The sequence below is a fragment of the Algoriphagus pacificus genome (assembly GCF_017254845.1).
Classification (GTDB): Bacteria; Bacteroidota; Bacteroidia; order Cytophagales; family Cyclobacteriaceae; genus Algoriphagus; species Algoriphagus pacificus.
The window spans coordinates 172,875-227,020 of sequence record NZ_JAFKCU010000007.1 but is presented as its reverse complement, the minus strand read 5'-3'; the positions used below and the strand labels follow the sequence as shown (position 1 = coordinate 227,020).

Annotated in this window: 60 protein-coding genes and 2 rRNA genes (1 of these 62 only partly in view); 30 read left to right on the top strand and 32 right to left on the bottom strand. The window is 38.6% G+C overall.

Annotation, left to right across the window (positions count from 1 at the left end; genetic code table 11):
* The 7 genes from J0A69_RS20895 to J0A69_RS20865 all read left to right on the top strand — a co-directional run.
* Window positions 1-98 (top strand): 23S ribosomal RNA (locus J0A69_RS20895); the annotation flags it as partial.
* 64 nt (window positions 99-162) lie between these two features.
* Window positions 163-274, top strand: a 5S ribosomal RNA gene (gene rrf, locus J0A69_RS20890).
* A 172-nt stretch (window positions 275-446) separates the two neighbouring features.
* Window positions 447-1,688: a dihydroorotase gene (locus tag J0A69_RS20885; protein WP_206588568.1), complete on the top strand. Its 1,242-nt coding sequence runs from the start codon at window positions 447-449 to the stop codon at window positions 1,686-1,688.
* Window positions 1,681-2,193, top strand: a complete 513-nt coding sequence (locus J0A69_RS20880; RefSeq protein ID WP_206588567.1) for a DUF4199 domain-containing protein — start codon at window positions 1,681-1,683, stop codon at window positions 2,191-2,193. Before J0A69_RS20885 ends, J0A69_RS20880 begins: the two co-directional genes overlap by 8 nt.
* Before the next feature lie 7 nt (window positions 2,194-2,200).
* Window positions 2,201-2,749 (top strand): DUF4199 domain-containing protein, encoded by a 549-nt coding sequence (locus J0A69_RS20875; RefSeq protein ID WP_206588566.1) that lies wholly within the window; start codon window positions 2,201-2,203, stop codon window positions 2,747-2,749.
* Complete coding sequence (locus J0A69_RS20870; protein WP_236033054.1) at window positions 2,749-3,714, top strand: glycosyltransferase family 2 protein; 966 nt, start codon at window positions 2,749-2,751, stop codon at window positions 3,712-3,714. Before J0A69_RS20875 ends, J0A69_RS20870 begins: the two co-directional genes overlap by 1 nt.
* On the top strand, window positions 3,714-4,676 hold the full coding sequence (locus J0A69_RS20865) for a glycosyltransferase (RefSeq protein ID WP_206588565.1): 963 nt from the start codon (window positions 3,714-3,716) through the stop codon (window positions 4,674-4,676). The genes J0A69_RS20870 and J0A69_RS20865 overlap by 1 nt, the downstream gene beginning before the upstream one ends.
* On the opposite strand, the gene J0A69_RS20860 is transcribed toward J0A69_RS20865, so the two are convergent.
* The gene (locus tag J0A69_RS20860) at window positions 4,673-5,437 is read right to left on the bottom strand and encodes a class I SAM-dependent methyltransferase (RefSeq protein WP_206588564.1); all 765 of its coding nucleotides are present in this window, start codon (window positions 5,435-5,437) and stop codon (window positions 4,673-4,675) included. The genes J0A69_RS20865 and J0A69_RS20860 overlap by 4 nt on opposite strands.
* 173 nt (window positions 5,438-5,610) lie before the next feature.
* On the opposite strand from J0A69_RS20860, the gene J0A69_RS20855 reads away from it, so the two are divergent.
* Window positions 5,611-7,107 carry a TolC family protein gene (locus tag J0A69_RS20855; RefSeq protein ID WP_206588563.1) on the top strand — a complete coding sequence of 499 codons (1,497 nt, stop codon included), beginning with the start codon at window positions 5,611-5,613 and terminating at the stop codon, window positions 7,105-7,107.
* 29 nt (window positions 7,108-7,136) lie between these two features.
* On the opposite strand, the gene J0A69_RS20850 is transcribed toward J0A69_RS20855, so the two are convergent.
* From J0A69_RS20850 to J0A69_RS20815, 8 genes are all read right to left on the bottom strand, one after another.
* Window positions 7,137-7,319, bottom strand: coding sequence for an Arc family DNA-binding protein (locus tag J0A69_RS20850; RefSeq protein WP_206588562.1), 183 nt, complete (start codon window positions 7,317-7,319; stop codon window positions 7,137-7,139).
* 3 nt (window positions 7,320-7,322) lie between these two features.
* Window positions 7,323-7,811, bottom strand: a complete 489-nt coding sequence (locus J0A69_RS20845) for a hypothetical protein (RefSeq protein ID WP_206588561.1) — start codon at window positions 7,809-7,811, stop codon at window positions 7,323-7,325.
* A 2-nt stretch (window positions 7,812-7,813) separates the two neighbouring features.
* On the bottom strand, window positions 7,814-8,662 hold the full coding sequence (locus J0A69_RS20840; protein WP_206588560.1) for an SPFH domain-containing protein: 849 nt from the start codon (window positions 8,660-8,662) through the stop codon (window positions 7,814-7,816).
* A 119-nt stretch (window positions 8,663-8,781) separates the two neighbouring features.
* The gene (ftsY, locus tag J0A69_RS20835; RefSeq protein ID WP_206588559.1) at window positions 8,782-9,738 is read right to left on the bottom strand and encodes a signal recognition particle-docking protein FtsY; all 957 of its coding nucleotides are present in this window, start codon (window positions 9,736-9,738) and stop codon (window positions 8,782-8,784) included.
* A gap of 90 nt (window positions 9,739-9,828) precedes the next feature.
* Window positions 9,829-9,981, bottom strand: coding sequence for a DUF4295 domain-containing protein (locus tag J0A69_RS20830; RefSeq protein ID WP_206588558.1), 153 nt, complete (start codon window positions 9,979-9,981; stop codon window positions 9,829-9,831).
* A 36-nt stretch (window positions 9,982-10,017) separates the two neighbouring features.
* Window positions 10,018-10,200 carry a 50S ribosomal protein L33 gene (rpmG, locus tag J0A69_RS20825; protein WP_014020702.1) on the bottom strand — a complete coding sequence of 61 codons (183 nt, stop codon included), beginning with the start codon at window positions 10,198-10,200 and terminating at the stop codon, window positions 10,018-10,020.
* 30 nt (window positions 10,201-10,230) lie between these two features.
* Window positions 10,231-10,473 (bottom strand): 50S ribosomal protein L28, encoded by a 243-nt coding sequence (rpmB, locus tag J0A69_RS20820; protein WP_074226189.1) that lies wholly within the window; start codon window positions 10,471-10,473, stop codon window positions 10,231-10,233.
* Between the two features lie 102 nt (window positions 10,474-10,575).
* Entirely contained in the window at window positions 10,576-10,734 is a 159-nt protein-coding gene (locus J0A69_RS20815; protein ID WP_206588557.1) for a DUF5522 domain-containing protein, read from the bottom strand.
* 73 nt (window positions 10,735-10,807) lie between these two features.
* On the opposite strand from J0A69_RS20815, the gene rocD reads away from it, so the two are divergent.
* The 6 genes from rocD to J0A69_RS20785 all read left to right on the top strand — a co-directional run bounded on the left by rocD (window position 10,808) and on the right by J0A69_RS20785 (window position 17,494).
* Window positions 10,808-12,079 carry an ornithine--oxo-acid transaminase gene (gene rocD / locus J0A69_RS20810; RefSeq protein ID WP_206588556.1) on the top strand — a complete coding sequence of 424 codons (1,272 nt, stop codon included), beginning with the start codon at window positions 10,808-10,810 and terminating at the stop codon, window positions 12,077-12,079.
* Window positions 12,079-12,735, top strand: coding sequence for an HAD family hydrolase (locus tag J0A69_RS20805; protein ID WP_206588555.1), 657 nt, complete (start codon window positions 12,079-12,081; stop codon window positions 12,733-12,735). The genes rocD and J0A69_RS20805 overlap by 1 nt, the downstream gene beginning before the upstream one ends.
* A gap of 4 nt (window positions 12,736-12,739) precedes the next feature.
* The gene (hemB, locus tag J0A69_RS20800; RefSeq protein ID WP_206588554.1) at window positions 12,740-13,708 is read left to right on the top strand and encodes a porphobilinogen synthase; all 969 of its coding nucleotides are present in this window, start codon (window positions 12,740-12,742) and stop codon (window positions 13,706-13,708) included.
* A gap of 523 nt (window positions 13,709-14,231) precedes the next feature.
* Window positions 14,232-15,527: an ammonium transporter gene (locus tag J0A69_RS20795; protein ID WP_206588577.1), complete on the top strand. Its 1,296-nt coding sequence runs from the start codon at window positions 14,232-14,234 to the stop codon at window positions 15,525-15,527.
* A gap of 116 nt (window positions 15,528-15,643) precedes the next feature.
* A complete protein-coding gene (locus tag J0A69_RS20790; RefSeq protein ID WP_206588553.1) occupies window positions 15,644-16,834 on the top strand; it encodes a porin in 1,191 nt (396 codons plus the stop codon).
* 300 nt (window positions 16,835-17,134) lie between these two features.
* Window positions 17,135-17,494 carry a hypothetical protein gene (locus J0A69_RS20785; protein ID WP_206588552.1) on the top strand — a complete coding sequence of 120 codons (360 nt, stop codon included), beginning with the start codon at window positions 17,135-17,137 and terminating at the stop codon, window positions 17,492-17,494.
* A 27-nt stretch (window positions 17,495-17,521) separates the two neighbouring features.
* On the opposite strand, the gene J0A69_RS20780 is transcribed toward J0A69_RS20785, so the two are convergent.
* Together J0A69_RS20780 and dnaK are read right to left on the bottom strand one after the other, a co-directional pair.
* Window positions 17,522-17,896, bottom strand: coding sequence for a co-chaperone GroES (locus J0A69_RS20780; protein WP_206588551.1), 375 nt, complete (start codon window positions 17,894-17,896; stop codon window positions 17,522-17,524).
* Window positions 17,897-17,975: 79 nt separating this feature from the next.
* Window positions 17,976-19,889 carry a molecular chaperone DnaK gene (gene dnaK, locus J0A69_RS20775; protein ID WP_206588550.1) on the bottom strand — a complete coding sequence of 638 codons (1,914 nt, stop codon included), beginning with the start codon at window positions 19,887-19,889 and terminating at the stop codon, window positions 17,976-17,978.
* Between the two features lie 431 nt (window positions 19,890-20,320).
* On the opposite strand from dnaK, the gene J0A69_RS20770 reads away from it, so the two are divergent.
* Window positions 20,321-21,130, top strand: coding sequence for an MOSC domain-containing protein (locus J0A69_RS20770; RefSeq protein ID WP_236033052.1), 810 nt, complete (start codon window positions 20,321-20,323; stop codon window positions 21,128-21,130).
* A gap of 46 nt (window positions 21,131-21,176) precedes the next feature.
* On the opposite strand, the gene hemE is transcribed toward J0A69_RS20770, so the two are convergent.
* The 6 genes from hemE to truA form a co-directional block, all read right to left on the bottom strand.
* Window positions 21,177-22,202 (bottom strand): uroporphyrinogen decarboxylase, encoded by a 1,026-nt coding sequence (gene hemE / locus J0A69_RS20765; RefSeq protein ID WP_206588549.1) that lies wholly within the window; start codon window positions 22,200-22,202, stop codon window positions 21,177-21,179.
* Between the two features lie 121 nt (window positions 22,203-22,323).
* Window positions 22,324-22,851 (bottom strand): hypothetical protein, encoded by a 528-nt coding sequence (locus J0A69_RS20760; protein ID WP_206588548.1) that lies wholly within the window; start codon window positions 22,849-22,851, stop codon window positions 22,324-22,326.
* Between the two features lie 95 nt (window positions 22,852-22,946).
* Window positions 22,947-23,471 (bottom strand): hypothetical protein, encoded by a 525-nt coding sequence (locus J0A69_RS20755; RefSeq protein ID WP_206588547.1) that lies wholly within the window; start codon window positions 23,469-23,471, stop codon window positions 22,947-22,949.
* Entirely contained in the window at window positions 23,472-24,053 is a 582-nt protein-coding gene (locus tag J0A69_RS20750; protein WP_206588546.1) for a hypothetical protein, read from the bottom strand. It abuts the gene before it with no gap.
* Window positions 24,054-24,092: 39 nt separating this feature from the next.
* Window positions 24,093-25,865 (bottom strand): ABC transporter ATP-binding protein, encoded by a 1,773-nt coding sequence (locus J0A69_RS20745; RefSeq protein ID WP_206588545.1) that lies wholly within the window; start codon window positions 25,863-25,865, stop codon window positions 24,093-24,095.
* A 6-nt stretch (window positions 25,866-25,871) separates the two neighbouring features.
* Window positions 25,872-26,630, bottom strand: a complete 759-nt coding sequence (truA, locus tag J0A69_RS20740; RefSeq protein WP_206588544.1) for a tRNA pseudouridine(38-40) synthase TruA — start codon at window positions 26,628-26,630, stop codon at window positions 25,872-25,874.
* A 101-nt stretch (window positions 26,631-26,731) separates the two neighbouring features.
* Here truA and J0A69_RS20735 point away from each other — a divergent pair, with 101 nt between their 5' ends.
* Window positions 26,732-27,208 (top strand): DUF4293 domain-containing protein, encoded by a 477-nt coding sequence (locus J0A69_RS20735; protein ID WP_206588543.1) that lies wholly within the window; start codon window positions 26,732-26,734, stop codon window positions 27,206-27,208.
* Window positions 27,209-27,275: 67 nt separating this feature from the next.
* On the opposite strand, the gene J0A69_RS20730 is transcribed toward J0A69_RS20735, so the two are convergent.
* The 3 genes from J0A69_RS20730 to J0A69_RS20720 are packed head-to-tail and all read right to left on the bottom strand — an operon-like array spanning window position 27,276 to window position 29,274.
* Window positions 27,276-28,034, bottom strand: coding sequence for a hypothetical protein (locus J0A69_RS20730; RefSeq protein ID WP_206588542.1), 759 nt, complete (start codon window positions 28,032-28,034; stop codon window positions 27,276-27,278).
* A gap of 26 nt (window positions 28,035-28,060) precedes the next feature.
* Window positions 28,061-28,747, bottom strand: coding sequence for a hypothetical protein (locus tag J0A69_RS20725; RefSeq protein WP_206588541.1), 687 nt, complete (start codon window positions 28,745-28,747; stop codon window positions 28,061-28,063).
* On the bottom strand, window positions 28,744-29,274 hold the full coding sequence (locus J0A69_RS20720) for an RNA polymerase sigma factor (protein ID WP_206588540.1): 531 nt from the start codon (window positions 29,272-29,274) through the stop codon (window positions 28,744-28,746). Before J0A69_RS20720 ends, J0A69_RS20725 begins: the two co-directional genes overlap by 4 nt.
* A gap of 164 nt (window positions 29,275-29,438) precedes the next feature.
* Here J0A69_RS20720 and J0A69_RS20715 point away from each other — a divergent pair, with 164 nt between their 5' ends.
* The gene (locus J0A69_RS20715; protein ID WP_206588539.1) at window positions 29,439-30,539 is read left to right on the top strand and encodes a trans-sulfuration enzyme family protein; all 1,101 of its coding nucleotides are present in this window, start codon (window positions 29,439-29,441) and stop codon (window positions 30,537-30,539) included.
* A gap of 237 nt (window positions 30,540-30,776) precedes the next feature.
* Here J0A69_RS20715 and J0A69_RS20710 read toward each other — a convergent pair whose 3' ends face one another.
* From J0A69_RS20710 to J0A69_RS20700, 3 genes are all read right to left on the bottom strand, one after another.
* A complete protein-coding gene (locus tag J0A69_RS20710) occupies window positions 30,777-31,217 on the bottom strand; it encodes a DUF2214 family protein (protein ID WP_206588538.1) in 441 nt (146 codons plus the stop codon).
* Window positions 31,218-31,232: 15 nt separating this feature from the next.
* Window positions 31,233-31,598, bottom strand: coding sequence for a cupin domain-containing protein (locus J0A69_RS20705; RefSeq protein WP_206588537.1), 366 nt, complete (start codon window positions 31,596-31,598; stop codon window positions 31,233-31,235).
* 89 nt (window positions 31,599-31,687) lie between these two features.
* Complete coding sequence (locus tag J0A69_RS20700) at window positions 31,688-32,428, bottom strand: MBL fold metallo-hydrolase (RefSeq protein WP_206588536.1); 741 nt, start codon at window positions 32,426-32,428, stop codon at window positions 31,688-31,690.
* A 241-nt stretch (window positions 32,429-32,669) separates the two neighbouring features.
* On the opposite strand from J0A69_RS20700, the gene J0A69_RS20695 reads away from it, so the two are divergent.
* Window positions 32,670-33,059 carry a PAS domain-containing protein gene (locus J0A69_RS20695; RefSeq protein ID WP_317194891.1) on the top strand — a complete coding sequence of 130 codons (390 nt, stop codon included), beginning with the start codon at window positions 32,670-32,672 and terminating at the stop codon, window positions 33,057-33,059.
* Window positions 33,056-33,901, top strand: coding sequence for an MBL fold metallo-hydrolase (locus J0A69_RS20690; RefSeq protein ID WP_206588535.1), 846 nt, complete (start codon window positions 33,056-33,058; stop codon window positions 33,899-33,901). The genes J0A69_RS20695 and J0A69_RS20690 overlap by 4 nt, the downstream gene beginning before the upstream one ends.
* Before the next feature lie 3 nt (window positions 33,902-33,904).
* On the opposite strand, the gene J0A69_RS20685 is transcribed toward J0A69_RS20690, so the two are convergent.
* The 4 genes from J0A69_RS20685 to J0A69_RS20670 form a co-directional block, all read right to left on the bottom strand.
* Window positions 33,905-35,443 (bottom strand): YifB family Mg chelatase-like AAA ATPase, encoded by a 1,539-nt coding sequence (locus J0A69_RS20685; RefSeq protein WP_206588534.1) that lies wholly within the window; start codon window positions 35,441-35,443, stop codon window positions 33,905-33,907.
* A gap of 132 nt (window positions 35,444-35,575) precedes the next feature.
* A complete protein-coding gene (locus tag J0A69_RS20680; protein WP_206588533.1) occupies window positions 35,576-35,941 on the bottom strand; it encodes a hypothetical protein in 366 nt (121 codons plus the stop codon).
* Between the two features lie 26 nt (window positions 35,942-35,967).
* A complete protein-coding gene (locus tag J0A69_RS20675) occupies window positions 35,968-37,800 on the bottom strand; it encodes an ABC transporter ATP-binding protein (RefSeq protein WP_206588532.1) in 1,833 nt (610 codons plus the stop codon).
* A gap of 58 nt (window positions 37,801-37,858) precedes the next feature.
* Window positions 37,859-39,559, bottom strand: coding sequence for a hypothetical protein (locus tag J0A69_RS20670; protein ID WP_236033048.1), 1,701 nt, complete (start codon window positions 39,557-39,559; stop codon window positions 37,859-37,861).
* A gap of 182 nt (window positions 39,560-39,741) precedes the next feature.
* Between J0A69_RS20670 and J0A69_RS20665 the strand changes: the two genes are divergently transcribed.
* The 11 genes from J0A69_RS20665 to J0A69_RS20615 all read left to right on the top strand — a co-directional run bounded on the left by J0A69_RS20665 (window position 39,742) and on the right by J0A69_RS20615 (window position 49,109).
* Window positions 39,742-39,987, top strand: coding sequence for a type B 50S ribosomal protein L31 (locus J0A69_RS20665; protein WP_206588531.1), 246 nt, complete (start codon window positions 39,742-39,744; stop codon window positions 39,985-39,987).
* A 69-nt stretch (window positions 39,988-40,056) separates the two neighbouring features.
* Window positions 40,057-41,253, top strand: a complete 1,197-nt coding sequence (locus tag J0A69_RS20660) for a GlmU family protein (RefSeq protein WP_206588530.1) — start codon at window positions 40,057-40,059, stop codon at window positions 41,251-41,253.
* Window positions 41,254-41,265: 12 nt separating this feature from the next.
* Window positions 41,266-42,399 (top strand): DNA polymerase III subunit, encoded by a 1,134-nt coding sequence (locus J0A69_RS20655; RefSeq protein WP_206588529.1) that lies wholly within the window; start codon window positions 41,266-41,268, stop codon window positions 42,397-42,399.
* A gap of 1 nt (window position 42,400) precedes the next feature.
* Window positions 42,401-42,847 carry an ATP-dependent zinc protease family protein gene (locus J0A69_RS20650; RefSeq protein ID WP_206588528.1) on the top strand — a complete coding sequence of 149 codons (447 nt, stop codon included), beginning with the start codon at window positions 42,401-42,403 and terminating at the stop codon, window positions 42,845-42,847.
* Window positions 42,848-42,879: 32 nt separating this feature from the next.
* Entirely contained in the window at window positions 42,880-43,788 is a 909-nt protein-coding gene (gene rimK, locus J0A69_RS20645) for a 30S ribosomal protein S6--L-glutamate ligase (protein WP_206588527.1), read from the top strand.
* Window positions 43,785-44,720 (top strand): hydroxymethylbilane synthase, encoded by a 936-nt coding sequence (gene hemC / locus J0A69_RS20640; protein WP_206588526.1) that lies wholly within the window; start codon window positions 43,785-43,787, stop codon window positions 44,718-44,720. Before rimK ends, hemC begins: the two co-directional genes overlap by 4 nt.
* A 3-nt stretch (window positions 44,721-44,723) precedes the next feature.
* The gene (locus tag J0A69_RS20635; protein ID WP_206588525.1) at window positions 44,724-45,569 is read left to right on the top strand and encodes a peptidylprolyl isomerase; all 846 of its coding nucleotides are present in this window, start codon (window positions 44,724-44,726) and stop codon (window positions 45,567-45,569) included.
* Window positions 45,541-46,476 carry an SDR family oxidoreductase gene (locus J0A69_RS20630; RefSeq protein WP_206588524.1) on the top strand — a complete coding sequence of 312 codons (936 nt, stop codon included), beginning with the start codon at window positions 45,541-45,543 and terminating at the stop codon, window positions 46,474-46,476. Before J0A69_RS20635 ends, J0A69_RS20630 begins: the two co-directional genes overlap by 29 nt.
* A 62-nt stretch (window positions 46,477-46,538) precedes the next feature.
* Window positions 46,539-47,924 carry a sodium-dependent transporter gene (locus J0A69_RS20625; protein ID WP_206588523.1) on the top strand — a complete coding sequence of 462 codons (1,386 nt, stop codon included), beginning with the start codon at window positions 46,539-46,541 and terminating at the stop codon, window positions 47,922-47,924.
* A 139-nt stretch (window positions 47,925-48,063) separates the two neighbouring features.
* Window positions 48,064-48,435: a response regulator gene (locus J0A69_RS20620; protein ID WP_206588522.1), complete on the top strand. Its 372-nt coding sequence runs from the start codon at window positions 48,064-48,066 to the stop codon at window positions 48,433-48,435.
* 80 nt (window positions 48,436-48,515) lie between these two features.
* Complete coding sequence (locus J0A69_RS20615; RefSeq protein WP_206588521.1) at window positions 48,516-49,109, top strand: porin family protein; 594 nt, start codon at window positions 48,516-48,518, stop codon at window positions 49,107-49,109.
* A 52-nt stretch (window positions 49,110-49,161) separates the two neighbouring features.
* Here J0A69_RS20615 and J0A69_RS20610 read toward each other — a convergent pair whose 3' ends face one another.
* The 5 genes from J0A69_RS20610 to J0A69_RS20590 form a co-directional block, all read right to left on the bottom strand.
* Window positions 49,162-50,319 (bottom strand): hypothetical protein, encoded by a 1,158-nt coding sequence (locus J0A69_RS20610; protein ID WP_206588520.1) that lies wholly within the window; start codon window positions 50,317-50,319, stop codon window positions 49,162-49,164.
* The gene (locus J0A69_RS20605; RefSeq protein ID WP_206588519.1) at window positions 50,316-51,464 is read right to left on the bottom strand and encodes a hypothetical protein; all 1,149 of its coding nucleotides are present in this window, start codon (window positions 51,462-51,464) and stop codon (window positions 50,316-50,318) included. The genes J0A69_RS20610 and J0A69_RS20605 overlap by 4 nt, the downstream gene beginning before the upstream one ends.
* Entirely contained in the window at window positions 51,461-52,600 is a 1,140-nt protein-coding gene (locus J0A69_RS20600) for a hypothetical protein (protein ID WP_206588518.1), read from the bottom strand. Before J0A69_RS20600 ends, J0A69_RS20605 begins: the two co-directional genes overlap by 4 nt.
* 123 nt (window positions 52,601-52,723) lie before the next feature.
* Complete coding sequence (locus J0A69_RS20595) at window positions 52,724-53,914, bottom strand: hypothetical protein (RefSeq protein WP_206588517.1); 1,191 nt, start codon at window positions 53,912-53,914, stop codon at window positions 52,724-52,726.
* 89 nt (window positions 53,915-54,003) lie between these two features.
* Window positions 54,004-54,146, bottom strand: the end of a protein-coding gene (locus tag J0A69_RS20590) for a gluconate 2-dehydrogenase subunit 3 family protein (RefSeq protein ID WP_206588516.1). It continues 565 nt past the right edge of the window; 143 of the gene's 708 nt are visible here — the last part of the coding sequence; the start codon falls outside the window, past its right edge; the stop codon is at window positions 54,004-54,006.

Genomic DNA, 54,146 nt, shown 5'->3' with positions numbered 1-54,146 from the left:
CAAATAGGGCCGTCAGAGACGATGACGTTGATAGGCTACAGGTGTAAAGGCAGTAATGTCATAGCTGAGTAGTACTAATTGCCCAAAAGCTTACCGCTGTTTGTTACAGTTTCTGCAAAGACATGTTAAACTTAAGATATTAAGTGGTCATACCACAAAGATTTAGGCGGCCTAGCGCAGGGGTCCCACCTCTTCCCATCCCGAACAGAGAAGTTAAGCCCTGCAGCGCCGATGGTACTGGGGTTACACCCGGGAGAGTAGGTCGCCGCCACATTATTCTAAGCCCTTTGGTAATCCCAAAGGGCTTTTTGGTTTTATAGGAGTTTTTGTTTTGGTTAAGTCAAAATGAGAGTTTTTTATTTTTGATTAATTTCTACCTGCTTTAAATACATTTCTACTTTTCATTTTTATAATATTGTTGCAGTTTTGCATCAAAGCCCAAATTCATGTCCATTCTCTTTCAAGGACTCAAGATGATTACTTCATCTGGGATCCAAAAAGCACAGGATTTCATTTTTCAAGAAGGTAAACTTATTCCTGCTGCCAATGAAGATTATTCCAAGAGCTATGATGTGCTCGATTGTTCAGGTTCCTTTGCCTCTCAAGGTTGGATTGATTTACGTTGCGGATTAGGAGAGCCAGGATTGGAATACAAAGAAACAATACATTCCCTTTGCGATAGCTTAACAGCAAGTGGCTTTGCAGGGGCAGTGGTGATGCCAAATACAGAACCTGTCATTCAAAGTAAAAATGAGGTAGACTATCTACTGAACAAGTCAAAAAAATACAAAGCTGAATTGTATGTCCAAGGTGCTGTGACCAAAGATACGGATGGGGAGAATTTAACGGAAATACTGGACATGCACCATCAGTCAGATGTGACAATTTTTGGTGATGGGACAAGAACGCTAGCAAATGGGGATCGGCTAATGAAGATTCTCCAATATTTGCAAAAGTTTAATGGAGTTCTATTTGACCATGCTTATGATCCATTATTAGCTATTTTTGGTCAGATGCATGAAGGAGATCATTCCACTAGATTAGGAATGAAGGGAATTCCAAATTTGGCTGAAGATGTAGCAATTCAAAGAAATATTGAGATCTTAAAATATACAGGGGGAAGACTTCATTTCCAGACTGTAAGTACGTCCAAAGGTGTAGAACTTATTCGTGCAGCAAAAAAAGAGGGACTTAATATCACTTGCGATGTATCTATATACCAATTGATATTTACAGATCAAGACTTATTGGATTTCAACCCAGATTACAAAGTTAAACCTCCTTTTAGAGGTGAGAAAGATAGAAGTGCTTTGATAGAAGGCCTGAAAGATGGAACAATTGATGCAATTGTATCCAATCACCAACCTCAGGATTATGATTCCAAATTTATGGAATTTGACTTGGCTGCTTTCGGAATGATAGGTCTTCAGACATTTTTGCCCGCAATGGTGAAATTAGAATCTGAGCTTTCATGGGAAACATTGATCCAGAAAGTAACCGAAGCTCCTCGTAGCATAATTCAAAAGGAGAATGATTCTTGGACTATTTTTGATCCCAACGAAAAGTGGACCTATTCCAGGAAATCCAATAAATCCTTATCTCAAAATTCACCATGGTTTGGTCAGGAACTTACTGGCAAAGTAAAATTTGTGATCCAAAAGGGAGAATTGATAAAAATTGATGAATAGGTATTTCAAATCGGCCTATTTGTTTGGCCTCCTAGGAGGGATCATGGGCCTTATTTCTTTTATCGTTCTTACATTTTTAAGAGAAGATCCAACAAATCTTAATTTGATATTTGGCTATGTGATAGTGCCAATCTCTCTTTACCTAGCTCTTCGCTATTTTAAAGATTATACAAATTCAGGATATATTTCTTTCGCAGAAGGAATGAGTGTTGGCTTTGTAACTTATATGTTTATTGCCTTGCTATCCTTTGTTGGGATATGGCTTATTCTGAATTTAAGTCCTGATTTATTTGAGCTGATCAAAGCATCCAAGGTGCAGGCTCTAATAGAAAGCAAAGAAACAATTGTTTCTCAAGTAGGAACGGAATCATACGATGCTACCCTGGAAAGTGTCCAAAATATGGTCAAAACTGATATTGCAATCAATGACTCTATTTGGAAAATCATTCCAGGTCTGTTTTTTACTATTATTATTTCTATTATTTTGAGAAAAAACCCTAATTAAAGAAACTATGGAAGAACAACAATCTCCTTTTAAAGCGGCCATTCAACCTGGTTTAACCATTGGGTTGGTTTCTTTGGCCCTTACTTTTATTGCATACTTTATTGATGCCACATTACTAGGATCAGCCTGGTTTGGATTAATAGCGATTGTAATTTTCTTTGTCCTGATCATTTATTTTGGCAAGCAATATAGAACTGAAATAGGAGGTTACATGACCTTCGGCACGGCATTTAATTTTAGTTTTATTGCCATCTTAATTTCTGGAATAATTAGCTTAATTGGACAGCTTTTATTATTCCATGTAATCGATCCATCTCTTGCAGGAGTCTTGAGTGATCAGGCATTTGAAAATGCACTCAGTATGATGGAAAATTTTGGTGCGTCAGCTGATTCGATGAGCCCAGAGCAACTAGAGGACATGAGAGCAAATACTTCAAGACAATTTACATTAAGCGGTCAATTAATGGGTTTTGGAATTGGGATTATTATCTATGCGATTATTGCTTTAATTTTGGCAGCAATACTTAAAAAGCGAGATAAGTCTCTGGATTATTAATGATACCACAAATTTCCGTAGTCGTTCCTGTTTTCAACGAAGAGGAATCATTAACAGAATTAACACATTGGATTAGCCGGGTCATGAAAGACCACGGCTTTTCTTATGAAGTCATTTATGTAAATGATGGAAGTACGGATAATTCATGGGGAGTAATCAACAACCTTTCCATACAGTTTGAAGCAGTAAAAGGGCTGAATTTTACCAGAAACTATGGTAAGTCCGCTGCTTTGGATGCAGGATTTCAAAGAGTAACTGGTGAGGTAGTCATCACGATGGACGCTGACTTGCAGGATAGTCCAGATGAAATCCCTGGTTTATATGCCATGGTTAAAGAAGGAGGGTTTGATGTTGTTTCTGGCTGGAAAAAGGAACGCCATGATCCAATTGGTAAAACCATTCCTTCCAAATTTTTCAATGCTGTTACAAGATGGATTTCAGGCATTAAACTCCATGATTTCAATTGTGGACTTAAAGCTTATCGTCAAAAAGTAGTCAAAAATATTCAGGTTTATGGTGAAATGCATCGCTATATTCCATTACTGGCTAAATGGAACGGCTTTTCAAAAATTGGAGAAAAAGTAGTTCAACATCAAGCCAGAAAATATGGCTATTCTAAATTTGGATTAGAGAGGTTTCTGAATGGATTTTTAGACTTGATTTCAGTTTCTTTTGTCCATAGATATAAAAAGAAACCCATGCATTTTTTTGGGTTGCTGGGAACACTCTCTTTTTTTACTGGCTTTGCAATTACTTGTTGGTTGATTTTTCAAAAAGTATACGGTCTCAGCAAAGGCCTTGCAGTACGTGAAATTACCGATCAGCCACTTTTCTTCTTGGCTTTAGTTGCTCTAATTATTGGAGTTCAATTATTTGTCACAGGATTTATTGCAGAGTTGATGACATCCAATCAATCCAAAGAGACAGAATATAAAATCGACGAGGAGATCAATTTTAACTACTGATGTTTTTTTCGGTTATCATACCGGTTTATAACAGGCCCCAAGAACTCCAGGAATTGCTTAAAAGCCTGACCAACCAAAGCTTTTCTGATTTTGAGGTGCTGGTTATGGATGATGGTTCAACAATCAAATCAGATTCGATTGTTAATTCCTTTCAAAAGGATTTGAATATCAATTATGTTCATCAACCCAATCAAGGACAGGGATTCGCTCGAAATGATGGAATGAAGCTTGCTCAAGGGTCGTTCTTTGTGATATTGGACTCTGATGTGGTTTTGCCTCAAAACTACCTGAGCCTGCTAAAAACAGCTATCCAAGAAAGATTCTTGGATGCATTTGGTGGTCCAGATGCGGCAGCTCAAGATTTTTCTACTTTACAAAAGGCTATGAATTTTGCGATGACTTCCTTTTGGACAACAGGCGGGATCCGTGGAAAATTAAAAGACCCATCAAAATATCAAGCTCGTGGATTTAATATGGGGGTTTCCAGGAAGGTTTTTGAAAAACTAGGCGGATTTGTAGATCCAAATAAAGGGGAGGATATCGAGTGGAGTATCCGTATCAAAAAAGCTGGGTTTAAACTTGAATTGGTCGAAGAGGCTTACGTCTTTCATAAACGTAAAAACAATTTGATTTCTTTCGCTAAACAAGCTTTTTCATTTGGTCAAAACCGGGTCAATGTATCGAGATTTCATTCAGAAGCTATCAAGCTTGTACACTTGATGCCTTTCTTTTTTCTCCTTTTTTGCCTGGCAACACCATTTGCTTTTTTTCTGAATAAAACGATATTCTACCTACAAGTAGGGGTTTTGTTTACTTGGGCAACTGCAATAGTTTTACAGGCCACTCTCCAATCAAAATCCATCTCGGTTGGAGTTTTAAGTTTAATCACCTCCGTAGTCCAACTTTTCTCTTATGGTCTTGGGCTTGCTTTGGAATGGGTAAAAAAGACCTTGAAGGGTTAATCTCCTTTTGAGCAAACGAAGATAATTTCATCTGGTGGAAGGGCGTATTTTTGAATTTGATCTGAAGGCAGTTGCTTAACAAACAGATTTTCTTCCATCCCAATGCCTGACTTCCGGAGTCTCTCAGCATAATCCCTCCCATACTTTCTCACATGATCTCGCTGCCCAAATAATTTTTCTCTCATGGCAGGGTCTGTGATGGATTTGTCTTCAATTGTTTCCTTCAAAGGGTAAACCGGGGATTGAATTATACCCCATCCAGTGGATTTCATCACACGATTAATTTCCGAACAGGCCTTCAAGTCATCCTCAACATGTTCCATCACATGATTACAAAAAACCACATCAAAAGTGTTATCCTCAAAAGGGATTTGATGCACATCCATTTTAACCTTGGCAAGTGGAGATTCCAGATCTGCTGTGATGTAATCCAAGTTCTTTAAATTTTCAAAGCGACTAATAAAGCAATGCTCAGGAGCAATGTGAAGTACTTTGAGATTTCCTGTAAAAAAATCAGTTTTCTCTTTTAAATAAAGCCACATCAATCGATGTCTCTCTAAGCTGAGACAATTTGGGCATAAGGCATTTTCTCTTGCCACTCTGCCATAGGGTAGAAATTTCTTATAGCTATGATCACAAACAGGGCAAGTCACTTTATCTCCTTTATTGGCAAGAGCTAAAAATTTCATCGCCAAAGGACTTACTCGCTGTAAAAAAGGTCTTGGGATATAACGGATTACGAAACTGATAATCGACTTCATGCAGTATTTTTAAGAGGTGCAAGTTACTCAAACTCCCTGTAGATGCCCAGTCTTACGCTTTCTTTTAAAACTTTAGGAATATTTAGCATTTGAAAAGGAAATCTCTTTTGCATCGAATTAAACTATCTTTATTTTAGATCATTCTTTTTAAATCTTGAAATACCAATTTCTCCATGAAAGACTTGATCCGTCCATTCTTTACCCTTGTTTTTCTTTTGTTACTCTCTTTTTCTGTTGGTGTAGCTGCTCAGGATTCTGTGAGGTATACACTTACAGAAATGGTTCAAAGAGCAAAAGACCGCTCACCAGCTTCCTTACGTGCTAAGACTATCCGCGAAAACAGATACTGGCAGTACCGATTGTATAGATCCAATTATAATCCGCAATTGAGGCTAAATGGAACCGTGCCAGCTTATTCTCAAGCTTTCAATAATGTAACGCAGCCAGATGGAACGATTGAGTTTAGAGAGGTAAATCAAAATTTAATCGATTTGGGTTTAGGCTTGCAGCAAGTGATTTCACCAACAGGTGGTGTTATTTCCATTAATACATCCACGAATCGTTTCGATAATTTCCTTGCTTCTGATTCTGAAATTCAGACTCGATGGTCTGGAGTTCCTGTTAACATCAGTCTACAGCAGCCTATTTTTGCTTTTAATCCTTACAAGTGGGATAAAAAAATACAGCCTTTGCTTTATGAAGAAAGCAAGAGAGAGTTTGTGGAAGAAATAGAGCAGGTCTCCATGATGGTGACTGAGTTATTTTTTAACTATTTGATTGCACAGGTTAATTTTGAGATAGCCACACAAAACCTTAAAAACACAGAGCAGATTTTTTCCATAGAGAAAAAGCGCTATGAAATCGGAGCGACTTTTGAAGATCAATTGCTTCAGGTGGAACTTCAAACATTAGAAGCTCGTCAGGATTTAGCGCGTGCTCAATTGGATCTAGAGAGCTCAGCCCTTGCAGTCAATTCCTTTATCGGATTAAATCAAGGAGCCAGTATCGAATTATTGCCGCCAACTAATATTTCGGAATTTGATGTGGATGTGGAAAAAGCTATTACCTATGCTTTTGAAAACAGATCCGAAGCATTGGGCTTTGATAGGCAACGTCTACAAGCTGAGTCTGATTTGGCAGAAGCAAAAGGAAATCGACTACAGATGAACCTGAATGCTAGTTATGGTTATAACAATGCGGCTTTTACTTGGGCTGATATTTATCAAAATCCGAATACGCAAGCATTAGTGAATCTTGGGATTTCTGTTCCGATTTTAGATTGGGGTAGAAATAAAGCAAGAGTGTCAGTGGCTCTAGCCAATCAGCAGTATGTGGAGTATACTGTTGAGCAGGAAACGATCAACTTTGAGCAGGAGATTTTCACGAAAGTGAAGAATTTTTTAATGATCAGAGAACGGATTAAAGTAACTCAAAAGTCAGATGAAGTAGCTGCCAAAAGATATGAAATAGCTCTGAGAAGGTATCAAACTGGAAATGTAACTATCACTGATCTCAATATCGCCCAAGGCCAAAAGGATGAAAACAAGCGTGCATTTTATAATTCATTGAAAGACTATTGGATGGCGTATTATGAATTGCGAGCTCTGACCTTATATGATTTTGAAAATGATGAGTTACTTTATATTCCTGATTTAGAAGATTTGAAATAAAAAAAGAGACCAGTAAAATGGTCTCTTTTTTATTCGCTTGGTTCTGATTGATCAGAATTACCTTTAGGGAGCCGCCCAGCTTTCTTGAGCGATTCTCTGATGATCCATTCGAGTTGCCCATTGGTGCTTCGAAACTCGTCTGCGGCCCATTTTTCTAGTGCCTTCATCATGTTTTCGTCTATTCTTAACGCAAAAGCCTTCTTTCTTCCCATCCTCTAATCCTCCTTCCAGTTTTCCAAGTAAACTCTCAGCTCTTTGGCCTTGGATGTACCTATCATAATTTTCTTTTTCTTGCCTATATCAATTAAAATCCCTTCATCACCCAAAATACTGTATGCTTTCGCTGTTTTATTTCCTTTTAAACCCCAGCCTCCATAATCGGTGATAGGACTATAATTAATAACCCTAATTGATGAAATTTGAGCTTTTTCTATTTTTCTCCAATTTCGAATAAATGGAAAATATCTATACGAAACCCCATAATCATCAATTCTGGTTTCCAATCGCACGTTTAGAATTAAAGTAAGGCTCAGGCCTACGGCACCCAAAACAACTGCCAAAGCAATCCCCATTTCTTGTTTATCATCATTCATGGAAAACAAAACCAATAAAAGGATCAGGACAGGCAGTTCTGTCAATATGATCAAATACATGATCCATGTTCCTCTATAGGATTGACTTTCGTTGAATACTCTGGTACTCATGTTTATTGATTCAAAGTTCCCACATTTAATACTGGGCTTGCACTCTTATCAGAACAAAGAACTACCATCAAATTGGAGACCATTACTGCTTTTTTCTCATCATCAAATTCGATGATATCCTTCATTTTCAGGTCTTCCAGAGCCATTTCCACCATTCCAACAGCTCCTTCTACGATCTTTTGTCTTGCTGCGACGATGGCTGTTGCTTGTTGTCTTTGAAGCATTGCTGAGGCAATTTCTGAGGAATAAGCCAAATGAGAAATTCTTGCCTCGATTACTTTAATTCCAGCATGATGTAATCTTTCACTGATTTCTTGCTCCAACGAATGGTTGACATCTTCTACTCCGGAGCGAAGGGTGATTTCAGCCTCTTCATCCTCAAAATTGTCATAAGGATAAAGCCCTGCCATTTTTCTGATCGCCGCATCAGATTGAAGATGAACAAAGTTTTCATAATCATCTACATCAAAAGTTGCCTTGAAAGTGTCTTCCACTTGCCAAACAACGATAGTTCCGATCAATACAGGGTTACCGATTTTGTCATTAACCTTGACAGGCTTGTTTTCAAAGTTTCTTACTCGAAGTGAGATTTTCTTTTTGGTCATAAAGGGATTCACCCAATAGAATCCATTGGCTTTCACACTTCCTTTGTATTCTCCGAAAAGAAGTAAAACCATTGCTTTATTAGGTTCCACTATGAAAAAGCCCGGAATGATCAGGATCGTTACGAATACGGCGATAGCTCCCAATAGAGGAAGCCCGTTTACTAATGCATAAACTGCAGCGGCTATAGAAGCCAAATCTAGTAGGATAAAAAGATACCCTGAGGATGGTTTGCTTATTTTTTCCATTTCAATATGATGTTAAAATGATATCATATTAAATTACGCTAGAAATTTTTATTTGTTCAAACTTTTGCAAAAAAAAATACCTCGAGGTTAGTCGAGGTATTTAATAAGATTTGGTTTTTCTACTTCTTGGTAAACAAAGAGTCTACAAATTCCTTTCGGTTAAATAGTTGTAGATCAGTCATTTTTTCTCCAACGCCGATATATTTAACCGGGATTTTGAATTGGTCAGAAATTCCAATCACGACACCACCTTTTGCTGTGCCATCAAGTTTTGTGATAGCCAAAGAAGTGATTTCGGTTACCTTTGTAAACTCTTTTGCCTGAATGAAAGCATTTTGACCAGTAGATCCATCCAATACTAATAGGATTTCATGCGGGGCATCAGCTACGAACTTTTGCATGACGCGCTTGATTTTTCCTAATTCATTCATCAAGTTGACCTTGGTATGAAGTCTCCCTGCAGTATCGATGATGACCACATCTGCTTTGGATTCAATTCCTTTCTTTACAGCATCAAAAGCTACGGAGGCTGGATCCGTATTCATTCCATGTGAAATAACAGGTACGCCTACTCTTTCTCCCCAAAGAATCAATTGGTCGACTGCAGCAGCTCTAAAAGTATCGGCTGCACCCAATACCACATTCTTGCCGGCAGATTTAAATAGGTTTGCAAGTTTACCAATGGTTGTGGTCTTGCCTACTCCATTGACTCCAACCACCATGATGACATAGGGCTTTTTATCTTCCGGGATATCAAAATCAAGAAGATCCTGGGTATTGTTCTCTTCCAGGAGTCCTATGATTTCCTCTTTCAAGATTTTATCGAGCTCATCTGTGGTGACATATTTGTCTTTAGCCACGCGTTCTTCAATTCTGCGAATGACTTTGATCGTGGTATCAACACCCACATCTGATGTGATTAGGATTTCCTCGAGCTCATCTAGGATTTCCTCATCTACTTTTGATTTTCCGACAACAGCTTTGCTGAGTTTGGAAAAAATATTTTCGCTTGATTTCTGTAAGCCTTGATCCAGACTTTCTTTTTTTTCTTTAGAAAAGAAACCAAAAATTCCCATGGTGATTGAATTTAAAAACGGAATATAACGAAAAAGTCCCTGCTGACCTTTGACCAGAGGGACTTAAATGCATGAAGCTGCACTTGGCAATTATTTGTTCAATGTTTCCTGCACCAATGTGGAAGGAACCATTTCTTCTCTGAAGGTATAAGCACCAGTCTTATCAGACTTTACAGCTCTGATGACTTTAGCGTAAGTTACACCGTCTTTTTTCTTAAGGGTTGCTACTACTTTCTTAGCCATATCTTTGTCGTTTTACAGGATTACTCCTGAGCTAAATTACTTAATTTCTTTGTGAACAGTAACTTTCTTAAGGATTGGGTTGAATTTTTTCAATTCCAATCTTTCAGTTGTGTTTTTTCTGTTCTTAGTAGTGATGTATCTTGAAGTACCTGGCATGCCAGAAGTCTTATGCTCTGTGCATTCCAAAATCACTTGTACTCTATTTCCTTTCTTAGCCATCTTCGTGTTTATTTAAGGTCGTGACTTTGATTATCTGATTACGATCATGCCAGAATCCTGAGCTTCTTTCAAAACTGCAGAGATACCTTTCTTATTGATAGTCTTCAATGCCTTAGTGCACACTTTAAGTGTGATCCATGCGTCTTCCTCAGGAACGTAGAAAGTCTTCTTGTGAAGATTTGGGTAGAATCTACGCTTGGTTTTGTTGTTTGCATGGGACACGTTGTTACCTACGCGAGGTCTTTTTCCGGTAATGTCACAAACTTTTGCCATGATATTGTATCGTAATTTGTATGCGTTTCTGTAATGAGTCTGCAAATATCGGAACTTTTTGGGAATTAACAACAAACACATTCAAAATTATTCCCTTTTAATTCAACCTTTTGGATAAGGGCAGTGTTTGCACCCATTTCCACAGCAATATCCCCTTTTTAAATGGTATTTCGCGGTGAAAACCATTAAGCCTTGCTCATTGAAATAATAGTCTTCAGATGTTAAAGTTGCTTGGTTTTGACGGTTCTTTTCCGGTTTCATTCTTATGTAGTACAGCCAATTGTTCTATTTTTGCTGAAATAGAATTGATGTAGGACACAAAAATAAGAAAAACATGGAGACAATTTTGTCCAGTAAGCAAGCGATAGCCCTCGAGGATAAATATGGCGCACATAATTATCATCCTTTACCGGTTGTTTTGGCTAAAGGAGAGGGTGTTTTTCTTTGGGATGTCGAAGGGAAAAAATATTATGATTTCTTGTCAGCTTATTCAGCTGTCAACCAAGGTCACTGTCACCCCAGAATTTTAGAGGCTTTGATTTCACAGGCGAGTACTTTGACGCTAACTTCTAGAGCGTTTCATAATAATGTATTGGGACCTTTTGAGGAGTATTTAACTACTTATTTTGGCTTTGATAAAGTACTTCCCATGAATACTGGTGCTGAGGGAGTAGAGACTGCAATAAAAATTACAAGAAAGTGGGGCTATGAGAAAAAAGGAATTGCTGAAAATAAAGCGAAAATAGTAGTCGCTGAAAATAATTTCCATGGCCGAACTACTACCATTATTTCTTTTTCGAATGATTCCAATGCTCGTAAAAATTTCGGCCCATTCACAAAAGGATTTATTAAAATACCATATGATGATATTGATGCACTTCAAGAAGCCCTAAAAGATCCTGAAGTAGTAGGGTTTCTAGTGGAGCCAATTCAAGGAGAAGCTGGTGTCTATACTCCAGCTGAGGATTATATGCGTAGAGCTAAAGAAATTTGTCTCGAAAAAAACGTGCTTTTAATAGCAGATGAGATTCAGACTGGGATTGCAAGAACAGGATCTTTATTGGCGGTTTGTGGAAATTGCACTTGTAAAGGTCATTGTGAAAGACAGTCTTCTTATACAAAACCCGATGTATTGATTCTCGGTAAAGCAATATCTGGAGGATTTTATCCTGTTTCGGCTGTTTTGGCAGATAATGAAATAATGAATGTCATCAAACCAGGTCAACATGGATCCACTTTTGGAGGGAATCCTTTAGGGGTAAAAGTAGCTATGGCTGCACTGGAAGTAGTGAAAGACGAGAATTTGGCACAAAACGCAAGAAAACTTGGGGCGATTTTCAGAGATAGAATGAAGGTGTTGGTAGAAAAATCAGACTTAGTGAAACTTGTCAGAGGAAGAGGATTGTTAAACGCTGTAGTGATCAATGATTCTGAAGATAGTTCTACTGCATGGGATATTTGTGTGGCTTTAAAGGATAATGGCCTTTTGGCAAAGCCAACTCACGGAAATATTATCCGGTTTGCGCCACCATTGGTCATGACAGAAGATCAGATTCATGATTGCTGTGATATCATCGAGAAGACAATTCTAGCATTCAAAAAGTGATGGCTTTAAAAGCAGTAATATTTGATATGGATGGGGTAATTTGTCACACTAACCCTTTCCATTCTAAAGCATTTCAAATCTTTTTTAATAAAAGAAATCTCAATCCCACAGAAGAAGAATACCAAGAGCACATGTATGGCAAAAACAATGGCTATATATTAAGTCACTTCTTAGGTAGAAAAATCGAAGGAGCAGAGCTTCTGAAGTTGGAAGATGAGAAGGAAAGCTTGTTTAGAGAGATCTATAAAACTGAAGTAAATCCTATCCAAGGGTTTATGGAGTTCTTTCAAGAATTGAAACGGGATCAGCTGCCGACAGCGGTAGCGACCTCGGCACCTTGGGCCAATCTTGAATTGATTATTAATACTTTGGGGCTTTCCGAAAAAATGGAATCTAAATTAGCCTCTGAGGATGTGTCAAAACATAAGCCCCATCCTGAAGTGTATATAAAGAGTGCTTTGAACTTGGGGGTTGATCCTCAGAACTGCTTGGTGTTTGAAGATTCATTCTCCGGTGCTACTGCTGGGTTGAATGCAGGGATGAAAGTAGTTGGTGTGCTTTCCAGTCATCAAAAGGAGGAATTGCCAGATTGTCATCATTACATTAAAGACTATACTGATTTGTCTTTAACTGATATCAAAAACTTATTTATCTAGAATTATGCAACGAAGACCCAGAAGAAACAGGAAGTCTGAAGCAGTTCGCCATATGGTGGAAGAAACCTCACTTTCAGTCAAAGACTTAATTTTTCCTTTATTTCTAATCGATGGAAATCAAAAAAAGGTAGAAGTAAAGTCTATGCCAGGGATTTATAGGTTTTCGATAGATCTAATGCTTAGGGAAATTGAGTCATGCTTGAAGCTAGGGATAAGAGCTTTTGATGTGTTTCCGGCCTATCCTGAAGAGCTCAAAGATCCTCTGGCTACAGAAAGTTACAATCCAGAAACTTTTTACCTGAAAGCCTTAAGGGAAATAAAAAAGCAATTTCCAGAGGTTTGCCTCATGTCTGATGTGGCCATGGATCCCTATAGTAGTGATGGGCATGATGGGATTGTAAAAGATGGAAAGATCCTAAATGATGAAACTTTAGAAGTGCTCGGTCGAATGTCTTTGGCACAGGCAGATGCTGGCGTTGATATTATAGGACCATCAGATATGATGGATGGAAGGGTTGGTTTTATCAGGGATCTGTTAGATGATCATGGTTTCATTGATACATCTATTATGTCTTACACCGCCAAATATGCAAGTGCTTTTTATGGTCCATTTAGAGATGCTTTAGATTCTGCTCCGAAATTCGGTGATAAGAAAACCTATCAAATGGACTACTCCAATTCCAAGGAGGCTTTGATCGAAGCTGATTTAGATGTGGAAGAAGGTGCAGATTTTTTAATGGTCAAGCCTGCATTGTCATATCTGGATATCATAAAGCTATTAAATGATAATTATCCGGTTCCAATTGCGGCATATAATGTCTCTGGCGAGTATAGTATGGTGAAAGCTTCTGCGGCTAATGGCTGGATTGATTCAGAGCGTGCGATGTTGGAGATTCTGACTAGTATAAAAAGAGCAGGAGCGAAGGTTATTTTGACATATTTCGCAAAGGAATATGCAGAATTAATTAAATAACTGAACTTAGGTTTCAGAATTTATTAAAAACCGTCTAAAAGACGGTTTTTTTGTTTAAGTGGGTTTATTTTTTGATCACTTTTTCAAATAAATATTACTTTTTTGAATGATGTGGTGAAAAAAAAATCAAAAAGTTGAAATTTTATATTTTTTATAAATCCTAAGAAATGTATTAAAATCTTGTATAATTAAAAATTGTAAAATAATATTCTTTTTTTACCTTGAATATTTTTAGATAATTCTGAAACATCGATTTTGAAATCGATTTCGAAGAATAAAGATCATTTTATCCAAATATTATTCTTTCATTGATTTACCTTTCAGAATCATTAAAAAGGCATCATTTTTTGCAAAATTCATAAAAAATGGATCAAAAAACATCCATAGTTATATGAAAATATGCCTTTTTTTAAAATTATGCATTTGTTTTATTGCTATTAATGTATTTACATTCGATTAATTAAAAATTCTCAAACCTATCATTAATTCTGAAATCAGTTCAAATTTCATATAAAAACCTATGATGTATTTCGCACCCCTGTTGGCCCAAGATGCGGCCGCGACAATGGATGTCTCTGCGGAGTTAACGCAGAACATCCTTACGACAAACAATGTATGGATGATGCTTTCCACTGCCCTTGTGTTTATTATGCACTTAGGGTTTGCGGGAGTTGAAGCCGGTTTTGGCCAGGCCAAAAACACAGTAAACATTTTATTTAAGAATACTATCACCCCTATTATTGGTATTCTTACGTATGCAGTAGCTGGATTCTACTTAATGTATCCAGGATTTGAAACCCCAGGATGGTTTGGCTTTGATGGAGCGGGTTGGAGCATGTTTTGGTTTTCACCAGGAGATGCAGATGTAACGTCAGCTTATGCTGATGGTGGTTACACTTATTGGACAGATTTCTTGTTCCAAGCGATGTTTGCTGCTACGGCTGCTACTATTGTTTCTGGAGCAATTGCTGAGCGTGTTAAGCTTTGGGCTTACTTGATTTTCACCTTATTCTTCGTAGGGTTGGTTTATCCAATTATCGGAAGCTGGAAATGGGGTGGTGGTGCACTAGATGACATGGGATTCTATGATTTTGCAGGAAGTACATTGGTTCACTCAGTTGGTGGATGGGGTGCTTTGGCTGGTGTTATCCTAGTCGGTCCTAGAATTGGAAAATATGTAAACGGTAAAACTGTAGATAAGCCAGGTGCTTCTGTTCCTTTGGCAGTAATCGGTGTCTTTTTATTGTGGTTAGGTTGGTTTGGATTCAATGGTGGATCTGTTCTTTCTGCTGACCCTGGATTAGTTTCCTTTGTATTGGTAACTACCTGTTTGGCAGCTTGTGCTGGAGGTATGGGTGGATTCCTTGCAGGTTATTTTGTTTTCAAGAGACTTGATCTTGGTATGGTGTTGAATGGGGTTTTGGCAGGTCTTGTAGGTATTACTGCTGGGGCTGACGTAATCAATCCTGGTTCTGCAGTCATCGTTGGTTTTGTTGCGGGGATTCTGGTAGTTCTTTCAGCAGTATTGTTGGATAAGTTAAAGCTTGATGACGTAGTAGGTGCTGTTTCAGTTCACTTGACCTGTGGTGTTTGGGGAACTTTGGCAGTTGGTATTTTTTCTACAAATCCTGATCACTCATTTATCACACAATTAATAGGTGTGGCTATTTGCGGTGTGACAGCATTTGTTTCTGCTTTTATCATATTCTATGTCTTGAAAGTAACGGTAGGTATCAGAGTTTCTGAAGAGCACGAAAAAAGTGGCTTGGATTCTCATGAGCATGGTATCCGTGGATATACCATCGTTTACGACGAATAGTCAATTCAATCAACCAAAAAATTTAAGCCCCGCCTGATAGAAAAAAATGCGACTCTCTTTCTAAAGGGCAGGGCTATAGGTCAACATTCTATCATTAACCAACATTTAAAATTAAAATGAAAAAAATACAACTACTAATATTCGCATCTCTGTTCTCTATATCTACTCTAAGTTTTGGACAAGAGGTAATTATTGTTGAAGAAGAAAAAGAGCCTTCAAAATTTTCTTTCTCAGGTTCTGTTGATGCTTATTTCAGAACAAACTTTGGTGCTCCAAACAAAGGAGAAAACTTCCAAGCGCCTGCATCTTCTTTTGGAAATCTTCCAGGTTTCTCTTTGGGTATGGCTAATATCATTGCTACTTATGAAGGTGAAAAAGTAGGAGCAGTGGCTGATTTGGTGTTTGGCCCTCGTGGAGAAGATGCAGTTTTTGGTTCTCCTCTTTATGCAGGAGGAATGGCTGGTAGCTCTCAAATCGTAAACCAGTTATATGTTTACTGGAATGTAAGCGACGTGGTAACTCTTACCTTTGGTAACTTCAATACATTCTTGGGATATGAAGTGATTTCTCCAACAGCCAACTTCAACTATTCCACTTCTTACATGTTCTCTTACGGTCCGTTCTCACACACTGGCTTGAAAGCTGACTTCGCGCTTTCAGACAAATGGTCATTGATGACTGCTGTGATGAACCCTACAGACATGACAGAATTTAACTTGAATGGAACTTATACTCTTGGAGCGCAATTAGGATATTCTACTGATGCTGGAAGTACTTATTTGAACTTTGTTTATGGTGACCAAGATGGAAAGCTTGATGTAGATCAAGGTGGATTGGTGAATGGCCAAAGCTCTTTAGGTACTACTTTCCAAGTGGATTTAACTACTGGTTTTAATCTTACTGAAGCACTTTATTTAGGTGTAAATACTACCTATAATACTACTGCTGCAGGCGAAGTATTCAATGGTAGTGATGCACAAGATATCGATGGTGATGGTTCAGGATTCTATGGTTTTGCTGGATACCTTCAGGCTTCTACCTCTGAGAATTTTGCAATCGGTTTGAGAGGTGAATATTTCAGTGTATTCAACGGTGGATTAGATGGAGTTGTAGGAACTGATGCAAATGGTGATGGAAATGTTTTCGCAGTAACCTTGTCAGGAAATGCAAAAATCGGAAAAAACCTTACGTTGATTCCTGAATTGAGATTAGATACAATGAGTGAAGAAGATTATTTCTTAAATAAAGATCTAGCTGGAAGTAAAAGTTTGTCGTCATTCCTATTGGCGGCAGTATTTTCTTTCTAAAGAATAAACAGGGTCTATTGTCAATAAAGCCGGGGTGATTTTCACCTCGGTTTTTTTTATTAATATAGATTTTAGAGGATCATGCTTCTATTTTCAATCTAAAAACCATGAAAACGTGAAATTTTTCTTAAAAGTGGTTTTGAATAAAACCAATGAATATTTTGGTTTGATTGAAACCTAACGTTTAATATGAAATAAAATTTTTGATAACAGTCAAAATCTTTTTGAAAATGTTGATTTTTTGAAACCTAAGTTCCCGGATTCAGTTTATTTTTATGTCAACAACCCAGATATAATTCGATGAAAAGACCGTTCTTATTACTAGCGGCCCTATTGGTTTCAGTAGCATCTTATTCCCAAAATGTTACTGGTCCCAAAGCAAAAAATGCCAAGATTTCTGAAAAGACAAGTAACTCCTTGGCAGTAGTGTATTATGATAGACCTTCTGATTTGAAAGGACCAAATGCAAAAAATGCAAAAATTTGGGAAAGAAAAGGTTCCCAGTCTTTGATTTCAACCAGGAAAAATATCAATAATCCAAAAGGCTTAAAAGCCAAAAACAGAAAGGTTTGGGAGGATCCTGAATTTTCAGTAGCAGGATCAAAGGCCAGTTATATTTTACCAAAATCAATGCGACCAAGGAAATTCTGGTGGCATTAAAAAAAGCCCGGTTATGCCGGGCTTTTTTTATAGTTCTTGCTCTCGTTCCAACATTAAAATTGATGATTGAGGGACTATATGATATTTTTCGCCTTCATAGATTACTTCGAAAGAGCCATTTAATAAGAATATGGCTAAATCACCTTCTTTAGCTTGCAGTGGCACATATTTGATATGTTCTTCCTTTTCCATCCAAGGTTCGTGATCATCAGTAGCCATTGGGATCGGATAGCCAGGGCCGGTTTTAATAATATATCCTTGTTGAACCTTCTCTTTTTCCTGAACCCCAGGAGGTAAATACAAACCTGAGCCAGTCTTTTCGTTGGGCTTTTTTAATTTGATTAAAACCCTGTCTCCTACTACAATTAGATTCTTGAGCTTGTTGTCTGCTGTTAGTTGCATGGTTTTTATCTTGATTCTAAAACAAGTAACGGCACCTGTCCTGGAACAGATGCCGTTTATGAGTTGGTTTAGCCGAAGCTTACTTTTTGTCTTCGCTTACTTCTTCGTAATCTACATCAGATACGCCATCACCTGAAGTTCCAGCATCTGCACCTGCATCTGGTCCTGGTTGAGCTCCTTGAGCGCCAGCAGCATTGTACATTTCCTGAGAAGCAGCTTCCCAAGCCTTGTTCAATCCTTCCATTGCAGAATCAATTCCTTCTAAGTTTTGAGACTGATGTGCAGCTTTCAAAGTTTCAAGAGCAGAACTGATTGCAGATTTGTTTCCTTCGGAAAGTTTATCTCCGTATTCTTTCAACTGTTTTTCAGTTTGGAATACAAGGCTATCTGCTTGGTTCAACTTTTCGATTTTCTCTTTTTCTGCCTTATCTGCCGCAGCATTTGCTTCAGCTTCGTTCTTCATTCTGTCGATTTCCTCTTGAGAAAGTCCAGAAGAAGCTTCAATCTTAATTTTCTGTTCTTTACCAGTTCCTTTGTCTTTCGCAGAAACATTCAAAATACCATTTGCATCAATATCGAATGTTACTTCGATTTGAGGAACCCCTCTTTGTGCTGGTGGAATATCAGAAAGCTGGAATCTACCGATGGTTCTGTTATCCTTAGCCATAGGTCTTTCCCCCTGTAGCACGTGAATATCTACTGCTGGTTGATTGTCCGCTGCAGTAGAGAACACCTCAGATTTTTTAGTTGGAATAGTTGTATTTGATTCGATCAATTTGGTGAAAACTCCACCCATGGTTTCGATACCCAAAGACAACGGAGTCACGTCCAAAAGAAGTACGTCTTTTACTTCTCCAGTCAATACACCACCTTGGATTGCAGCACCGATAGCTACTACCTCATCTGGGTTTACGCCTTTAGATGGCTTCTTTCCAAAGAATTTCTCAACTTCCTCTTGAATCTTAGGGATTCTGGTAGATCCACCCACTAGAATCACTTCATCAATTTCAGAAGGACTCATTCCTGCATCTGCCAAAGCTTTTTTACATGGTTCCATTGATCTTCTTACAAGATCTTCGGAAAGCTGCTCAAACTTTGCTCTACTCAAAGTTCTAACCAAGTGCTTTGGTCCAGTTTGAGTTGCAGTAATATATGGTAAGTTGATCTCCGTTGAAGATGAACTTGAAAGCTCAATTTTAGCTTTCTCAGCAGCTTCTTTCAATCGCTGAAGTGCCATTGGATCTTGCTTCAAGTCAATTTGCTCTTCGCTTTTGAATTCGTCAGCTAACCAGTTGATGATTACTTGGTCAAAGTCATCACCACCCAAGTGTACATCACCATTAGTTGATTTTACTTCGAATACGCCGTCTCCAAGTTCCAAGACTGAGATATCAAATGTACCACCACCAAGGTCATACACCGCAATCTTCATATCCTGGTTTTTCTTGTCCATTCCGTATGCCAAAGCCGCAGCAGTTGGCTCGTTAATGATTCGCTTCACTTCAAGACCTGCGATCTGTCCAGCTTCTTTTGTAGCCTGACGCTCAGCATCGTTGAAATAAGCAGGAACTGTAATTACAGCTTCTGTCACTTCCTGGCCAAGAAAATCTTCTGCTGTGCTCTTCATTTTCTGAAGGATCATCGCAGAAAGTTCCTGAGGAGTATAAGATCTGTCACCGATTTTAATGGCAACAGTATCGTTTGATCCTTTTTCTACTTTATAAGAAGCATGCTTTTTCTCTTCAGAAATTTCAGAGAATTTTTTACCCATGAATCGCTTCACGGAGGAAATGGTATTGGCTGGGTTAGTGATTGCCTGACGTTTTGCTGGATCACCTACTTTGCGCTCACCGTTTCCATTGTCAAGAAAAGCCACAATAGATGGTGTGGTTCTTCTTCCTTCGCTGTTTTGGATGACTACAGGCTCATTACCCTCCATTACGGCTACGCAGGAGTTGGTGGTACCCAAGTCAATGCCGATAATTTTTCCCATAATTATATATTTTTAAGTTGTTTCAATGTGTTACTCCTCCCTTTCTTCAAGGGATGTGCCATTGATGAAATACGGCTTATTTGTGTCAGATTGGCAGAAACACTGGCAGGACTTTATTGGATAATCTCCAGAAATGTCATTTTCAGGATTGGCCAAGTCCCATTCTGACAGATATTTTTTTGCATGCTTGCAACCTTCTGAGGAAAACCTGCATCTATTTGAGTGTTATGAGAGATTTTTTCAAAAAGAACAAGGAGCGTAAAAAGTGGTTGCTGGTTTTTTTGCTGGGAATGGCCTTAATCCAGCTTAATCTGGAGCTTGACCTCTTTCCGATCTGCTGGAATTACCTTAAATCAACATTATCTCACCTCACAACCGAAAATTTATTCGGGTAAGTTATTCTTTCCGATTTTGCCTTATTAAATTCTCACATGCAAAATCAGCTGACAGTTCAAGATATTTATGTGTATCCAATAAAGTCTCTCGGAGGAATCCGGCTGGATGAAGCCTGGGTTGAGGAGAGAGGTTTCCAATTTGATAGAAGATGGATGTTGGTGAATTCTGAAGGAGGCTTTGTTTCCCAAAGGGAATTCCCAGAAATGGCAATACTTCAAGTGTTAATCGCTCAAGATTCTTTGGTGGTTTTTGACAAAAGGAATCGCTCAAGTCAAATTAGAATTCCCATTAATCAGGAAATGGCTGATCCAATTACAGTTAGAGTTTGGGATGATGAAGTGGAGGCAGTGAAAGTAGGAGATGAGTTTGATCGCTGGTTCAGTGAAAAGCTGGGTGTTAAAGTCAGCTTGGTGAAAATGCCTAGCACAACCAGAAGAAAAGTGGATCCAAAATATGCCAAAAATGGTGAATCTGTCAGTTTTGCTGACGGCATGCCTTATTTACTTATTGGGCAATCTTCTCTCAATGATCTCAATGCGAGGCTTTCCGAACATGTCCCAATGGATAGATTTAGACCCAATATCGTTTTCAGAGGAGGCGCTCCTTTTGCCGAGGATAAAATTAATTTCATGAAAATTGGAAACTTAGAATTTAGCCTGATCAAACCTTGTGCTCGCTGTGTTTTGACTACAGTAGATCAGGATACAGGGAAAAAAGGAAAAGAACCACTAAAGACTTTGGCTAGCTTTAGAACGAAAGATAATAAAGTGCTTTTTGGTCAAAATATGGTTGCCTTGAGCAATGGCAAAATCAAAATAGGGGACTCCGTTGAGTTTATGGGATAAGTAAAAAGGATAGCAAAAGAGCGATTGGATCCCAATCGCCCTTTTTTTATTTAAATTCTTTGACTGTCTGAATAAATACCTTGACCATTTCAGGATCAATGTCTGGATAGACTCCATGACCTAAATTGGCTATGTGACGGCTTCCTTTGAATTGCTTCATCATTTCGATTGTAGCTTGCCTTACCTGATCCGGATTTCCATAAAGTGCAGCTGGATCAAGATTTCCTTGAAGTGTTTTTTCAGAACCAATGAGTTTTCTGGATTCATCGATTCCCATATTCCAATCGAGTCCAATAGTTTCACAATTCAGTTTCCCCATTTCTTCCCGAGCGAAGAATGCACCTTTTGCAAAGACGGTTACTGGAACTTCAGTTATTGCATCACAAATCTGTGAGATGTATTGATGTGAAAACTCTGCATATTGTTTTGGTCCCAAAATTCCCGCCCAGCTATCAAAAATCTGAACTAAGTCTGCTCCGGCAGTGATTTGTGCCTTCAAATAATTGATTGTACTATCCGTGATCATCTGAAGAAGCTTATGAGAAAATATTGGTTGGGTATAAAGCATTTCCCTGGCTTTTGAGAAAGTCTTGCTGCCGCTTCCTTCTACCATGTAAGCAAAAATGGTCCATGGAGCGCCGGCAAAACCGATCAATGGTACTCTTCCAGCAAGATTTTTCTTGGTGATTTCGATAGCCTTGATGACATAGCTCAAGTCATTTGCTCCATCAGCAATTCTCAATTTTTTAAGATCAGACTCACTTGCAACAGTGTTAGGAAACCAAGGACCTCTTTTTTCTACCATTTCATAGGGAAGTCCCATTGCTTCTGGGATTACCAAAATGTCTGAAAATATGATCGCTGCATCTACGCCTAATAAATCAACAGGCTGAATTGTCACTTCGGAAGCTAATTCTGGAGTTTGTGCCAGTTCTATAAATCCGCTGACACTTTCTCTGACAGCTCTATATTCAGAAAGGATTCTTCCTGCCTGACGCATCAGCCAAACAGGGGTTCTTTCTGTTTTCTCACCTCTCGCGGCTCTAAGCAGAAGATCATTTTGTAATTGCATGGCGCAAAGATAACAGTCAAATTAATTTTGACCTCGGATTTTTTGAACATAAAAAAACAGGATCCATTCAAAGTTTAGATCCTGTCTGCGGTAATTTGTTGGTTTAGGTAGTATTTACATATTAATTTTTTATTTCTATCCTTTTAAAATCTTCGTCTGTTAATCCTAGGTATTTTGTCACTGCCTCATAATCAGTCCAATCAATTCTTGAAGAGGCAAAGTCTCCAGGGACAACAACGACTCTAAACAATTGATTATCGGTCCATTCTGGGCCTAATAGACCGTAATCCAATGGTCCATCTAAGAAAAGGCTAAAATCATTTTTTGTGAAATCGTAATTGTACATCAAGACTCCTTCTTCGAAAAAGACTGTTTGAGGCAAAGCTCTCCAGATTGGATTCGCGCCGTCTGCATCCCACTGGATAAATGCTAAAACAACATCGCTTTCAATAATGGCTGGATCAAAGGAAAAGATCTCTTGATAGTTGTTAGCCTCAGTAAAATCAACATCAACTTCGAATACCTCAGATACAATGTTTACACCGTCTAATCCATCTAAGCCGTCTAATCCCGGAGGTCCCTGCGGACCTTCACAAGCCTGAAATACGATAAGACCGAAAAGTCCAAGAATGGCAGTTAATTTTCTCATTTTGGTGTGGTTTAGTTGGAACATAATTCTTTTCACGGCAATAAATGTGCTGAGGTTGGTTAATTTTACTAACAAGCCTTGTTAAAAAAAGCTAATTAATTCTTGTTTTGGATCGGAGCCAATACCTGTACCTCAGATTCAGATACAATTTTATCAATAAATATTCCAGTTAATTTCAGTTGGTTGGAAGAAGCAAACTCCTTCAGTTTTTCCTGAACGGTGGTAGGATTTGGCATTACCCATTTGCTCCCTCTGATAGTTGCCAAAAGATATTGAGACTCTTCAAAGTCCTTCAGCTCAAATTCAGCAATGGGAAGATTTTGATCTATTCCTATAAAAACTTCCAATGTATCAAGTTTGCCGGCAGGCTCACTGTAATAAATGGTGTGTAAAAAACTACCGGGATGGAGGCCTTTTTGGGACTCTACTGATTTGAACGCTTTTTCCAAAGCTGGATCCTGTGGTGTCCCTCGATAAAAAAGCCCTACTAAAGTGGGTGGGTTTTTATCGATTACTTTGATTTCTATGGGGTTATTGCCTCCCATTTTATCAAAACCCCAATACCCTACACCCATCATTATAACTAATAGAAGGGCACCAATCGCAAATCTTTTTTTCATTTAGAACAAATAACGTACACCCACTCCGCCTTGTGCTTTCATATGGCCAACTCGATCCAGTAGCTCCACAAATAATCCGAATTCGGCAAAGACATTCATCGGCAAATCTGAAAAATAATACTCCGATCCGATAAAGGCCTCAGGTCCAAAATCAGCATTTACCCGCTCCTCCATTTGAGTTGCTCCAGAGATTTGATCTACTGTATAGGTGTAATTCACCCGGGTGGTTCTCAATTGTAAGCCCGCTCCACCATATGCCAGTAAGTATCCTTGCGTGATCCCAAAACTGTCTGTGAAATCTTCGTGATAGGCAGCTCTGGCATTTAAGGAAAGTCCTTTCTTAACTGAATGACCTATGTAGAAAGAATTGGTTGTGGGAGGATTATTGGTGAAATCTCGCTGATAATAACTTGCTCCATTCACCCCTGCACTACCTATCATACCTTCTATCGATATATAGTCGCTGATAAAATCTTTGTAAGTGATCGAAAATGGCTCACCGATTCTGATTCCTATTCCCCGCTCTTGTGCAATGCTTAAAAAAGGGATAAAAAGGATAATTGCTAAAATTTTGAATTTCACGTGGTAATCTATTTTGAATGTACTTATTTGATTTTAAGGCTAGATAGCCATAGTTTTTAATTGCATCTGATGCAGCTGGGTGTAATACCCGCCTTGATCCAGCAAACTTTCATGAGTGCCTGTTTCTACGATTTCTCCTTTGTGAAGGACGATGATTTTGTCTGCTTTTTGGATCGTAGAAAGCCTGTGTGCGATCACAATAGAAGTTCGACCTTTCATCATTTTATCAATTGATTCCTGGATCAATTCCTCAGTTTCCGTGTCCACAGAAGAGGTAGCTTCGTCCAGAATAATTATCTCTGGATTGTAGACCATGGCTCTCACAAATGAAATCAATTGCCTCTGACCCACAGAAAGCGTGGCTCCTCGCTCCATTACATTATAATCCAATCCGCCGGGTAATCTCTCAATGAATTTTCTGGCACCAACTTGATCTGCAGCTTCCCAAACTTGTTCTCTACTGATTGATGGGTTGCCTAAAGTGATATTGTAATAAATGGTGTTTGAGAATAAGAATACATCCTGCAAAACCACACCAATATGTTTCCTCAATATGCCCAGCTCAAAGTCTTTGATGTCATTTCCATCGATCGTAATACGACCTTTGTTTATTTCATAGAAACGGGAAATGAGATTAATTATTGAAGATTTTCCTGCACCTGTCGCACCCACTAGAGCAACAGTCTGGCCACTTTCCACTTCGAAGTTGATATTTTTCAAAACATACTCCTCATCGTTGTATGCAAACCAAACATCTTCAAGCTTGATATTGCCTTTCACATTTTGTGGTTTAAAGCTTCCCTCGTTAGCGATATGTTCTTTGCTTTCAAGCAATTTGAAAATTCTGGAAGAACTTACGACACCCATCTGAAGTGTATTGAATCGGTCAGCAATCATTCGAATCGGTCTGAAAAATAGCTGCAGATACATGATAAAAGAGATCAGGATTCCCACTTGAATTTCCATACCTAAAACTCCGACCGCTCCATACCAAACTACTAATCCAATACCGATGGCCTGGATAATTTCAGCAACAGGAAAATAGATTGAGTAATATAAAACCGATTTAATATGTGCAGTTCTATGTTCTCTATTGATGTCTTTGAACTTGACAAATTCTCGATCCTCCCGATTGAAAATCTGGACGATATTCATTCCCGTGATATGTTCCTGAAGAAATGAGTTAAGGTTGGATACAGCATTTCTTACATCGTTAAAAGTGACTTTGATTTTCTCTTTAAAAATATAAGTTGAGATAATCATCAAAGGGAGGGTAGATAAACTGACCAAAGTCAGCTTCCAGTCGATGTAAAACATGACCCCAAGAATCGTAACCAATTGAAGCAAGTCCCCAATGATTGCTGCTAATCCTTCACTAAAAACATCAGCCAAGGTCTCGATATCAGATACGTTTCGGGTAACCAAACGCCCAATAGGCGTATTATCAAAAAACTTGAGTCGTAATTTTAATAAATGTTTGTAGAGGTTCGTTCGGATATCTTTGATGATCACTTGCCCGATCCAGCCCGAATAAAAGGTATGTGCCCATTGTACCAAAGCCTGGAGGATCATCAGTGCCACTAAAACATAAATGATCTGCAAAAGTCCAGCTCCGTCACCTTTTGCCACATAATCATCTATTGCGATTTGGATAAAATACGGCCTTGTTGGCGCAAGAATAGCCAACGCAATAGTCAGGAAAATCAAGAAATAGAATTGCAGGCGATAAGGCTTGACGTGATTGTAAAGCTGCTTCAGGACCTGGGTGTCTACTATTTCACCGGATGAATGTTTTTCTTTCTCTAGGCTCAAAATCTCTTAGTCTAAATAGATTTGGTTTGGGTAAATAATCCGGCTCAAAAAAAGCCCTCTTGCTGGTGCAGATTTTCCTGCTTTTGCTCTGTTTTTTGATAAAATAATTTCTTCCATCTCCTCAGGCTCCCTTTTCCCCAATCCGATTTCCATCAATGTTCCTACAATAGCCCTGACCATTCCACGCAAAAAACGGTTGGCAGTTATATGAAATAACAATTCACCATCCTTTTGTTCCCAATGGGCAGATTTAATTTTGCATCTGAAATGAGTGACTTCTGTATGGACCTTGCTGAAACATTCAAAATCTTCATGTTTTAATAAGGCTTCAGCTGCAAAATTCATTTTCTCCACGTTTGGAGTAAAGTAACTTAGCCAGGCTATTTCATCCAGAAACGGATTTTTTTGGAAAATGATCCGGTAAACATAAGATCTGCTTTCCGCATCAAATCGGGCATGCGCATCTGGTTTCACAGGCCTGATTGCTGAAACAGCGATTTCTTTTGGCAAAATTCCATTGATAGCTCTCAGAAATTTTTCCTTGTCAAACTCCTCTTCCATATCAAAATGACAAACCTGCATGGAAGCATGGACTCCCGTGTCAGTTCGCCCACTACCCATGATTGTCACAGGTTTCCTGAAATAGGTAGAAAGCGCAGATTCAATACATTCCTGTACAGTAAATGCATTTCCCTGAATTTGCCACCCATGAAACGGGGTGCCTTTGTAGCTTAATTCGAGAAAATATCTCTTGAAACTATTCATCGGGTGCAAAGATACTATTCCGCAGCAAAAGAGGGAGAGATTCCTGTAATCCTTGGTATTGATCTTTTAAGCCTGTTAATTTGCCAAAAAATTAGACAGATATGATTCAACGCGTTCAAACAATATTCTTGTTTTTGGTGGCAGTTGCAATGGGATTGACCATTAGCATGGATTTATGGGTTCAGGAAATTGCAGCTTCTGGTGAAAGCTATTCTCTTTCGGCTCTTTTTATGAACCATACTTCGGCTTCTGGTGAAATTATTTCTTCAGATTCCACTTGGTATATCGCTGCTTTAGCCGCCTTTGTTGGATTTTTAGCTATTATCTCCATATTCCAATATAGAAATAGAGGCCGTCAGATGATGTTCAACATGGTGAACTCGCTCTTGATGGTTGGCTTGGTTGCTCTTGTGTTTTTAACGACCAAAGGCATCAACTCTGATCTCGGACTTACTGAGAGTGGTAGTTATAAAGTCGGATTTTGGGCGATATTAGCAGCAATGGTTTGTAATATGTTAGCCAATAGATTTATCCGAAAAGATGAAGCGCTGGTCCGTTCGGTGGATCGAATCAGATAAGATTTAACTTTTACAAATAAGAAGGGCCAGTTTTAGCTGGCCCTTTTTTTTGCTCAATTTGAAGTTTTTACCAAAATCTGATTCCTACAGTCGGGTAGAAGGTCTTGAAGTTTTCTGTGCTGATTACTCCAACTTGAATGGAAATATTTTTATTCAGCTTTCTTTTATAAAATGCCTGCATGGTAGTTCCTGAAAAAAGCTGACTTTGATCTTGATTCACCAAATATCCAATCCCGAAGGTATTTCTTCTTGGACCTTGTAGATTTCCAAATTCCCAAGCAAATTCAGCGTTTGCAAACCAATTACTGTTCACTTTGACATTGTTTTCGACTCTTTCAGGAAAATAAATCGTATTGGTGATAGAACCTCCCAAAGAAAAGTTTCTCCAGTTAAGATGCGCTCTGAATCCTACTACTGGCGTGAAATCCCCACCCGTGAAGTCCAGTCCAACTGGGAATGTCATCTCTAGACTATCGACATAGGGAACATACTTTTTCTCAATTTGATATTTTACATGCTTCAGTGAAGTGTTGGAAAATTGCTCTCCAAGTCTATAAGCAATTGTAGTGAATTCTGGAAAATCTGTCGCTTTTCGAAGTAATGGCTCGAATTGTTCTGTAAGTTCTGTCGCGGTGAACTCGGTATTATTGAAGTAAAGTACTAATGAGCTTTCATTTGGGAGATCGAAAATCAAGGTGTCAGTTACTGGCCAATCTCGGTCTAGCCATTCTTGCTGATTTTTTGGAAGTTCGTTTTCTACCGTTTGTGCATAGGTTTGAATTGCGCATAGCAGAGTCAGGCAAGAAACTAGTATGATTCTTTTCATGATTTTATAGTAAGAAGTTTAGGTATTTAGTCTTTTTTGAATTTGATCTTTATTGAATTCCTTTTTTCATACGCTCTTCCTAGTTGTTGGATTGGAGCACTTTCAGGATTTACTCCGCCAAAGTTTGCTCTCAATTTAACTTTGTCTTGCAGACCCCAAGAAACAGTCACACGATGAAGTGTTGGAGCGGATTCAATTTCCTGCCTTTCGGGTACAATCACTTCTGAAGCAATGATTTTTGTTAAATCCAATTCTGGAAGTGCTATAGTTGGTTTTTCAACTGGTGACATTCCATTCCTTTTGATTTCATTATTTTGAGCAGGCTCAGGTAAAGATTCTTTGATTTTAATGGGTTCAGGAATTTCTTCTATGATTTGAGACTCAATTGCGGGTTTGGAATCAGTAACATTCGGTTTGGGAGATTCTGAGACTACCTCAGTTACCAAAGGTGGTTCTACATTTTTTTCTTCCCATCCCAAATAAGCAATGCCTGAAAGTGCTAGTATAAAAGCCATAGAAGCTGCGACCATTCCGTATTTCCAGATCGGAATGATTGGCGATTTGTCTTCCAGTTTATTTTCAATGGCATTCCAAAGATCTACTTTCGGCATTCTTTGAGGAAGATTTTCGATATGGGCTTTAACCTGAGAATCGAAATCTTTTTGTTCCTGGATTTTACTCCAGAGATCTGCTTTTGGATTTTTTTCCATCATGCTTGGAGTAGTTTTGTGATTCTTCTTTTTAATAAGGTTTTGGAATAATTCAATTGGGATTTTGAGGTGTTACCTGAAATTCCCAACATCTCCCCACATTCTTTGTGAGTATATCCCTCTATTTCAATCAATGTGAAAACAGCCCGAGCTCCATCAGGTAAACTTTGAATCGCCTGATCCAATAATTCTGCATCAAACCATGAGTCAAACTTTTCAGAAACTGACAAGGCAGCTTCACCAATTTCCTGAAACTGAATCCGGTTTTTACTGGCGTGAATTGCTTTTCTTACAGTAATTGTTTTCATCCATACTAGGATTGCCTCTGGGTGTTTTAGTGTTCTGATTTTTTGAAATACTTCCACATAAGCATCCTGCAAGGCGTCGTTCGCTTTCTCCTCGTCATTTAATATTCGAAAGCAGGTAGAAAACAGCATCCCTTTAGTCAATTCAAATAATTGAAATTGGGCAGACCTGTCATTATTGATGACTTTTGTGATCAGGTCTGGATGTATAAATTGGTTCGTCATTGAATCGTTCTCTACCCTAAAGAGGGCGACTAATACCAAATGGTTGGAATGGCATTAATTTTTTTTTACCCAAGAGCATTTTATGAAATATTTTCGGCAGGAAGGGAAATAGTAGTAATTTCAGACTTGATTATTTGGAAGTATTAACAAAGTTGAATTCAACTATGAAGCTCGAAACACTCGCCATACACTGTGGAAATATTGTAACAGATTCGGAAAAACCGGTGGTCCAACCGATCGCTTTAAGCACGACTTTTATCCATCAGCCGGATTCGATGATCTATTCCCGAGCCAATAACCCAAATAGGGCTGCTTTGGAAAAATTATTGGCTGCTTTGGAGATGGGTGAAGATGCGGCGGCTTTTTCATCTGGAAATGCAGCAGGTGTTTCAGTATTTCAAGCGTTAGAACCTGGTTCGCATATTATCGCGCCAGATGATATGTATCATGGATTGAAAAAGGGGATTTTGACTCTTTTTGCCGGGGTTTTGGAAGCGAGCTTTGTGGATATGACAGATTTGAAAGCAGTAGAAAATGCATTCCAGCCTAACACTAAATTGGTTTGGATTGAAACTCCCTCCAATCCTTTACTTAAAATCACAGACATCTCGGCGGTTGCTCAGATGGCAAAGAAGAGAAATGTGATCGTGGCTTGTGACAATACTTTCGCTACCCCGGTTTTTCAAAACCCATTGAATTTGGGAGCTGACATAGTCATGCATTCTAGCACCAAGTTTTTTGGTGGGCATTCGGATATTCTTGGTGGTGCCTTGGTGACCAAAGTAAAAGATGCTTTTTGGGAAAAAGTGAAAAATGTGCAAACTACTGGTGGAGCGGTTCCTTCTCCTATGGATTGTTATTATTTGTGTAGAAGCATCAAAACATTGCCATACCGCATGAAAGGACATGCGGAACATGCGATGGTTTTGGCAAATTTTCTTTCTCAATATGAAGGGGTGGAAAAGGTTTTTTACCCAGGCTTCAAAGAACATCCAGGTCATGAAATTGCTACGAAGCAAATGACTGGATTTGGAGGGATTTTGTCTTTTCAGGTAAAAGGTGATGCAGCCAAAGCTGATTTGGTTATAAGCAAGTTGAAATACTTTACGAATGCCACTAGCTTAGGAGGTGTTGAAAGTCTAATTGAAAGAAGAGCTGCTTCTGAAGGTCCAGATACCTTGACTCCACAAAATTTGATTAGGGTTTCAGTTGGATTGGAGCACCTAGACGATTTATTAGAAGATTTGGATCAGGCCTTAAAATAAAAAAAGGCTGCTAAATGCAGCCTTGTAATCTTAAGGGAACTTAAGGTGGTGATTCAATCAACTTTTACTCATTTGATTTAATAATAAATTAAATACTTTTTTTTGGATATGAACTGCGTTTTATAATTTTTTTTGTGTTTTCCAGTGAAAATAGCCAAAATGTGTATGAAAAATCCAAGAATTGATGTGAAATGCTAATATTTAAATGCAAACAGTCAGAACTTTGGATTTAGTAGATCAGGAGCCAATACCCTTTGCCATCAGCCCTGCAACAATAGGAATCAGGAACACCAAAAGTAGCTCAAGTCTAATCATCCAAAAAATTGATTTTGGAATCGAAATAGAATCTTCATCATTTCCTTTTCTGTTCTTGATAAAAAACACAGTTGGGTAAATGGATAGAATTCCAATCAAAACAAATAAACCAAGCTTTAAATGGAACATTGGATTTTCACTATAAAAAACTGTTGGCTTGCCGTATCCCCCAAGCCACAAAGTCAATCCAGCAGCAAGCAATACTAAAACAGCCAAACCATAAACCGAGTCAACTTTAGCAATTCTAACTAATTCTTGGCGAGTCATTTTTGATTTCAAAAGTAAATGCTCAGCCACTAGCGAACTTACTATCGTAAAAACACTTATAAAGTGGAAATATCGAAGTAGCAATTCTAAAGTCATGATTTCCAGGCTTGATTAAATCCTTTCCAAATTATTTTTAGTCAATTCACCTTGTGTGTTTCCAGTATTCAAAGTAGTTGCTGGCTCGAAAAGCATCACTGAAACTTCTTCCTTTGCCACAGGTCTATGCTCAACTCCCTTTGGAACGATCAGAAACTCATTTTTTTTCAAGTGAACTGTTTTGTCTCTGAATTCCATGTCAAACTCTCCTTCGACCACAAAGAACATTTCATCTTCGTTCTCATGGTGATGCCACACAAACTCCCCTTTGAATTTCACCAATTTTACATGTTGTTGATTTAGTTCTCCGACGATTCTTGGGTTCCAATAATCAGAAAAGGAAGCAAGTTTTTCTTGGATAATTACTTTTTGTGGTGTCATTAGTTAGGCATTTTTAGAAAATTCTAAGTACACATGTTTTTACCTAATTCAAAAAAAAGAGGCAGGAAAACCTGCCTCTAAAAAGAAAATTAATTACTCGGATACCAGTTCCTCAATCTAACATCAACCCCTGGAGCTACGGAATTGACAAGTGATTTAAATTTATCCACATCGCTCAGCCCTTCAGTTCCTCTATAGTGATAAGGATAGACAATTGTAGGTTTGAATTCAGCTACTGCATCAGCTGCCTGATCCACATCCATGGTATAGGGCAAATTCATGCAAACAAAGGCAACATCAATATCTGTTAAGGCTCTCATTTCAGGAATATCTTCCGTGTCCCCAGATAAGTAGAATTTTTTATCTCCCATGGTCAAAACATACCCATTTCCTCTTCCTTTTGGATGTCTGCTATCCTCAGTTTCGGGTAGGTTATACATAGGTAATGCATGTACACTTACTCCTTCAATCATTTTGGTTTCATCGTTGTTAATTGTGATGATACCTTTACTTTTTCCAATTGGAAGCTTTTCAGAAACTGCTTTAGGAGCCACTATTGTAGCCATGCTTAAATCAAGTCCATCCAAAGTTTCTTGGCTATGATGATCACCATGGATATCAGTTATTAAAACTAAATCAGGTTTCTTCTGACCTTCGAAAGCCGAAGCTCCACCATATGGATCTACGTAAATTGTTTTGCCATTAAATTCAAAAACTACCGTTCCATGAAGAATAGGGCTGATTTTGACAGCACCAGCACTGGTGGAGATGATATCCTGACCAAAGACTGTAGATGAAATAAGAAATAATAGTATAGTTAATTTTTTCATATTGATTAAATTAGTTGAAATATTCATGTTGAGTATTGATTGAATATACAAGATGTTTTACTGAAACCATTTTTTAGGCCTATTGTTGAAAGGTTCTCAAATCTTCTCAAAGAAATAATTCACTGCATATTCCTAGCAAATAAGTAGATGATTTGTGAAATTGAACAGTTGACAAAATAATTTTATAAAATAATTACTATATTCTATCACTTTTCGCATTTTCAACTAAAAGACTTATTCAGTGCAGCCAATTGAAATGATTCTGGGTAGACAATTTGCAGACAGTCTTAGTATGCCTGTTTTTTTGGTAGATACAGAAGGAACTTTGATTTTCTATAATGAACCAGCTGAGGCCATTCTAGGACTTCGATTTGGAGAGACAGGAAGTATGAAGGTGGATGAATGGGCAACAGTTTTTTTACCCACAGATGTAGAAGGTAATCCACTACCGCCTGAAGGATTGCCATTGGTTCAGACCTTAACTAACCGTAAACCTGCTCATGGCTCATTTTATATCAAAAATCTGAAAGGAGAAAAGCATTTTATTACTGTTACCTCTTTTCCCGTCGAAGGTAGACCGGATAGATTTTTGGGAGCAATGGCGCTATTTTGGAACTCTAATTTCTCATGATAGTAAAAGTATGGGGCTGTAGGGGGTCTTTGCCATCTCCGGGGCCAGAAAATATTGTTTATGGAGGGAATACATCCTGTGTCCAGGTTTTGTATAAGGATACCTGTATTGTTTTAGATGGAGGCTCTGGGATTCAGCGATTAGGGAAATTTCTCAAACCAGAATTTAAAGAGATCCATATCCTTTTGACTCACCTCCATATTGATCATACGATGGGATTAGGTTTTTTTCAGCCTCTCTATCATCCTGATGTAACCGTTCATTTATGGGGACCTTCAACTACTGTTGAGCCTTTACTTCATAGATTGAGAAGGTATTTCTCACCGCCTTTATTTCCAGTGAGAATGAATGAATTGCCAAATCATCCTGTCATTCATGAAATTGACAATTCTGAATTTCAAATCGGAGAATTGAAGATCAAGTCCAATTACATTTGTCATCCGGGACCAACTTTGGGTTATAGAATTGATGATGGAGAATGTGTGTTTACCTACATGCCAGATCATGAGCCGGCTTTAGGCTCTGCTAATTTCCCATACGATCCCGAGTGGACTAGTGGCTTTGAGCTTGCCAGAAATGCCGATCTATTGTTGCACGATGGAGAGTATACTGCCGCCGAATACCAAAGTAGGATAGGCTGGGGGCATAGTTCAATTGACGGAGCAATTGATTTTGGAAGACTCTGCGGGGTAAGAAGATTAGGGATTTTTCACCATGATCCTTTAAATTCCGACGAAAGATTGGAAGAGATTTTTAAGGAAAGTATAGCGATTCAAAATCCTCAATTTGTCGTTGAGCTTTGCAAAGAAGGCTCTGTTTACAACCTCGGTGGAGGAGAATAATCCTTATCCTGCCCATCCTTCCCGATCCAAACTTCTGTATTGAATAGCTTCGGCAAGATGCTCCACTTTTATGGAATCGGATCCAGAAATGTCTGCGATCGTTCTGGCAACTTTTAAAATTCTATCATAAGCCCGAGCAGATAAGCCTAAGCGTTCCATGGCGGTTTTCAAAAGCACTTTTCCTGCTTCATTGATTTGGCAAACTTCTTTTACTTGATGAGATGGCATCATTGCATTGCAAAAAACCTCAGGATTATCCTTAAATCGCTGATTTTGTCTTTCTCTTCCTAAAATCACCCTCTCGCGAATTGCTTGACTGGATTCACTTTTCCTCATGGAGGTCATTTCTTCAAACTTTACAGGCGTCACTTCTACATGTAGATCGATGCGATCAAGTAAAGGCCCAGAAACTTTATTCAAGTATCGCTGCACAATCCCTGGTCCACAAACACATTCCTTTTCTGGATGATTGTAATACCCGCATGGACAGGGGTTCATGCTAGCTATCAACATGAAGTTTGCTGGGTAATCAACAGAGATTTTTGCTCGGGAAATAGTGACTTTCCGCTCTTCAAGCGGTTGGCGCATTACCTCTAAAACCGTTCTTTTGAATTCTGGAAGCTCGTCCAAAAAAAGAACACCATTATGAGCTAGAGATATTTCTCCAGGTTGCGGATTTCCTCCTCCACCTACCAATGCCACATCTGAAATAGTATGGTGTGGACTTCGAAAAGGTCTTTGAGCCAAAAGACTTCCGTTTTTACCAAGTTTTCCTGCGACTGAATGAATTTTTGTTGACTCTAATGCTTCTTGAAGGGTCAAAGGAGGTAAAATTGAAGGAAGTCGTTTGGCAAGCATGGTTTTACCTGCTCCAGGAGGTCCAATCATGATGACATTATGACCTCCAGCAGCCGCAATTTCCATCGCCCTTTTTATATTTTCTTGTCCTTGAACGTCAGCAAAATCAAATTCACTTTCATTCAAAGAGTGATAAAAAATATCCCTCGTATCAGTGACCAGCGGATCAATGTGAAGTTCTCCCTGAAGAAACTGGGACGCTTCCTCTAATGATTCTACAGGAATAATGTCCAGGTTATTTACAATAGATGCCTCCTTGGCATTTTCCTTTGGAAGTATAAAACCTTTAAATCCCTTTTTTCGGGATTCAATAGCAATGGGTAAAACTCCCTTGATAGGTCTGAGTTGTCCATCTAGAGACAATTCACCCATTATTATGTATTTGTCTAATTCTGGAAACTCAACTTGTTCGGAAGCTTGCAGAATCCCCATTGCAATTGCCAGGTCATAGGAAGAGCCTTCTTTCCTTATGTCTGCAGGGGCTAAGTTGATGACGATTTTCTGCCTTGGCATTCTGTATCCAAAATACTTGAGCGCCGATTCTACTCGTTGTTGAGATTCTTTGACTGCTGAGTCGGGAAGGCCAACCATAAAGAAGCTTGTTCCCTGTCCAACATTCACTTCGATGGTGATAAGATTTGCATCTACACCTGAAACTGCACATCCAAAAGTTTTAGCTACCATAGTATTAAAAAAGGAAACCGAATTGGTTTCCTTAATATAAGATTTTGCGAAAATTAAACTCTTATTTCACTTTAAAATTTTGTTAGCCTATAGAATAAAGTTAAGCTCAGTTCTTAATTCTTTGTGAGTTCCCTATTCTGTGAAGTTCTGGCGTGGCTTGATTCCAGAACTGTCCGTTTCACTTGGCTTTGAAGCGGGAGATGATGGTTTTTCAGGAGTATTTGGGTGATCTAAATCATAGAGTTTTGCTTTCAACTTATCCATTTCTCCTTCTTTTTTGGTAAGAAGGTCAGCTTGTTTTTTCATAGCAAAATAAGCTGCAGACCAAGAAAGAATAAACAATATAAATCCGACAAGCAGAATCTTTACTAAGCCGTCTGAGGTGATCTCATCCATCCCAAACATTCCTCCTAGCGTGTCAAAAGCCATGAAAAAGATGAGATAGACTAGGAAGAAAATCAACAAGGCTATCTGGGTAAACTGATGGAATTTTTTCATTTCAACTAATTTTATTTACGAATATACTAAACCGACTGAATACTCGAAAGTTTCTGATAAAGACCTGTTTTCTCCATCAATTCAGTATGAGTGCCACGCTGGACGATCTTACCTTTTTCAATTACCAATATTTCATCGGCATGTTGGATTGTACTCAGTCGATGGGCAATCACCAAAGTAGTCCTGTTGCTCATCAACTTAGTCAAAGCCTCTTGAACTAGCAATTCTGATTCAGAATCTAAAGCCGAAGTTGCTTCATCAAGAATCAAAATGGGCGGGTTTTTTAGGACAGCTCTAGCAATACTTAAGCGTTGCCTTTGACCTCCAGAAAGTTTCGATCCTCTTTCACCAATAGAAGTTTCATATCCATTTTCCATTTGGGAAATAAATTGATGTGCATTGGCAATTTTAGCAGCTTCAATGACTTGCTCAGTGGTTGCATTCTCAACACCAAATGCAATATTATTATGGACTGTATCATTGAATAGAATCGATTCTTGCGTCACTATTCCCATCAAAGATCTAAGTTCTTTTAAATCAAAGGATTTTAAATTTTTACCGTCCAGCAAAATCTCGCCTTCCGTTGGATCATAAAACCGAGGGACTAAATCAGCAAGTGTTGATTTACCGCCACCGGATGGGCCTACCAAAGCGATGGTTTTTCCTCTATTCAGTTTAAAATTGATTTCTTTTAATACTAAAGTGTCTTGGTAGGCGAAGCTCACATTTTTGAGTTCAACCCCATCCTTAAACTCAGATAAAGGTATTGGTCTCTCTGGTGAAGAGATTTCTGTTGGTGTGTCAACTACTGTGAAAATCCTTTCGGCAGAGGCAATTCCTCTTTGAATGCTGCTGACAGCCCGTGAAATTTCTTTGGCAGGATTTAAAACCTGAGTGAAAATAATGATGTAGGTAATAAAGTCCGAAGCACCTAAATCTGAGTTGCCGCTTAATACTAAGCTACCTCCATAGACTAAGATCCCAGCCACTACAAAAACTCCTAAGAACTGGGAAATAGGAGATGCCAATTCGTTTTTACGGGCCATATTGACATTGACTCCGGCGTAATAATCCGTCTCTTCATCAAACTTTGACCGCATAAAACCCTCTGCATTGAATGCTTTGATGACTCGCATTCCTCCAAGTGTTTCATCTAAAATATTGACGATTCTTCCCAGTGACTGCTGGCTTTGGACAGCTTTCTTTTTAAGTCTTCTTGTAATTCCTCCGATGATGGCACCAGATATAGGAATGATCAAAATTGTAAACAGAGTCAGTTTAACTGACATAAAAAACAGTACTGCGAAATACAGGATTATGGTTGCTGGTTCGCGAAAAACGACTCGCAAGGATTGCACAATGGTGTTTTCAACTTCCTGAACATCGTTAGTCATTTTAGACATTAAGTCGCCTTTTCTTTCATTTGAAAAGTAACCGATATGTAATAAACTGACTTGTTCGAAGATGTCCATTCGCATCCGCTTGATTACCGTAGCTCGAACTTTCGCAAGCACAACTCCAGATAAATAGGTGAATAGATTGGAAAGGAAAACTGAAACTACGATGATGATGCAGACATAATAAAGTGTCCCCATTTTACCATACTCCTCTGCCACCTGCAGAAAGTTGTAATTGAAAAGATGGGTGAAATAGTCTACTGAAAAATTGAATTCTGGCTTGCTAGCATAAGTTGCCAAGGATTCAGGATCCACTTGCTCAAATATTACATCAAATAATGGCTTGAGCAACGTGAAATTGAGCAAACCAAAAACGATAGAAAAGAACGCGTAGAAAATATAAATGGGTACGAACTTGCCGTATGGTTTAGCATAGGATAAGATTCGTAAATAAGTCTTCATAAACGGGAGTTATGGAATAATTCCGCAAGTTACGCAAAATTGATCGCGTAAGTTTTTCTTAATAATTGTAATCTGGTCTTGTGAAGTTCCATCTAAATGCCAATTGCATGTAGTTGTTTGCCGATGGGCTATCTAAATCCTGAGCTGTTCTTCTTCTATAGGTATGGGATACATCAATAAAGAAGTTGTGCCGAAGCATGTAGCTGGCGTTGAGATTGGTTTGTAAAATCTTATTTTCTATTCCTTGGCCAATATAATTTCCAAAAAGTCCGGTCGGGCTTCCTTCCAGTCTGTTTTTCAAAACATCTCCTCCCCAGTTTGTTTCCTGATCCGGATCTGCCCCATATAATTGGAACATATTTATCCATGTCAAATTCAGTTTAGGGATGGGTTGATACCTTAAAATCCCCAAAAACTCCCTGAAATTAGCTCCTCTTGGGTGCGTCAATGGAGTTCTCCAGTTGCTGTAAGATTGGAAATCTACTTTTTCCTGGAAAGTATAAGGTCTTGCCGAATTGTACTCAAGCTGTAAATCTAGGTTAGGAAGAGAAAATAGATCGATGTATTTAAAGCCGGCTTGGATTCCGTATTTATTTCTTTTAGAGCCTTCACCATCTTGCCCGAAGAATTCAGAAAAGACAAACTCATCTAGAGCAAACTGACCATAGAGCTGCATTCCAGGATAAAGATTCCATTTGCCATCCAAACCAAGCATGACCTTGTCGGGAGTGCCAAGCGATTGTTCCACCCAACGGAAGAACACAATTGGATTGAAATAATTAAAGTCTGCTTTATCGGTCATGACCGACTCAAAGAACCCTAGATTGATTTTTTTACCCACGTTAAATCCCAACCTATGGAAAGAAAACCATTTCTGAGGATATCTTCCATCTGTAGGGCGGCCTCTACCATAATCCACATCCGCAGTCATTTGAGTCCAGATATTTGTCAGCTGAAATTTCCAAATCCTAGTATTGAATTTGACAAACATGTAAGGATTGGAAAAATCTGAAAGAAGGAAGGACCGATATCCCTCACCGATGAAATTTCTGTCGTGTCCTACCTGAACTTGGATGTGTTTGGTAATGTCAAAACTGACATGTCCCAATGCTGAAAAATAGCTGTAGCCATTGGAGTTGTATTCTTTCCAAAATCCCTCACCAGGTACGGCTCCATTGTATTCAGCATATCCTTTTACCCAGCTAGGAAAAAAAGCTTCCGAGGAAGTGAAATAAGTATAAAAGCCAACTTTTTTATCAATCGACCCACGAAGTACAATTCCCCGCGAAAGTCTATTGGGATTTTGATCGTTGTCTGGTTCCAATCCCCCATTGAGGTAAATCACAGGACTCAAATGAATGTCAAAATCTTCACTATAATAATGTGCAAAGTCACCGGGTCTTTTGTAGATGCCTTTCAAGAAAGGTTTTTTAGATTCTGGTGTTTCTCTGCTTACAAACTCCCAATTGTCTTGGCTCAGGTAAGCTAAATTAAATTCGTCTGAGCGAGACTGGATCACAGCATCATTTGCCAAACTGTCAAGAAATGCTGCGACATCATCCCTTCGATAAGGTTTAGTTCCGCTTCGGAAAACAGGATTATTCACTCCTCTTAAAATTTCATAGCGATCAATCAGGTGATAATAATCTCTATTATAAGGAATATAAGAACCCTGGGCATGCCCCAAAAAAGGTAGAAAAAGAATGCCAAGAAGGAAAAGCAGGTGAATGCTTCTGGAGGGGGTAGATATTTTTTGCATCAGTGAATGGCTGAAAAAAAGCGTACAACTCTTAAAATAAGGTAGTATTTTTGAATTTCGATTCGAAAATCCCTGATTTTTAATAATTCATTCAGAAATACTTGATAAAGATTTGGTGGATTTTCTGAAAAAGGATAACTTTGTGCCTCATTTGAAAAAGGTACTATAAAACTAACGATACAATGAAAGCCGATATTCATCCAAACTACAGAGACGTGGTTTTCTATGACACTTCTAGCGAGTTCAAGTTTTTGACCAAGTCAACTATCGAAACCAACGAAACAATCGTTTGGGAAGATGGAAACGAATATCCTGTGTACAAAATCGAAGTGAGCTCTCAGTCTCACCCGTTCTACACTGGTAAGAAAATGATGCTTGATACAGCTGGTCGAGTTGAGAAATTCAACAGAAGATACGCTAAGAAGTAATTTTAGCACTTCTTACTCGAAAAAGTCTCCCGGAGCATGGATTCCGGGAGACTTTTTTATTTTTGCCACATGGACAACTTCTTATTGTTTGATGATCCGGCCATTCGCGGATCTTTGCTTCCTTTTACTTTTACCAGGCCGGTTGCAGATATCCGTGTTGGCATTTTGAAAATCTCAGAAAAATGGCAGCAATTCGCCAATTTGGAGGTTTCTTATTTTACTCAAAAATACCTTCAGGATAAGTTTCCCAGATCAAAAGGAGATCACCTGGCCATCAATGGTGCATGGCTTCCTGATGAAGTTTCTTGGAAGGCGATTCAGCAGCTGAAGAAGGGTCAGTCACTATTTTTCGGAAAAACCCTTTTGGCGAGCTTTATCGGAGAAACAGAAAAAAATCTGGACAAGGCCAAAGAAAAAGAAATCATTCAGGCAGACTTCGATCCAGTTTTACTTCAAAAAACCTGGAATATTTTTCAGTTGAATGGAGAACAAATCAAATCTGACTTCAAGCTAATCACCAAGGGAAGAAAATCAATTGAAATCACCGACCCCTTTACGAAAGTCTATTCTCCTGAAAATATATTTATAGAAGAAGGAGCAGTAATAAAAGCAGCAATCTTAAATGCTGAAAATGGCCCAATCTATATAGGTAAAAATGCAGAGATCCAGGAAGGTTCACTCATTCGTGGCCCTTTTGCCTTATGTGAAGGCTCGACAGTGAACATGGGTGCTAAACTCCGAGGTGACACTACCGTCGGTCCCTTTTCCAAAGTTGGTGGTGAAATTTCTAATTCCGTGATCTTTGGCTTTAGCAACAAAGGCCATGAGGGTTTCTTGGGAAACTCAGTCATTGGCGAATGGTGCAATTTAGGGGCTGATACCAATACGAGTAACCTCAAAAACAATTATGCGCCTGTTAAACTTTGGGATTATACCAAAGGTGGCTTCAGCAATACAGGACTGCAGTTTTGCGGTCTGATGATGGGGGACCATTCCAAATGTGGTATTAACACCATGTTTAATACAGGGACGGTAACTGGGATAGGAGCTAATATTTTCGGAGGAGGATATCCTAAAAATTTCATTCCTTCCTTTGCTTGGGGAGGTTCTGAAGGACTTTCCACTTATCAATTTGCCAAGTTTGTAGAAACTGCCAAGGCTGTCATGGCAAGAAGAAAAGTTGAATGGACGAAAAAAGATGAAGAAATCCTCCACTGGATTTTTGAATTAACCAAAACCTATAGAATTTGGGAGCTATCTTCCTGATTAAATTAGAACATGCGTTTTGCTGATATACCGGGTTTGCCCGAAACAAAAGAGAATTTGATCAATGCCGTCAGAAATAACCATTTGGCGCATGCATTACTTTTTCATGGTCCTGAAGGCTCTGCAAGTTTGACCATGGCTTTGGCTCTGTCCACCTATTTGTTTTGCCAAAATCCAGGTCCTACTGATTCTTGTGGAGAATGCTCCTATTGCAAAAGAATGGAAAAGCTGATCGTTCCTGACTTGAATTTTGCATTTCCTTCTATTGCAAAAGAGAAAGACTCGGACAATGAGGAGGAGAAAAATAATGAATTAGCCAATTGGAGAAGCTTTGCTTTAGAGCATCCTTATGGCAACATGCATGATTTTATCTATTTCAATGGTTTTGAAAAGAAGCAACTGAATATTTCAAAAGGAGCAGCTAGGAAGATTATTCAGTCTTTGTCCTTGATGTCTTTTGAAGGAGGTTATAAAATCATGATGATCTGGGGAGTAGAGCATTTGCACCCATCTGCGGCAAATTCACTTTTGAAAATCATCGAGGAACCGCCTGCAAAAACGGTTTTTATGCTGATTACTTCTCAGCCAGATCAGTTGTTGACAACAATCCTATCCAGGACTCAAAAAGTGATGGTGAGGGCTTTTTCGGATGAGGAAGTTACGGCTCATTTGGTGGACAAAGACCTGAGTGATCCAAAAACCGCAGCTCAGATTGCGATGCTCGCAGATGGAAATCTCCGTGAAGCCTACCGGATGGTCAATGAAGTTGAGGACGAGCAAATCAGCAAAATCAGAAATTGGTTTGCTTTATGTTATGGCAAAAAACTGAAAGATCTTTTCTCGCTTGCAGATGATTTCCAAAAAGCTGATAAAGAAGCTCAAAAGTCTCAAATATTGACAGGGCTTAACGTTTTGAGAGAAATCATGCTTCAAAACGTTGACTTAAATGAGTTGCTAAGAACCACTGGTGAAGACAGAAGTTTCATAGAAAAAATCAGCGGGAAAGTGCTGAGCGAGGATCACGTTTTAGAGCTTTATGAGTCTTTCAACGAGGCTCATTACCATTTGGAAAGAAATGGCAACCCAAAAATGATTTTTACAGATCTATCCATGAAAGTCTTGCTTTCGATGGCAAAAACCAATTAAGATGGAAAAGAAAATCATAGGAAGAAAAGAGAAGATTTCTATCCCGGATTTTGATCTGAAACTGGTTTGGGCAAAAGTAGATACAGGAGCCTATACCAGTAGCATCCATGCCGAAAATATCCAGGTGGTGGAAGAAGAAGGCAAAAAGAAATTGACTTTCCAGGTTTTGATGCCTGGATTGAAAGGATATACCGGGAAACTTTTGACATTTGACAAATTCCGTGAAAAAAAGGTCAAAAATTCTTTTGGTCAGGCAGAAATAAGGTATTTAATAGAAATAACCTTCAAATTTGCAGGGGAGGAATATCCCGCAGAATTTACGCTTTCGGATCGATCTAGCATGCGCAATGCCATTTTGCTAGGAAGAAAAATCCTTAGAAACAGGTTTCTAGTGGATGTATCAGGTTATAATCTTGCCAAAACTTACCGTCAAAAAACCAAGTTCTAACGAGAAACTTGGGTTTTGAAAAACACTATCACATGAAAATTGCTATCCTCTCGAGGAATCCCAATTTATATTCTACCAAAAGGCTTTTCCAGGCTATTCAAGAAGCTGGTCATGAGGCTTTGATCATCAATCACAGTGTTTGTGATTTGATCATTGAGCAAGAAGGACCATCCATTATTTACAAAGGAGAAAAAGTTCTTGGTGTAGACGCTATTATCCCTAGAATCGGAGCTTCTGTCACTTTTTACGGAACTGCCGTGGTTCGTCAATTTGAATTGATGGGAGCCTTTGCAGCCGTGAATTCCCAAGCGATTGTAAGAAGCAGGGATAAACTCAGAAGTTTACAGATTTTATCCAAAGCTGGCTTGGGAATGCCTAAAACAGCCTTTACTAATTTTTCCAAAGGAGGCGAAAAACAGATTGTTGAACATGTGGGAGGAGCTCCTTTGATCATCAAACTATTGGAAGGAACCCAAGGTCTTGGAGTAGTTTTGGCAGAAACCAAAAAAGCTGGACAATCTGTTATTGAGGCTTTTCACGGCTTAAAAGCAAGGATAATAGTTCAGGAATTCATTAAAGAAGCAAAAGGAGCTGATATTCGTGCATTTGTTGTGAACGGAAAAGTAGTTGGAGCCATGAAGCGCCAAGGTGCAGAAGGAGAATTTAGATCCAATTTGCATCGTGGAGGTATGGCTACGGTTATCAAACTTTCAAGAGCTGAAAAAGCCGCAGCATTGGGTGCTGCGAAAGCGTTAGGGTTGGATGTGGCCGGAGTGGATATGTTGCAGTCTGCCAGAGGACCATTGATTCTAGAAGTGAATAGCTCTCCGGGATTGGAAGGGATCGAAAAGGCAACTGGCGTCAATATCGCTGGCGAAATAGTGAAATTCATAGAAGAGAAAGTCAAGAAAAAGACTTCAACAAGCGTAAATAATCAATGAGTAATTTGATCAAAATTGGCACCAGAGGTAGCAAATTGGCACTTTGGCAGGCCTATTATGTGGAAAGTTTACTTCAAAAAGCAGGGCTTCAAACTGAAATTGTCATCATTGATACCAAAGGAGATCAGGTACTTGATGTTTCTATTTCTAAAATTGGAAGTAAAGGAGTTTTTACCCAAGAGTTAGAAGATCAATTGCATGATGGAAGGATTGACATCGCTGTTCATAGCGCTAAGGATATGCAATCCAATTTGCCCGAAGGCTTTGAAATCATTGCGTTTACAGAACGTGAAACAGAAAATGACGTCATTGCTTCCCATAAAAAAGATTTAAATCTATCAGATGCCAGCAAGCCTTTGGTGCTTGGCACATCTTCTACTCGGAGAGTTGCCACTTTGAAGCATTTTTATCCCCATGTCAAAACCGTAGAGGTCAGAGGGAATTTACAGACCAGAATCCGGAAAATGGAAGAAGGACTCTGTGACGCACTTTTGTTGGCCTATGCGGGTGTTCACCGGATGGGATACGATGAAATGATTGTCCAAAAGCTTGATTTGAAGGAATTTACTCCTGCAGTAGGACAGGGCTCGGTTGCGATCGAGGTAGCAAAGAGTTTGGATGATTCGATCAAAAATCAAATTATTTCTGCTTGTAATCACACTGAAACTGAAATTAAGCTGAGGGCAGAAAGAGCGTATTTGCGGGTGTTGGAGGGAGGATGCAGCATTCCTGTTTTTGCCTTGGCAAAGACAGAAGGAGAGAATGTGGTCCTAGAAGGAGGAATTGTCAGTCTTGATGGATCTGAGCGGATTAGCATTACAGTTTCCGGTTCTAAAAGTGACCCTGAGGCATTAGGTGAACAATTGGCTGAAAAAGTTTTTGCTGCTGGAGGCAAAACAATTCTTGATGAGATTAAAAAAAACATTGAATAAATAATGAGATTCTTTAACCTAATCATTATTGCTTTGGTAATGGCCAGCACCTTCGCCTGTGCCAGTGAAAAAGATTATGTAGCCAAGATCAAAACTAGACACGGCGAAATAGTAGCTGTGTTTTTTGACGATACCCCAGAACACAAATCAAATTTTATTTCTTTGGCAGAGGCAGGAAGATTTGATTCAACTGAATTCCATAGAATCATCAAAGGTTTTATGGTCCAAGGAGGAGATGTTTTTACCAAAGAAGGACTTCCTCCAGCGGTTTGGCCGACACTTCCTGCAGAGATACGTTCCAATCATTTTCATAAAAAAGGGATGATTGCGGCAGCGCGTCAAGGGAATAGTATTAATCCCGAGCGCCGATCTAATGGTTCTCAATTTTACATTGTCACTGGTGAAGTTTATGATGAGGAATCCTTGAAGACAGATATGGTTTTGCTTCAGGAGGCATTTCTCAAATACATTCAACTGGGAAGTAATTCCGATTTGAAAGATGAATACAGTCGCTTATACAATGAGCGTAAATTTGATAGTTTGACTACTTTATTGGTCTCTAAGAGAGCTGAAATAGAAGAGTCTCTCAATGTAAAGTTGACAAAGGACTTTTCTAAAGAACAAACCGAAGCTTACACTACCATCGGAGGTGCGCCTCATTTGGATGGAGAATATACTGTGTTTGGGGAAGTAATAAGTGGAATGGATGTGGTGGAGAAAATCGCAGCTGAGCCAACAGGCAACCGTGATGTTCCTTTGGAGACGGTTTACATGACTGTGACTATCGAAAAAATGTCTAAAAAGAAAATAGAAAAAGAATATGGGTATCAGTATCCCGCAAAAAAGTAAGCCGAAAATATTTATAACAGGAGTGAATGGCTTACTCGGTCAGAAACTGGTAGCCTTACTTTTGGAAAGAGGAACTTTTGAAATCATAGGATGTGGAAAGGGCGAAAGTCGTTTACCGCTTCAGGGATTTCAATTTGTTTCTTTAGATATCACTGACGAAGACCAGGTCAAAAAAGTAATTGCGGAAACCAAACCAGATATCCTGATTCACGGTGCCGCCATGACAAATGTTGACGAGTGTGAATTGAATCAGGAAGCAGCTTATGATGTGAATGTCAACGCAACTGGTTACTTGCTTAAAGCCGCTGAAGCGATCAAGGCTCATTTTATTTTTGTTTCTACAGACTTTATTTTTTCTGGGGAAGAGGGACCTCTTGATGAAAATGCAATACCTGCTCCTGTAAATTATTATGGTGAAACAAAATTAGAGGCTGAGCGAATGGTTCAAGCTTCTACTACCAAATGGTCTATCGCTCGGACAGTTTTGGTTTTTGGGATTGCGCATGACATGAGCCGTACAAATATCATTTTGTGGGTTAAGTCTTCTTTGGAAGCTGGGAAAAATATTCAGGTGGTAGATGATCAGTTCAGAACACCAACCTTAGCTGAAGATCTTGCTGAGGGTTGTATTCTAATCGCTGAAAAAGAAGCGACTGGTGTTTTCAACATTTCAGGACCTGATTTTTTAACCCCCTATGAAATGGCGATGATGACGGCAGAATATTTCGATCTGGATAAGTCCTTGATAACCAAAGTAGATTCCAAAATATTTACCCAGCCGGCTAAAAGGCCTTTGACAACTGGCTTTATTATCGAAAAAGCTAGGAAAGAGCTTGGCTTCGAGCCTAAAACTTTCCGAACGGCAATTGCTATTTTATCAAAACAAATTATCTTAGCCAGCTCGTAAAATCGAGAAAATTACCCATTAGTTAACTTTAGTTTCACTCAAATTTAATTCAACATTTATCTATGGCAGCAAGTCCAAACACCGAAGAAAGAGGTCAGTGGGGGTCAAGCCTCGGGTTCATCATGGCCGCAGCTGGTTCGGCTGTAGGTCTTGGAAACATCTGGAGATTTCCATACCTGGTAGGTGAAAACGGAGGAGGAGCCTTTGTTTTTGTTTACATCCTTTGCGTATTACTTATCGCTCTTCCTTTGTTGTTTAACGAGATTGCCTTAGGTAGAAGATCAGGCAAAAATCCAATCGGGGCGATTCGTGAGACAGGCGGAAATAAATTTTGGCAGATAGCAGGCGTACTTTGTGTATTGGTCTGCTTTTTTGTTTTTAGCTACTATTCAGTTATCGCTGGATGGACAGTAGGGTATATTTTTACAGAAATCATCAATATCCCTGTAGATTTTGAGGTGTTTGTAGAAACGCCGATGTATGTTATTCCATTGACATTCATCTTTATTATGATGACCATCCTGATTGTATTGGGTGGTGTTTCTGGAGGAATCGAAAAGGCTTCAAAGTTCTTGATGCCAGTTTTATTCATCATCATTATATTCATTGCAGGTCGCTCAGTGACTCTAGAAGGAGCTGAAGCAGGGATTGAGTACTATTTGAAACCTGATTTTGCAAAAATCAACGCTGCAGTAGTATTACAGGCTTTGGGACAGGCTTTCTTCTCAATGTCAGTTGGATGGGGCTTGATGATCACATTTGGTTCTTATTTGCCTAAAAACGCCAATATTATTCAATCTTCTGGTTGGATTGCTGGCATGGATACCTCCGTAGCTCTTCTTGGTGGATTAATGGTCTTTCCAGCCTTGTTTGCTTTGCTTCCAGGAAAAGATCCAGCAGCTGGTCCAGCATTGGTATTTGACGTTTTACCAAAGGTTTTTGACGCAATGCCAGGTGGTAATATCATCGGTGGTTTATTCTTTATTCTTTTGATGGTAGCTGCATTGACATCCACGATTTCCATGTTGGAAGTTCCAGTTGCATACTTGATCGACGATAGAAAATGGAGTAGAAAGAAAGCAACTTGGATTGTAGGTGTTTCTGCAATGGCACTATCTGTTCCTTCTGCGCTTTCTCAAATACCAGGTAATTTCTTCCACTCTTTTCATTTGAATTTCTTCGGAAACAAACTGGAAGGCTTCTTTGGAATCATGGACTTTATCTTCGGTACATTCGCCGTAATTGTGATCTGTTTGATGCTAAGTTTATACACTGGATGGGGTCAGAAAATATCTGATTATGCAGATGAATTAGCATCTGGAGCTCCTGGATTCAAGGGATTTTTCAGAACAGGATGGATGTTCTTCATTCGTTGGGTTTGTCCTTTGGTGATTATTCTATTGATTTTGAACATGGTTGGGATTTTCGGAGATCCTCAAGCAGCATAAAAAATTGATATTCAACGAAAAGGGAGCTAAACAGCTCCCTTTTTTTATTTTAAATCGCAATCTATTGTCTCAAAGCTTGTGATATGAGTTGAATTTCATATACTTGAAAAAGTATTTGATTTCAAATCACCCCAAAGCCATGCGCGTATTAGTTGTCGATGATGATGCTATACACCTTTTGATCCTTCAAAGAATTTTTGAAAGATCAAACGACTCCGTTGTGATAGCTCACAATGGTATGGAAGCATTGAAAGTTTTGGAGTCGGATCATGGTTTTAATGTGATTCTAACTGATATCATGATGCCTGAAATGGATGGCATTGAACTTTTGGCCAATCTTAAGAAAAACACTAACTCGAATACAATCCCAGTCATTGGTTTCACGGCAGGAGATGTGGAATATTACAGAAGTATCAGCCCCATTGCCTTTGATTCTTTGGTTTCCAAACCGATAGATTTTTGGGATTTATATCATTTAGCCAAACTAAAAGGGAGTTCGTATCTGAATTGAAAAATTTCACTTGGCAGGAGAATTGCTAAATTTTTTTAAAATTCTTTCGTTAAGAGAAAACTAAACCAATTTCAGCTACTATGAAAAAGATCCTTTTTACCCTCGCCTTTTTGAGTTTTGCCCTTGTGGGGTATTCTCAAGATTTCTCCATCGGTCCCAAAGTGGGGATCAGCCAAGCCAAACTAGATCTGTCAAAAGAGAATTTTGAATCTGGAGATGCAAGATTTGGCTACCATGTTGGTCTTTTTGGCCGCGTGGGCTTAGGTGGCTTCTTTGTCCAACCTGAAATCCTTTATACTCAAACTAAAGCCAGATTCTCTTTTGATCAAATGGGATCCCAGCCTTACAGTGAGTATGAATCTTCTTTCAATAGACTGGATGTTCCGGTCATGGTGGGATTTAAGTTGTTTAATTTATTGCGACTTCAAGCCGGCCCCATCGCAAGTTTCAATGTTGACTCGGAGCTGAAAGACGCTGGAGATGATGTTAGAGATGCCGACTTTAAAAAATCCACGATTGGCTATCAGGCTGGACTGGGATTGGATATTGGTAACTTGATTATCGATGCCAAGTATGAAAGTTCACTTGGGAATATTTCTGACAATGTAGGCTCTTTTGAAACGGACCATCGGCTTAACCAATGGGTATTGTCACTTGGATTCCGATTGTTTTAAAATCAATTAGAAAGATAAATGCCTTTTGAAAATGAATTCAAAAGGCATTTTTTTATTCCTCAACCAATCTTGTCTTGTAAATCACTGAATAGTCATTCTCTACTTCTGAGAAATTTAGATTAAACCAGATTTCATCAGTTGAAACAAATTTCCCTATCGTGCTTAACAGATCATTTTTCTCAATTATGGGGCTAACTGAAGTTCCGTCAAAGATTACATAGCCCACAGTATTGAATTCATCCGCGTTTTTAAAAATCTGATTGAAATCACCATCTACATTGGATTCAGCTTCTTTAAATTCATCATCAGTTAAGCCAGAGGTATAATAAATCAGGAAATTACCATCATCCATCTTATCAATATTATTAATCGAGCCAACAAGAAAATCTCTAATAGAAAATGATCCTGGATCAGATTTAGCATCTGTGTTTCGCTCAATAAATTCATTGAAAGTGATTTTTTTTGAATAGGCAGGACTGGATAAATCATTTAAGGAATAACTATACAAAACTGGCTCATTCCTAAAAATGATATAGAGAGAATCTCCTTCAACTTCAAAAGTAGGGTGATAGTCAAATGCCTGAAATTCTGATTCTGGGACTAAAAACTTGGAAGTTTTTGGAAAAGGAACAATAGGCTCATATTCTCCAGTGTTGATATTTACTTTTTCTAGATTGGTATAGGTATTTAAATCACCACTGTCTGGATGTCTTCCCTGAATTTTAAGGTATAAATTGTCTCCATTTTTAATGACTGCTTTAGAAAAGGAGATTATCAAATTTGCAAATCCCTGGAATTCCGGTTTTAGCCTTCGAATCAAATTTCCTTCCAGGTCATATTGGATAATCTCACGAGTGGTAGGTATAAGAAATTCTTCATTTGTAAGAAAAACTACATTTCCGCTACGCCCACCATTGTAATCTTCTGGTCCTTCTCCACTTCTATTATATTGGTGAAGGATGTTTCCATTTGGATCCGTAATCAAGATTTCTCCATTTGACTGGTCCATTAAAAGAAAGTTTTGCTTGTCAGGACTAATGTCCAATAACATCAAATTTCCAAGGTAATCCACCACCAAAGAATCATATATTTCAAATTCTAAATTCTGAGCCGAGAGGGGAGTGGAGGACTTTTCAGCCTCTTTTTCCTCGGAACAAGAAAAAGAATAAATGGCTGCGAATGCAATAATTAAGTTGGTTTTGAATTTCATTTTTGAACTAGTTGTAATTTATAGAAAACCTCAAATTCTGGCTCCGATTCTAAAATGTATTTGTTTTGTTTAGCCCAAAGAAATCCTTGGGAATCAGTTCTTGATAAGCTGTATTTATCATCTGTCAGTTTTGGAGCACTGAAATTTCCTTTTTCATCCATCACAATCCATTTCATAGGATTTAATCTCCCCATTTCCTTAATCACCAGTTCTCTGTCCTGATTCAAATTGGGCATATTTTCCAACTCAATTCCTGAATTATATGTAATCAAAACATTTTCCTGAGAAAGGAATAATCCCCAGATTCCTCCTTCCTGACCTTGAGGAGTTTCATAATCCATTTGCCCCTTCATTTGATACCCTGGGTTCAATAAGAACTTATCAAAAGGGATGTTTATGGCCTCAAAAGATTCATCGCCTAAAGCCAAATCGTAAGAATAAAGCAACGAATCATTGGTGTAGGCAAAATATACTGTACTACCATCTACTTGAAAATTTGGGCGTAAGAAATCAAATGCTTCGCCGGATAAAAATCTACTTCTGGGATGAAATGGAACTACAGGAGTAAAAGAGTTTTCATCTAAATCAATCAATTCAAATGTATTATACTCTTGATAGTATTCGGGCTGATTGGAAGGGATTTCATTTTTAGGCCCTCCATTAAAAGACAAAAGCTGTTCTTTTCCATTGATGCTGATAGGCTTTAAAAAATCAAAGCCAATGTAATACATGCTTCTGCCTATTTTTGGTGTCTTTTCACTTTTGATAAACTGGAAATCCAAATCATAGACAACTAGCTTATTCATACCCATCGCCACAATTTCATCCCCAAAAAATGTAGCAGCTGAAGTGAATTGACCAACGGATTTTGGAGAGTCGGTTGGTTCGTCAAAAATGCTGGTGATTTCCCCTTTATTATCTGTTAAGATAAGTTTGTTGTCATCGCTAGAACCAAAAAGGAAGTGGGTTCCTTCTGGGTGGACGGCGAGTAGATTTATGTCCCCCAAATAATCCACTTGAATTGAATCCAGAATCATTAAATCCCATTCATTGGAAAGTCCTTCTGTATTTTCGTTTTTGGTTTCAGAAGAAGAGCAGGAGAAAACTGAAACTAGAAAACCAAGAAGTAAATATTTTCTGATCATTTTCTTTTCAATTGAAGTTTGTAAAAAGTGATATATTCTTGCTCTTCTCCGATGTATTCGTCGTTTCGAAGGGCGTAGAATGGTTTAGAAAGAGTGGTGATGTTTAATATCCTAACTATTGAATAAGGGACATCTATTTCATTAGAGAGTGTAGAGTCTGGATTTATGATTTTGATTATTTGCCTTTGAAATTTCTTATGGAGAGGGAAGTTTTCAGGATCTTTTAAATCATTTTGCTGATACATGTCTTCAGAAATCCCTTCTGTATAAAATACAAAGATCCCTTCCTCAGTTGGGAAAAATTGCTGAATACTTCCATCTCTCATTTTAGAAAAAGAGATATATTCATAAGCTTTTGAATGTTCGCCATTATCAAGAAATTTTGTGGGCTCAAAGTTGAAAGTATGTAAATACTTGTTGTTTTGGGATAGATCATAAACATGAACCATGGGCTCATTTTCCAGGGTTAGGTATAAGTGGTTTTTCAGAATTACAAACTGAAGGAATGGACGCTCATAATACTTATCAGTGGAATACCTCGAGGTGCTGGGGATTCTAATCATTGGTTCCGATGTCTCTGTTTCTGGATCGATTTTTTCCAATAAAAAATGATCTCTAAAAAAATGTGGATCATATGGATTTGCCCCATCTCTTCCTGGGTAGAAGGAAATGATTTTTCCATTCCAAAAGTCTAGGTTCTTTAATAATCCTCCTCCGTCCTTAGCTTCAGTAGGGAATTCAAGTTTGATTTCTCTCTTGAAAGTCAGATCCTCATTCATCTCATACAGCCAGCCTACGAAACTCGCAGCAATGATAGATCCGTCATCTAGGATTTTGATTTGTGTGGGGTATTGAACCTTACCTGGACCTTCCTTAGGGTAGCTTTCCTCAAAAAGTATTTTTCCAGACTCATCAAATTTGATCAGTTTGTTTTCTTTGAAATTGAAAATAACTCCGGCCCCATTATTAAAGTCTCCTCCATCAACAGTCCCCAGATAATTAACTTGAATAGAATCCAAAATAACCAATTCCCATTCGTTGGATTCGATAGATTCTGATTCAGTTTTATTTTCAGAAGTGGAACAAGAGAAGATTAAAAATGCAATGGTTAAAAAGAGAAGATTTTGGTATTTCATTTCTGAACTAATTTTAATTTATAAAAAGTGACTTGGTCTCGTTCAATTTCTGGATTATAGTTATTAGGCCTTTTCTATGTTCAAGTTATGAATCCATTGACCTGCGAGATTTGAATACCCTCTTCATTCTTCAACCAGTTTCATTTTGTAGATCCTTAAAAAATCTTCCTCCACATCTGGATCTGGAGCTCTTTGAAAATAAATGTATTCCTTATCCACTATAAAGCCCCCATTACTTGTTTTTTCTGGGTAATCAAGTTGAGTTAAGAATTCCAAGCTACCTTCATCAAAAATCAATATGCCAGGAGGAGACTTTTCCTGAAGTTTGGTGTAAAAAGCTGAAGCCGCTTCTTCATCTCCTGCCTCCCATAATTTTTGAGCTTTTTCCATCTCCAAAGGGTCTATTCCGGGATAATATGAAACAATTATTTTTCCGTTTTGGACAAATATGTTTCGAATAGCTGCCATACCTCCCCTGACAGAATAACTGCCTTTTGAAAACTCCTTTCGGTCTGATCCTTCAATAGGAATAAATTGAGGGATATTCAAAGCAATAGCTGTGTCCAAGACTGCGGAGTCTGGTGAAAAATCATAAACCCAAACTTTCGGTTCTCCTCCGTGGGAGATAAAAAGTTTTCCTTTGCTTTCCGCATAAGCGGGTAAGTAATCACTTTGGATATAACCTTTCCCGTCCAAGAATCTACTGCCTTCTTCAAAAGGAATAAAATCATTGCTTTCCCCTGTTTCCAGATTTACCAATTCGATTGCTTTGTAGGTGTCATAAAATTTCTGTTCCCCTGCATAAGTATCCCTTGTTCGGATCGAATTCATTAAAAAATAAGGTGTGCCGTTTATCTCGGTGATCTTTGAAGTTTTTCCGGTCATATACATAAAAGCTGCTCCACCCATATCTTCTGGATGATTAATCTTTTTTAGCATCTCACCATCTTCATCATAGATAAAAATACCATTCATCCCTACCTGTATTAGCTTTTCATCTTCCCAAATGACAGGTAAATCAATCATGAATCCATAAGCATCTGGTGTGTCTCCCTTCTTTGATAAAGTATCCAAGATATTTCCCTCATCATCTGAAATGATGATCTTACCAGAAGGGGAATCATAAAAAGCAAACCTACTTCCTTTCGGATTTGTAGATGCCAAAATGGGAGCTCCTAGAAAATCCAGATCCAAGGAATCTGTTAATTGCAAAGTGAGATCAACTGATTCTATGCTTTGAGACTTTTCTTCGGGGCTACTACAGGAATAAATAAGAATTGATAAAAGGAGTAAAAAGAAAAATCGAAGTTTCATTATAGATAATAGTTAGTCAATTATGAAATTAGAAGTTTTATCGGGAAGTCAATAAAAAAACTCAGCCTTTCGACTGAGTTTCATATTTATTAACCTATCAGGTTGCCTTCATCGTCCCATTGGGCTACTACGCCTCGGTCCTCCGGCTTGAGGTAAATCGGCACATATTTTTCAGGCAAAGTAAAGCCATGCTTGTCCATAACTTCCTGAGGAACCCCATCCCAAACATTAG

What these genes read in the sequence shown, in the direction of transcription:
- J0A69_RS20885 (WP_206588568.1), top strand. Translation starts at nt 447, where the DNA reads ATGTCCATTCTCTTTCAAGGACTCAAGATGATTACTTCATCTGGGATC.
- J0A69_RS20880 (WP_206588567.1), top strand. Translation starts at nt 1,681, where the DNA reads ATGAATAGGTATTTCAAATCGGCCTATTTGTTTGGCCTCCTAGGAGGG.
- J0A69_RS20875 (WP_206588566.1), top strand. Translation starts at nt 2,201, where the DNA reads ATGGAAGAACAACAATCTCCTTTTAAAGCGGCCATTCAACCTGGTTTA.
- J0A69_RS20870 (WP_236033054.1), top strand. Translation starts at nt 2,749, where the DNA reads ATGATACCACAAATTTCCGTAGTCGTTCCTGTTTTCAACGAAGAGGAA.
- J0A69_RS20865 (WP_206588565.1), top strand. Translation starts at nt 3,714, where the DNA reads ATGTTTTTTTCGGTTATCATACCGGTTTATAACAGGCCCCAAGAACTC.
- J0A69_RS20860 (WP_206588564.1), bottom strand. Translation starts at nt 5,437, where the DNA reads ATGAAGTCGATTATCAGTTTCGTAATCCGTTATATCCCAAGACCTTTT.
- J0A69_RS20855 (WP_206588563.1), top strand. Translation starts at nt 5,611, where the DNA reads ATGAAAGACTTGATCCGTCCATTCTTTACCCTTGTTTTTCTTTTGTTA.
- J0A69_RS20850 (WP_206588562.1), bottom strand. Translation starts at nt 7,319, where the DNA reads ATGGGAAGAAAGAAGGCTTTTGCGTTAAGAATAGACGAAAACATGATG.
- J0A69_RS20845 (WP_206588561.1), bottom strand. Translation starts at nt 7,811, where the DNA reads ATGAGTACCAGAGTATTCAACGAAAGTCAATCCTATAGAGGAACATGG.
- J0A69_RS20840 (WP_206588560.1), bottom strand. Translation starts at nt 8,662, where the DNA reads ATGGAAAAAATAAGCAAACCATCCTCAGGGTATCTTTTTATCCTACTA.
- ftsY (WP_206588559.1), bottom strand. Translation starts at nt 9,738, where the DNA reads ATGGGAATTTTTGGTTTCTTTTCTAAAGAAAAAAAAGAAAGTCTGGAT.
- J0A69_RS20830 (WP_206588558.1), bottom strand. Translation starts at nt 9,981, where the DNA reads ATGGCTAAGAAAGTAGTAGCAACCCTTAAGAAAAAAGACGGTGTAACT.
- rpmG (WP_014020702.1), bottom strand. Translation starts at nt 10,200, where the DNA reads ATGGCTAAGAAAGGAAATAGAGTACAAGTGATTTTGGAATGCACAGAG.
- rpmB (WP_074226189.1), bottom strand. Translation starts at nt 10,473, where the DNA reads ATGGCAAAAGTTTGTGACATTACCGGAAAAAGACCTCGCGTAGGTAAC.
- J0A69_RS20815 (WP_206588557.1), bottom strand. Translation starts at nt 10,734, where the DNA reads ATGAAACCGGAAAAGAACCGTCAAAACCAAGCAACTTTAACATCTGAA.
- rocD (WP_206588556.1), top strand. Translation starts at nt 10,808, where the DNA reads ATGGAGACAATTTTGTCCAGTAAGCAAGCGATAGCCCTCGAGGATAAA.
- J0A69_RS20805 (WP_206588555.1), top strand. Translation starts at nt 12,079, where the DNA reads ATGGCTTTAAAAGCAGTAATATTTGATATGGATGGGGTAATTTGTCAC.
- hemB (WP_206588554.1), top strand. Translation starts at nt 12,740, where the DNA reads ATGCAACGAAGACCCAGAAGAAACAGGAAGTCTGAAGCAGTTCGCCAT.
- J0A69_RS20795 (WP_206588577.1), top strand. Translation starts at nt 14,232, where the DNA reads ATGTATTTCGCACCCCTGTTGGCCCAAGATGCGGCCGCGACAATGGAT.
- J0A69_RS20790 (WP_206588553.1), top strand. Translation starts at nt 15,644, where the DNA reads ATGAAAAAAATACAACTACTAATATTCGCATCTCTGTTCTCTATATCT.
- J0A69_RS20785 (WP_206588552.1), top strand. Translation starts at nt 17,135, where the DNA reads ATGAAAAGACCGTTCTTATTACTAGCGGCCCTATTGGTTTCAGTAGCA.
- J0A69_RS20780 (WP_206588551.1), bottom strand. Translation starts at nt 17,896, where the DNA reads ATGCAACTAACAGCAGACAACAAGCTCAAGAATCTAATTGTAGTAGGA.
- dnaK (WP_206588550.1), bottom strand. Translation starts at nt 19,889, where the DNA reads ATGGGAAAAATTATCGGCATTGACTTGGGTACCACCAACTCCTGCGTA.
- J0A69_RS20770 (WP_236033052.1), top strand. Translation starts at nt 20,321, where the DNA reads ATGCAAAATCAGCTGACAGTTCAAGATATTTATGTGTATCCAATAAAG.
- hemE (WP_206588549.1), bottom strand. Translation starts at nt 22,202, where the DNA reads ATGCAATTACAAAATGATCTTCTGCTTAGAGCCGCGAGAGGTGAGAAA.
- J0A69_RS20760 (WP_206588548.1), bottom strand. Translation starts at nt 22,851, where the DNA reads ATGAGAAAATTAACTGCCATTCTTGGACTTTTCGGTCTTATCGTATTT.
- J0A69_RS20755 (WP_206588547.1), bottom strand. Translation starts at nt 23,471, where the DNA reads ATGAAAAAAAGATTTGCGATTGGTGCCCTTCTATTAGTTATAATGATG.
- truA (WP_206588544.1), bottom strand. Translation starts at nt 26,630, where the DNA reads ATGAATAGTTTCAAGAGATATTTTCTCGAATTAAGCTACAAAGGCACC.
- J0A69_RS20735 (WP_206588543.1), top strand. Translation starts at nt 26,732, where the DNA reads ATGATTCAACGCGTTCAAACAATATTCTTGTTTTTGGTGGCAGTTGCA.
- J0A69_RS20730 (WP_206588542.1), bottom strand. Translation starts at nt 28,034, where the DNA reads ATGAAAAGAATCATACTAGTTTCTTGCCTGACTCTGCTATGCGCAATT.
- J0A69_RS20725 (WP_206588541.1), bottom strand. Translation starts at nt 28,747, where the DNA reads ATGATGGAAAAAAATCCAAAAGCAGATCTCTGGAGTAAAATCCAGGAA.
- J0A69_RS20720 (WP_206588540.1), bottom strand. Translation starts at nt 29,274, where the DNA reads ATGACGAACCAATTTATACATCCAGACCTGATCACAAAAGTCATCAAT.
- J0A69_RS20715 (WP_206588539.1), top strand. Translation starts at nt 29,439, where the DNA reads ATGAAGCTCGAAACACTCGCCATACACTGTGGAAATATTGTAACAGAT.
- J0A69_RS20710 (WP_206588538.1), bottom strand. Translation starts at nt 31,217, where the DNA reads ATGACTTTAGAATTGCTACTTCGATATTTCCACTTTATAAGTGTTTTT.
- J0A69_RS20705 (WP_206588537.1), bottom strand. Translation starts at nt 31,598, where the DNA reads ATGACACCACAAAAAGTAATTATCCAAGAAAAACTTGCTTCCTTTTCT.
- J0A69_RS20700 (WP_206588536.1), bottom strand. Translation starts at nt 32,428, where the DNA reads ATGAAAAAATTAACTATACTATTATTTCTTATTTCATCTACAGTCTTT.
- J0A69_RS20690 (WP_206588535.1), top strand. Translation starts at nt 33,056, where the DNA reads ATGATAGTAAAAGTATGGGGCTGTAGGGGGTCTTTGCCATCTCCGGGG.
- J0A69_RS20685 (WP_206588534.1), bottom strand. Translation starts at nt 35,443, where the DNA reads ATGGTAGCTAAAACTTTTGGATGTGCAGTTTCAGGTGTAGATGCAAAT.
- J0A69_RS20680 (WP_206588533.1), bottom strand. Translation starts at nt 35,941, where the DNA reads ATGAAAAAATTCCATCAGTTTACCCAGATAGCCTTGTTGATTTTCTTC.
- J0A69_RS20675 (WP_206588532.1), bottom strand. Translation starts at nt 37,800, where the DNA reads ATGAAGACTTATTTACGAATCTTATCCTATGCTAAACCATACGGCAAG.
- J0A69_RS20670 (WP_236033048.1), bottom strand. Translation starts at nt 39,559, where the DNA reads ATGCAAAAAATATCTACCCCCTCCAGAAGCATTCACCTGCTTTTCCTT.
- J0A69_RS20665 (WP_206588531.1), top strand. Translation starts at nt 39,742, where the DNA reads ATGAAAGCCGATATTCATCCAAACTACAGAGACGTGGTTTTCTATGAC.
- J0A69_RS20660 (WP_206588530.1), top strand. Translation starts at nt 40,057, where the DNA reads ATGGACAACTTCTTATTGTTTGATGATCCGGCCATTCGCGGATCTTTG.
- J0A69_RS20655 (WP_206588529.1), top strand. Translation starts at nt 41,266, where the DNA reads ATGCGTTTTGCTGATATACCGGGTTTGCCCGAAACAAAAGAGAATTTG.
- J0A69_RS20650 (WP_206588528.1), top strand. Translation starts at nt 42,401, where the DNA reads ATGGAAAAGAAAATCATAGGAAGAAAAGAGAAGATTTCTATCCCGGAT.
- rimK (WP_206588527.1), top strand. Translation starts at nt 42,880, where the DNA reads ATGAAAATTGCTATCCTCTCGAGGAATCCCAATTTATATTCTACCAAA.
- hemC (WP_206588526.1), top strand. Translation starts at nt 43,785, where the DNA reads ATGAGTAATTTGATCAAAATTGGCACCAGAGGTAGCAAATTGGCACTT.
- J0A69_RS20635 (WP_206588525.1), top strand. Translation starts at nt 44,724, where the DNA reads ATGAGATTCTTTAACCTAATCATTATTGCTTTGGTAATGGCCAGCACC.
- J0A69_RS20630 (WP_206588524.1), top strand. Translation starts at nt 45,541, where the DNA reads ATGGGTATCAGTATCCCGCAAAAAAGTAAGCCGAAAATATTTATAACA.
- J0A69_RS20625 (WP_206588523.1), top strand. Translation starts at nt 46,539, where the DNA reads ATGGCAGCAAGTCCAAACACCGAAGAAAGAGGTCAGTGGGGGTCAAGC.
- J0A69_RS20620 (WP_206588522.1), top strand. Translation starts at nt 48,064, where the DNA reads ATGCGCGTATTAGTTGTCGATGATGATGCTATACACCTTTTGATCCTT.
- J0A69_RS20615 (WP_206588521.1), top strand. Translation starts at nt 48,516, where the DNA reads ATGAAAAAGATCCTTTTTACCCTCGCCTTTTTGAGTTTTGCCCTTGTG.
- J0A69_RS20610 (WP_206588520.1), bottom strand. Translation starts at nt 50,319, where the DNA reads ATGAAATTCAAAACCAACTTAATTATTGCATTCGCAGCCATTTATTCT.
- J0A69_RS20605 (WP_206588519.1), bottom strand. Translation starts at nt 51,464, where the DNA reads ATGATCAGAAAATATTTACTTCTTGGTTTTCTAGTTTCAGTTTTCTCC.
- J0A69_RS20600 (WP_206588518.1), bottom strand. Translation starts at nt 52,600, where the DNA reads ATGAAATACCAAAATCTTCTCTTTTTAACCATTGCATTTTTAATCTTC.
- J0A69_RS20595 (WP_206588517.1), bottom strand. Translation starts at nt 53,914, where the DNA reads ATGAAACTTCGATTTTTCTTTTTACTCCTTTTATCAATTCTTATTTAT.